This window comes from Nocardioides sp. Arc9.136 (assembly GCF_030506255.1).
Lineage (GTDB): Bacteria > Actinomycetota > Actinomycetes > Propionibacteriales > Nocardioidaceae > Nocardioides.
Genome location: NZ_CP113431.1, coordinates 225615 through 282169, shown reverse-complemented (window position 1 = coordinate 282169; position 56555 = coordinate 225615). Strand labels below are relative to the sequence as shown.

The 56555-nt window shown below is 74.6% G+C and carries 50 protein-coding genes, 2 tRNA genes and 1 other RNA gene (2 of these 53 cut by a window edge); 15 read left to right on the top strand and 38 right to left on the bottom strand.

The features are described from left to right. The 5 genes from OSR43_RS01355 to ffs all read right to left on the bottom strand — a co-directional run. Positions 1–448, bottom strand: partial view of a DUF5063 domain-containing protein gene (locus OSR43_RS01355; RefSeq protein WP_302269145.1) — the 5' portion only. It extends 299 nt beyond the left edge of the window; only the first 448 of its 747 coding nucleotides appear in the window; the start codon lies at positions 446–448; its stop codon lies beyond the left edge, outside the window. Next, positions 441–1040 carry a recombination mediator RecR gene (recR, locus tag OSR43_RS01350; protein ID WP_302269144.1) on the bottom strand — a complete coding sequence of 200 codons (600 nt, stop codon included), beginning with the start codon at positions 1038–1040 and terminating at the stop codon, positions 441–443. The genes OSR43_RS01355 and recR overlap by 8 nt, the downstream gene beginning before the upstream one ends. A 13-nt stretch (positions 1041–1053) precedes the next feature. Next, complete coding sequence (locus OSR43_RS01345) at positions 1054–1434, bottom strand: YbaB/EbfC family nucleoid-associated protein (protein ID WP_302269142.1); 381 nt, start codon at positions 1432–1434, stop codon at positions 1054–1056. Positions 1435–1530: 96 nt separating this feature from the next. Further along, complete coding sequence (locus tag OSR43_RS01340; RefSeq protein ID WP_302269141.1) at positions 1531–3813, bottom strand: DNA polymerase III subunit gamma and tau; 2283 nt, start codon at positions 3811–3813, stop codon at positions 1531–1533. Between the two features lie 89 nt (positions 3814–3902). Next, positions 3903–3992: signal recognition particle sRNA small type (gene ffs / locus OSR43_RS01335), an RNA gene on the bottom strand. A gap of 106 nt (positions 3993–4098) precedes the next feature. On the opposite strand from ffs, the gene OSR43_RS01330 reads away from it, so the two are divergent. After that, positions 4099–4187 (top strand) — tRNA-Ser (locus OSR43_RS01330). Between the two features lie 52 nt (positions 4188–4239). Here OSR43_RS01330 and OSR43_RS01325 read toward each other — a convergent pair. The 6 genes from OSR43_RS01325 to OSR43_RS01300 form a co-directional block, all read right to left on the bottom strand. Continuing rightward, complete coding sequence (locus OSR43_RS01325) at positions 4240–5550, bottom strand: S8 family serine peptidase (protein ID WP_302269140.1); 1311 nt, start codon at positions 5548–5550, stop codon at positions 4240–4242. Further along, a complete protein-coding gene (eccB, locus tag OSR43_RS01320; protein WP_302269139.1) occupies positions 5541–6977 on the bottom strand; it encodes a type VII secretion protein EccB in 1437 nt (478 codons plus the stop codon). The genes OSR43_RS01325 and eccB overlap by 10 nt, the downstream gene beginning before the upstream one ends. Before the next feature lie 6 nt (positions 6978–6983). Continuing rightward, entirely contained in the window at positions 6984–8336 is a 1353-nt protein-coding gene (eccD, locus tag OSR43_RS01315) for a type VII secretion integral membrane protein EccD (RefSeq protein WP_302269138.1), read from the bottom strand. A gap of 162 nt (positions 8337–8498) precedes the next feature. Beyond that, positions 8499–8795, bottom strand: a complete 297-nt coding sequence (locus tag OSR43_RS01310) for a WXG100 family type VII secretion target (RefSeq protein ID WP_302269137.1) — start codon at positions 8793–8795, stop codon at positions 8499–8501. A gap of 31 nt (positions 8796–8826) precedes the next feature. Then, entirely contained in the window at positions 8827–9141 is a 315-nt protein-coding gene (locus OSR43_RS01305; RefSeq protein ID WP_302269135.1) for a WXG100 family type VII secretion target, read from the bottom strand. 158 nt (positions 9142–9299) lie between these two features. Next, positions 9300–10679, bottom strand: a complete 1380-nt coding sequence (locus OSR43_RS01300; RefSeq protein WP_302269134.1) for a hypothetical protein — start codon at positions 10677–10679, stop codon at positions 9300–9302. A 234-nt stretch (positions 10680–10913) separates the two neighbouring features. Here OSR43_RS01300 and eccCa point away from each other — a divergent pair, with 234 nt between their 5' ends. After that, positions 10914–14888: a type VII secretion protein EccCa gene (eccCa, locus tag OSR43_RS01295; protein WP_302269133.1), complete on the top strand. Its 3975-nt coding sequence runs from the start codon at positions 10914–10916 to the stop codon at positions 14886–14888. A 15-nt stretch (positions 14889–14903) separates the two neighbouring features. Here the strand turns inward: eccCa and OSR43_RS01290 are convergent, their stop codons facing one another. Continuing rightward, a complete protein-coding gene (locus tag OSR43_RS01290; RefSeq protein WP_302269132.1) occupies positions 14904–15356 on the bottom strand; it encodes a nuclear transport factor 2 family protein in 453 nt (150 codons plus the stop codon). A 125-nt stretch (positions 15357–15481) separates the two neighbouring features. On the opposite strand from OSR43_RS01290, the gene OSR43_RS01285 reads away from it, so the two are divergent. After that, positions 15482–15670 (top strand): hypothetical protein, encoded by a 189-nt coding sequence (locus OSR43_RS01285; RefSeq protein WP_302269131.1) that lies wholly within the window; start codon positions 15482–15484, stop codon positions 15668–15670. Positions 15671–15677: 7 nt separating this feature from the next. Here the strand turns inward: OSR43_RS01285 and OSR43_RS01280 are convergent, their stop codons facing one another. Continuing rightward, on the bottom strand, positions 15678–17252 hold the full coding sequence (locus OSR43_RS01280) for a helicase HerA-like domain-containing protein (RefSeq protein ID WP_302269130.1): 1575 nt from the start codon (positions 17250–17252) through the stop codon (positions 15678–15680). Positions 17253–17363: 111 nt separating this feature from the next. Between OSR43_RS01280 and OSR43_RS01275 the strand changes: the two genes are divergently transcribed. Both OSR43_RS01275 and OSR43_RS01270 read left to right on the top strand, forming a co-directional pair. Beyond that, positions 17364–17666: a type II toxin-antitoxin system VapB family antitoxin gene (locus OSR43_RS01275; protein WP_302269128.1), complete on the top strand. Its 303-nt coding sequence runs from the start codon at positions 17364–17366 to the stop codon at positions 17664–17666. Then, positions 17667–18185, top strand: coding sequence for a LytR C-terminal domain-containing protein (locus OSR43_RS01270; protein ID WP_302269127.1), 519 nt, complete (start codon positions 17667–17669; stop codon positions 18183–18185). A gap of 25 nt (positions 18186–18210) precedes the next feature. Here the strand turns inward: OSR43_RS01270 and OSR43_RS01265 are convergent, their stop codons facing one another. After that, positions 18211–19737, bottom strand: a complete 1527-nt coding sequence (locus tag OSR43_RS01265; protein ID WP_302269126.1) for a potassium/proton antiporter — start codon at positions 19735–19737, stop codon at positions 18211–18213. A gap of 87 nt (positions 19738–19824) precedes the next feature. Then, a complete protein-coding gene (locus OSR43_RS01260) occupies positions 19825–20844 on the bottom strand; it encodes a TlpA disulfide reductase family protein (RefSeq protein ID WP_302271760.1) in 1020 nt (339 codons plus the stop codon). 46 nt (positions 20845–20890) lie between these two features. Between OSR43_RS01260 and OSR43_RS01255 the strand changes: the two genes are divergently transcribed. The 4 genes from OSR43_RS01255 to OSR43_RS01240 are packed head-to-tail and all read left to right on the top strand — an operon-like array spanning position 20891 to position 25518. Beyond that, a complete protein-coding gene (locus OSR43_RS01255; protein ID WP_302269125.1) occupies positions 20891–22402 on the top strand; it encodes an FAD-binding protein in 1512 nt (503 codons plus the stop codon). Positions 22403–22435: 33 nt separating this feature from the next. After that, the gene (locus tag OSR43_RS01250) at positions 22436–23623 is read left to right on the top strand and encodes an aminotransferase class I/II-fold pyridoxal phosphate-dependent enzyme (protein ID WP_302269124.1); all 1188 of its coding nucleotides are present in this window, start codon (positions 22436–22438) and stop codon (positions 23621–23623) included. Between the two features lie 42 nt (positions 23624–23665). Beyond that, complete coding sequence (locus tag OSR43_RS01245) at positions 23666–24100, top strand: hypothetical protein (protein ID WP_302269123.1); 435 nt, start codon at positions 23666–23668, stop codon at positions 24098–24100. Further along, complete coding sequence (locus OSR43_RS01240; protein ID WP_302269122.1) at positions 24097–25518, top strand: hypothetical protein; 1422 nt, start codon at positions 24097–24099, stop codon at positions 25516–25518. Before OSR43_RS01245 ends, OSR43_RS01240 begins: the two co-directional genes overlap by 4 nt. On the opposite strand, the gene OSR43_RS01235 is transcribed toward OSR43_RS01240, so the two are convergent. Next, the gene (locus tag OSR43_RS01235; RefSeq protein ID WP_302269121.1) at positions 25505–26833 is read right to left on the bottom strand and encodes a YncE family protein; all 1329 of its coding nucleotides are present in this window, start codon (positions 26831–26833) and stop codon (positions 25505–25507) included. The two genes, OSR43_RS01240 and OSR43_RS01235, sit on opposite strands and share 14 nt — an antisense overlap. Before the next feature lie 104 nt (positions 26834–26937). Here OSR43_RS01235 and OSR43_RS01230 point away from each other — a divergent pair, with 104 nt between their 5' ends. The 3 genes from OSR43_RS01230 to OSR43_RS01220 are packed head-to-tail and all read left to right on the top strand — an operon-like array spanning position 26938 to position 29739. After that, positions 26938–27387, top strand: coding sequence for a WXG100 family type VII secretion target (locus tag OSR43_RS01230; protein WP_302269120.1), 450 nt, complete (start codon positions 26938–26940; stop codon positions 27385–27387). Positions 27388–27394: 7 nt separating this feature from the next. Then, the gene (locus tag OSR43_RS01225; protein ID WP_302269119.1) at positions 27395–28363 is read left to right on the top strand and encodes a hypothetical protein; all 969 of its coding nucleotides are present in this window, start codon (positions 27395–27397) and stop codon (positions 28361–28363) included. Then, positions 28360–29739, top strand: coding sequence for a hypothetical protein (locus OSR43_RS01220; protein ID WP_302269118.1), 1380 nt, complete (start codon positions 28360–28362; stop codon positions 29737–29739). The genes OSR43_RS01225 and OSR43_RS01220 overlap by 4 nt, the downstream gene beginning before the upstream one ends. Before the next feature lie 199 nt (positions 29740–29938). Here OSR43_RS01220 and OSR43_RS01215 read toward each other — a convergent pair whose 3' ends face one another. From OSR43_RS01215 to OSR43_RS01205, 3 genes are all read right to left on the bottom strand, one after another. After that, the gene (locus OSR43_RS01215) at positions 29939–30241 is read right to left on the bottom strand and encodes an HU family DNA-binding protein (RefSeq protein ID WP_302271759.1); all 303 of its coding nucleotides are present in this window, start codon (positions 30239–30241) and stop codon (positions 29939–29941) included. Between the two features lie 197 nt (positions 30242–30438). Further along, positions 30439–31839, bottom strand: coding sequence for a VWA domain-containing protein (locus OSR43_RS01210; RefSeq protein WP_302269117.1), 1401 nt, complete (start codon positions 31837–31839; stop codon positions 30439–30441). After that, positions 31836–32720: a MoxR family ATPase gene (locus OSR43_RS01205; protein ID WP_302269116.1), complete on the bottom strand. Its 885-nt coding sequence runs from the start codon at positions 32718–32720 to the stop codon at positions 31836–31838. Before OSR43_RS01205 ends, OSR43_RS01210 begins: the two co-directional genes overlap by 4 nt. A 132-nt stretch (positions 32721–32852) precedes the next feature. On the opposite strand from OSR43_RS01205, the gene OSR43_RS01200 reads away from it, so the two are divergent. Further along, positions 32853–33224, top strand: a complete 372-nt coding sequence (locus OSR43_RS01200; RefSeq protein WP_302269115.1) for a hypothetical protein — start codon at positions 32853–32855, stop codon at positions 33222–33224. Positions 33225–33239: 15 nt separating this feature from the next. Here the strand turns inward: OSR43_RS01200 and OSR43_RS01195 are convergent, their stop codons facing one another. From OSR43_RS01195 to OSR43_RS01175, 5 genes are all read right to left on the bottom strand, one after another. Then, positions 33240–33767 (bottom strand): gamma carbonic anhydrase family protein, encoded by a 528-nt coding sequence (locus tag OSR43_RS01195; RefSeq protein ID WP_302269114.1) that lies wholly within the window; start codon positions 33765–33767, stop codon positions 33240–33242. Positions 33768–33817: 50 nt separating this feature from the next. Continuing rightward, on the bottom strand, positions 33818–36184 hold the full coding sequence (locus OSR43_RS01190) for an excinuclease ABC subunit UvrA (protein WP_302269113.1): 2367 nt from the start codon (positions 36182–36184) through the stop codon (positions 33818–33820). A 137-nt stretch (positions 36185–36321) separates the two neighbouring features. Further along, positions 36322–40482 carry an Ig-like domain-containing protein gene (locus OSR43_RS01185; RefSeq protein WP_302269112.1) on the bottom strand — a complete coding sequence of 1387 codons (4161 nt, stop codon included), beginning with the start codon at positions 40480–40482 and terminating at the stop codon, positions 36322–36324. Positions 40483–40623: 141 nt separating this feature from the next. After that, complete coding sequence (locus OSR43_RS01180) at positions 40624–41271, bottom strand: hypothetical protein (RefSeq protein ID WP_302269110.1); 648 nt, start codon at positions 41269–41271, stop codon at positions 40624–40626. Between the two features lie 27 nt (positions 41272–41298). After that, positions 41299–42543 carry a calcium-binding protein gene (locus OSR43_RS01175; protein WP_302269109.1) on the bottom strand — a complete coding sequence of 415 codons (1245 nt, stop codon included), beginning with the start codon at positions 42541–42543 and terminating at the stop codon, positions 41299–41301. Positions 42544–42675: 132 nt separating this feature from the next. Between OSR43_RS01175 and OSR43_RS01170 the strand changes: the two genes are divergently transcribed. Next, on the top strand, positions 42676–43425 hold the full coding sequence (locus tag OSR43_RS01170) for an SDR family NAD(P)-dependent oxidoreductase (protein ID WP_302269108.1): 750 nt from the start codon (positions 42676–42678) through the stop codon (positions 43423–43425). On the opposite strand, the gene OSR43_RS01165 is transcribed toward OSR43_RS01170, so the two are convergent. Then, complete coding sequence (locus OSR43_RS01165) at positions 43376–44425, bottom strand: YafY family protein (RefSeq protein WP_302269107.1); 1050 nt, start codon at positions 44423–44425, stop codon at positions 43376–43378. The two genes, OSR43_RS01170 and OSR43_RS01165, sit on opposite strands and share 50 nt — an antisense overlap. Positions 44426–44515: 90 nt before the next feature. Here OSR43_RS01165 and OSR43_RS01160 point away from each other — a divergent pair, with 90 nt between their 5' ends. Continuing rightward, complete coding sequence (locus OSR43_RS01160; protein ID WP_302269106.1) at positions 44516–45256, top strand: alpha/beta fold hydrolase; 741 nt, start codon at positions 44516–44518, stop codon at positions 45254–45256. A 113-nt stretch (positions 45257–45369) separates the two neighbouring features. Here the strand turns inward: OSR43_RS01160 and OSR43_RS01155 are convergent. The 13 genes from OSR43_RS01155 to OSR43_RS01095 all read right to left on the bottom strand — a co-directional run. Then, positions 45370–45459: transfer RNA gene (locus OSR43_RS01155), tRNA-Ser, on the bottom strand. A gap of 38 nt (positions 45460–45497) precedes the next feature. Next, entirely contained in the window at positions 45498–46382 is an 885-nt protein-coding gene (locus tag OSR43_RS01150; protein WP_302269105.1) for an amidohydrolase, read from the bottom strand. Positions 46383–46393: 11 nt separating this feature from the next. Continuing rightward, the gene (locus OSR43_RS01145) at positions 46394–47713 is read right to left on the bottom strand and encodes an L-fuconate dehydratase (protein WP_302269104.1); all 1320 of its coding nucleotides are present in this window, start codon (positions 47711–47713) and stop codon (positions 46394–46396) included. Continuing rightward, positions 47710–48711 (bottom strand): aldo/keto reductase, encoded by a 1002-nt coding sequence (locus OSR43_RS01140; protein ID WP_302269103.1) that lies wholly within the window; start codon positions 48709–48711, stop codon positions 47710–47712. Before OSR43_RS01140 ends, OSR43_RS01145 begins: the two co-directional genes overlap by 4 nt. After that, positions 48708–49901, bottom strand: a complete 1194-nt coding sequence (locus OSR43_RS01135) for an ABC transporter substrate-binding protein (RefSeq protein WP_302269102.1) — start codon at positions 49899–49901, stop codon at positions 48708–48710. The genes OSR43_RS01140 and OSR43_RS01135 overlap by 4 nt, the downstream gene beginning before the upstream one ends. Next, positions 49898–50350 carry a MaoC/PaaZ C-terminal domain-containing protein gene (locus OSR43_RS01130; RefSeq protein WP_302269101.1) on the bottom strand — a complete coding sequence of 151 codons (453 nt, stop codon included), beginning with the start codon at positions 50348–50350 and terminating at the stop codon, positions 49898–49900. The genes OSR43_RS01135 and OSR43_RS01130 overlap by 4 nt, the downstream gene beginning before the upstream one ends. After that, positions 50347–51495, bottom strand: coding sequence for an extracellular solute-binding protein (locus tag OSR43_RS01125; RefSeq protein WP_302269100.1), 1149 nt, complete (start codon positions 51493–51495; stop codon positions 50347–50349). The genes OSR43_RS01130 and OSR43_RS01125 overlap by 4 nt, the downstream gene beginning before the upstream one ends. Beyond that, positions 51492–52664, bottom strand: coding sequence for a CaiB/BaiF CoA-transferase family protein (locus OSR43_RS01120; RefSeq protein WP_302269099.1), 1173 nt, complete (start codon positions 52662–52664; stop codon positions 51492–51494). The genes OSR43_RS01125 and OSR43_RS01120 overlap by 4 nt, the downstream gene beginning before the upstream one ends. Then, positions 52661–53437 (bottom strand): SDR family NAD(P)-dependent oxidoreductase, encoded by a 777-nt coding sequence (locus tag OSR43_RS01115; protein WP_302269098.1) that lies wholly within the window; start codon positions 53435–53437, stop codon positions 52661–52663. The genes OSR43_RS01120 and OSR43_RS01115 overlap by 4 nt, the downstream gene beginning before the upstream one ends. After that, positions 53434–54297: a fumarylacetoacetate hydrolase family protein gene (locus tag OSR43_RS01110; protein ID WP_302269097.1), complete on the bottom strand. Its 864-nt coding sequence runs from the start codon at positions 54295–54297 to the stop codon at positions 53434–53436. Before OSR43_RS01110 ends, OSR43_RS01115 begins: the two co-directional genes overlap by 4 nt. Before the next feature lie 69 nt (positions 54298–54366). Continuing rightward, complete coding sequence (locus OSR43_RS01105) at positions 54367–55467, bottom strand: Gfo/Idh/MocA family protein (RefSeq protein WP_302269096.1); 1101 nt, start codon at positions 55465–55467, stop codon at positions 54367–54369. Then, entirely contained in the window at positions 55467–56429 is a 963-nt protein-coding gene (locus OSR43_RS01100; protein ID WP_302269095.1) for a carbohydrate ABC transporter permease, read from the bottom strand. The genes OSR43_RS01105 and OSR43_RS01100 overlap by 1 nt, the downstream gene beginning before the upstream one ends. After that, on the bottom strand, positions 56429–56555 hold the 3' end of the coding sequence (locus OSR43_RS01095; RefSeq protein ID WP_302269094.1) for a carbohydrate ABC transporter permease. It continues 848 nt past the right edge of the window; 127 of the gene's 975 nt are visible here — the last part of the coding sequence; its start codon lies beyond the right edge, outside the window — the gene reads right to left on this strand; the stop codon is at positions 56429–56431. Before OSR43_RS01095 ends, OSR43_RS01100 begins: the two co-directional genes overlap by 1 nt.

The following is a 56555-nucleotide window of genomic DNA, read 5'->3' as shown; positions in this document are numbered from 1 at the left end:
GGCTGTAGGTGTCGACCGGCTCGAGGATCGCGGCGAGCCGCATCCGCATCGGGTCGAGGTCGGTCTCCGGGCCGACGTCGGGCTGGTACGCCGCACGCGGGGTGAAGTCGCGCTGGGCACCGAGGCGGGCCCCGGCCAGCAGCACCTGGCTGATCTCGAGCAGCAGCAGGCTGATCGCCCGGCCACCGCCGTCGGCGTCCCGGGAGATCTCGCGCAGCGCGAGCAGGAAGCTCGCTGCGGAGTCGGCGACCTGCTGGGCGAGGTCCTGGGTGGCGACGTCGACCCGGGCGACCGCGGCTGCGGCGCCGGGGAGCGGCCGGGCGAGCTCGGCGAGCGCCTTGTCGACGTCGATGGGGTGCTCGTCCATCGGCGGCAGCGCGCCGGCCAGGACCGCCTGCTCGAGCAGCGTGGTCGGGTCCGGCCCGCCGGTCGTCTGCTGGTCAGTCATCTGCGCTCCGCCTTCCCGCGAATGCTCGTCCGAGGGTGACCTCGTCGGCGTACTCAAGGTCCCCACCGACCGGAAGTCCACTCGCCAACCGCGTCACGCGCAAGCCGAGCGGCTTCAGCATCCGGGTGAGGTACGTCGCCGTCGCCTCGCCCTCGAGGTTCGGGTCGGTCGCGAGGATCGTCTCGGTGATCGCGCCGTCGGCCAGCCGCTGCATCAGCTCACGGATGTGCAGCTGCTCGGGCCCGATGCCGTCGATCGGCGAGATCGCCCCGCCGAGCACGTGGTAGCGACCCCGGAACTCCCGGGTCCGCTCGATGGCGACGACGTCCTTGTACTCCTCGACGACGCACAGCACCGACGGGTCGCGCCGGGGGTCGCGGCAGATGCGGCACCGCTCGTCCTCGGAGACGTTGAAGCACACCGAGCAGAACTTCACCTTCGCCTTGACCTCGATCAGGACGTCCGCGAGGCGGCGGACGTCGACCGGGTCGGCCTGCAGCAGGTGGAAGGCGATCCGCTGCGCGCTCTTGGGACCCACGCCCGGCAGCCGGCCGAGCTCGTCGATCAGGTCCTGGACGACACCCTCGTACAAGTGCGGACGTCCCCTAGAAGCCGAGCTGGCCCAGCGGGCCGCCCTCGCCGGGTCCCGCGCCGCCGCCGGCCAGCGGGCCGAGCGCCTCGCCGGCGAGCGCGTCGGCCTGCGCCTTGGCGTCGCGGTACGCCGCGACCACCAGGTCCGAGAGGTCACCGAGGCTCTCGGCGTCGTCCCCGTCGACGGTCCCGGGCTGGATGGAGAGCCCGACGAGGTCGCCGACGCCGTTGACCTCCACGCTCACCGCACCGCCGGCCACCGAGCCCTGCACGGTGGTGTCGGCGAGCCGCTGCTGGGCGGCCTGCAGCTGCTCCTGCATCTGCTGGGCCTGCTGGAGGAGGGCGTTCATGTCGAGTCCGCCGCCGCCGAGGGCGTCGAAGGGGTTCTGGCTCATCGGGTGTCCTTGCCTGTGGGAGTCGCTTGCGAGGTGTCGGGGGCGCTCGCTGCCCGGTCCAGTCTTGCGCGGCGCTGGTCGCTCGGGGTCGGCGGCCTACTGGTGCCGGATCTCCTCGATGACCGTCGCCCCGAGCTCGCGCTCGAGCAGGTCCGCCCCGGCCAGCCCGTCGTGGTCGGCGTCGAGGTCGTCGGGGCGCGCGTCGGCGTCCGGGTCGTACCGGTCCTCCTCGCGCGGCGCCTCCGGTCCGCCGGTCCGCGTCTGCTGGATGCGAGCCCGGGCGGCGGCGATCGACTGGGGGTCGGCGGCCGGGCGCGACGGCGGCTGCGGCGCCGCCTGCGGAGCCGCGGACGACGGCTCGGTCCCGGCGGGGCCGTCGGCGCCGGTCGGCTCGTCGGCCCAGGCCGGAGGGCCGTCCTGTCCCGGCGGCGGTCCCTCCTGGAACGCCGGCTCCGGCTGCGCCCCCGGCTGGACCGCGGGCGCGGTGGGCTGGCCCGGCTGGGCCCAGGGAGCCGGGTCGGTGGGGGCGGACGGCGGCGGGGGCGGGGGGACGTCCGCGCGGGCGCCCGGGTCGACGATCGTCTCGATCCGCCAGTCCGCGCCGACGACGTCGATCGCCGCCTGCCGCACGATCTCCGCGCTGCCGCCGTTGTCGAAGCTGTCGCGCGCCCCGGCGTTGACGAACCCCAGCGTGAGGGTCCGGGCGTCGACGGCGACGACCTGGGCGTTCTGCGTCAGGTGGATCCAGGTGACCCGGCGGCGCAGCTTGGTCGCCTCGACGATGTCGGGCCACAGCCGGCGCACGTCGACGAGCGTGAGACCGCCCGGCTCCGCCGCCGCGGGCGCAGCCGCGGGCGGGGTCGCCGGGGTCGGGCCGGCCGACTCCTGGACGGGCACCGGCTCGGGCACCGGGGTCGGCTCGGGCACCGGGGTGGGCTCCGGCACCGGGGTGGGCTCCGGCACCGGGCTCGGCTCGGGCGTCGAGCTCGGCTCGGGCGTCGGGCTCGGCTCGGGCGTCGGGCTCGGCTCGGGCGTCGGAGTCGGAGTCGGCTCCGGGCTCGCGGGCAGCGAGACGGTGGTCGCGGGAGCGACGTGCGGCGCGGGACGGGACGGGACCACCGGCTCCGGCTCGTGGGCGAGCGGCGCCGGCCGGTCCTGAGCCGGGGCGACGGGGGTGCTCGGAGGTGCGGCGGCGGCCGTCGGCACACCGGTGATCGAGACCCGCTTCTCCAGCCGGTCCAGGCGGGCCGCGAGGCCCTCGACGGCGTGGTCGGCGCCCGGCAGCAGCACCCGGGCGCAGATGAGCTCGAGCAGCAGGCGCGGCGCGGTGGCCCCGCGCATCTCGGTGAGGCCCGTGGCCACGATGTCGGCGGCCCGGCTGAGGTCGTGGGCCCCGAACCGTGCCGCCTGCGCGACCAGCCGCTCACCCTGGTCCTCGGAGACGTCGATGAGCCCGGTAGCCGGCGCGTCCGGGACCGCGGCGACGATGACGAGGTCGCGGAGCCGCCGCAGCAGGTCCTCGGTGAACCGGCGGGGGTCCTGGCCGGTCTCGATCACCTTGTCGACCACCCCGAACACCGCTGCGCCGTCGCCGGCGGCGAACGCCTCGACCACCTCGTCGAGCAGCGTGTCGGGGGTGTAGCCGAGCAGCCCGGTGGCCAGCTGGTGGGTCACGCCACCCGGACCGGCGCCGCCGAGGAGCTGGTCGAGCACCGAGAGCGTGTCGCGCGCAGAGCCGGCGCCGGCGCGGACGACCAGCGGCAGCGCCGCCGGCTCGATCGCGACCCCTTCCTTCTCGCACAGCTCGGAGAGGTAGGTGGACAGCAGCCGCGGCGGGATCAGCCGGAACGGGTAGTGGTGGGTCCGCGACCGGATGGTCGGCAGCACCTTGTCGGGCTCGGTGGTGGCGAAGATGAACCGCAGGTGGGGCGGCGGCTCCTCGACCAGCTTGAGCAGGGCGTTGAAGCCCTGCGTGGTCACCATGTGCGCCTCGTCGATGATGTAGACCTTGTAGCGGCTGCGCACCGGCGCGAAGAACGCCTTCTCTCGCAGGTCGCGCGCGTCGTCCACACCGCCGTGCGAGGCGGCATCGATCTCGATGACGTCGATCGAGCCCGGCCCGCCGCGGGCGAGGTCCCGGCAGCTGTCGCACTGCCCGCAGGGGTCGGCGACCGGCGCGAGCTCGCAGTTGAGCGCCCGGGCCAGGATCCGTGCCGACGTGGTCTTGCCGCAGCCGCGCGGGCCGGAGAAGAGGTAGGCGTGGTTCACCCGGTTGTTGGCCAGCGCCGCACGCAGCGGCTCGGTGACGTGGTCCTGGCCGATGACCTCACGGAACGTCTCCGGCCGGTAGCGGCGGTACAGCGCGAGGGGTGACTCCACGCCAGAACACTAACCACCGGCGCCGACATCCCGACAGGCCGCCGGACCCGCCGGGGGACGTGGTGCCCCGGATCGGCCCCCGGGCATGAAAAGGCCCCCCATGCACCCGACAGAGCTCACTTGCCCTTGCTGCCTTCCGGCCCTGGGGGATTGGGCGAGATGCCGCCGCACGGGGGGTTGCCCCGCAGTCTAGGTGAGGGGCGCGAGGTCACCAACACCAGGCTGCACCGCCCGCACCCGGAGGGGATTTCACCGGCGTCGCAGGTGACCGGTACGCTCCTCCGCGGAGGATTCGCCTAGTGGCCTATGGCGCTCGCTTGGAAAGCGGGTTGGGTTAACAGCCCTCAGGGGTTCGAATCCCCTATCCTCCGCCACTCGGACGGCGCCGCACCGCAAGGTGCGGCGCCGTCCGTCGTCCGGGGGACCTCAGGAGCGGCGGCGCGCCAGGACCGGGCGCAGGACGAGCGCGAGCAGCAGCGCCCCGCCGGCCACCAGGCCCCACCACAGCGCGCGGTCGCTGGCGCCGGCGAGCAGGTCGACCTCCTCGGGCGGCGCCGTCGCCCGCTCCACGTCGCGGTCGTCGCTGGTGCTGCGGCGCAGCTCCCCGTCCTTCGACGGGCGCAGCGGCCGCACGAGCGCCTCGTAGGGCTGCACCACGCCGGCGCCGGTCTGCACGTTGCGGGTCGCGGCGGTGTCGGGGGTGCCGCTCGCGGTGGCCACCAGCCGCGCGACGATCTGCGGCGCACGCTCGTCGAAGGCGGAGCGCAGCACCGCGACGATGCCGCTCACCTCGGCGGCCGCCCACGAGGTGTAGATCGACGGCAGGCCGCAGGTCCCTCCGTCGAGGCCGTAGGAGATGGCGCCGAACGCCGGCACGGCGACGTCGATGTCGCTGTTCTGCAGGACCACGTCGGTCGCGTCGGGGGCGCCGCTGCCGTCGGCGGTGGAGCTGACCGCCAGCACCCGGGGGTACGCCGCCGGCCACACCTGCCCGGCGGCGTCCTGTCCGGGCGGCGGGGCGTCCTGGCCCTCCTCCAGCCCGAACTCGGCGTACAGCGGGTCGCCCTCCTCGGGGCGGTTGCCGCTGGCGGCGACCACGACCACGTCGGCGGCGGCCAGCCGGCGCAGCGCCCGGGTCAGCGGGGGGTACTCCCCCACCGCGAGGGACACGTTGACGACGCCGATCCGCAGCGCCCTGGCGTTGTCGGCGACCCAGTTGAGCCCGGCGACGAGGTTGGCCGGCTCCACCCCGTCCTGCCCCTCGTCGGGCTGCGCGGCGTCGTAGACCTTGACGTCGACGATCTCCGCGCCCGGGGCGATGCCGACCGGCAGGTCCTCGCCGCCGGTCCCCTGCCGTGGCGGCCCGGCGATGAGGCCGGCCACGGCGGTGCCGTGCGCGTCGTCGACGACCGCGCCGCCGCGCGTGAACGAGACCTGCCGGACGACGGGGATCCCGGCCTGCACGGCGCGCGGCGCCACGCCGGAGTCCAGCACCGCCACCCGCACGCCGGCGCCGGGCCGGTCCCGCCGGCCGGCGGCGCGCGTGTCCAGCCAGTCCTCGACCTCGGACATGCCGAGGGCGTCGAGGGGCAGGCTGCGGTCCGTGCTCGAGGAGGGGATCGGCGCCTCGGGGTCGGTGCTGAGGCAGTCGACCGTCTCGGCGTGCGCCGGGCTGCCGGGGACCAGGACGAGCCCGGCCACCAGCGCGCCGGCGACCGCGGCCCGGCTCACTCGCACGTCGTCGACCCTCGGCGCTTGTCGGGCAGCTCGGGGGGACACAGGGCGGCGTCCACCGAGAGCGCCACGCCTGGGTCAAACAGCTCGACCCAGGTGTCGGGGACGATCGGCGGGTCGGTGTCGCCGTACCCGAGGCGGTCCGCGACCTCGCGGCCCACCAGCGCGTAGGAGATGCCCTTGGAGTCGATGAAGTGCGGCGACCCGACGCGCCGCTCGTCCCACCCGGCGCTGAGCACGTAGGCGCCGCGGCCGGCGTCGAGCGTCTGGTCGACCTTGCCGCGCGGGGTCGCGGCCTCCTCGACGGAGGCGTCGGCGGTGGGGTTGGTCCCGATGTGCACGACCGGAGCGCCGTCGGGCTCGGGAAGCAGAACGGCGCACTGCTCGCCGGGCACGGCGTCGAGGGTCCCGGCGGGCCAGTTGGCGCGCTGGTAGGCGGGCACCGCCTGGGTCAGCTGGGGGTCGCCCTCGGGCTCGAGGGTGCGGGGCTCGTAGCCCGCGGGCTTCTCGACGCTGGCGTAGACCGCCGCTGCGAAGGGGTCGAGGCTGACCGGCCCCTCGGCCGTGAGCAGCAGCTCGATGCCCCCGGACTCGTAGCGGTCGCCGATCCGGGCCCCGGTCGGGATGCCGTCCTGGCCGGCGTTGGGCGAGCGCTCGCCGAAGCCGGTGAGCCCGAAGCTGGAGAAGCTGAGCGGGCCGCCGGCAGGGAACAGCGTGAGCCACTGCTCGGGCACGCGCACGGCCTCCTCGCGGATCCCGAGCCCGAGCTGCTGCAGCAGCAGGTCGCTGGCGCCCTGGTCCGGCACGGCGTAGAGGTAGGCGCGGGTCTGGTCGCCCAGCTCGGCGCGCTCGGACTCCGCGACCAGGTAGAACCGCCCGCCGGCCTCGACGAGGAGGCCGGCGGTGGTCGTCGGCGTGACGAGCTGCTCGGCGGAGACGTCGACCTTGATGCCCCGGCCCTCGGCGGTGCAGGCCGTCCAGTCGGCGTCCAGCAGCATGTCCTCGTCCGGCACGGTCGCCGGCGCGTCGAGGATGCCGATCGGCTCCCCGGGGACGTACTTGTCGATCTCCGACTGGTCCACGAAGCTCGGCTCGGTGTCGGAGCCGAGGATGAGCTGGGCCGAGGTCGGGTTGATCACCGGTCGCAGCTCGGGGTCGTCCCCGCCCTCGAGGATGACGTACGACGCGCCGCCCTTCTTGGAGACCACCAGCCCGCCGTCGGTCCAGTCGCTGGGCGCCCGCGGGTTGAGGATCGAGGCGATCGCGGCGCCGGCGACCAGCAGGATGGCGAGCGCCACGCCGCCGATGACCGTGCGGCCCGGCCGGGTGGGCTCGACCTCGCGGCCACCGGGTGCACCGGAGACGAACGCCGTCACCAGGCGCCGGCGGCTGAAGGAGTGGGCCTCGACGAGGTCCTTCTTGGTGGCCATCGGCGGCTAGCCCCGCACGGCCGCGAAGACGCCGGTCGCCACGACCGTGAGCGGGAGGAGCGAGAGCAGGCACAGCGACTCGGCGAGGTCGCCGAGGCGGCCGCGCCGCAGGGACGGTTCGCCGGGGAGCAGCGTGGCGGCGAGGAGGACCGCGCCGGTCGCGGCGAGCGCGACCGCGGCGGTGGGGCGCCAGTCCGGGTGCAGCCACAGCAGCGCGACGGCCACCGCGACGAGGCCGGCGATGCCGGAGACGAGTCCGACGAGGACCTCGGAGCCGGTGCGGTACTGCCGCGTGCGCAGCATGACCACGAGGCAGGCCACGACGGCGAGGAGCGTGCCGGAGAGGCCGAGGGACACCGCGAGCGGGGCCGCGATGACCAGCAGCAGCCCGACGGTCGAGGAGATGCCGATGAGGATCTCGTGGGCCACGCGGGCATCGGACCGGACCCGGTGCGGGTCGACGTCGTCGGGGTCGGCGGTGATGTCGGCGACCGTGTAGAGCTGCTCGGTCTTCGTGCCGGTCGCGCCGAGCGCGAGCCAGGGGAAGACCGAGCCGGCCAGCACCACCAGCACCAGCGTCGTGGTCAGCACGACCCGGTGGTCGACGTCGACGGCGTCCATCACCAGTCCGGTCGCCAGCAGGACGGCGCCCACGACCACGGGCGGCGTGACGAGCGTGCGCCCCTCGCCGAGCCCCAGCAGGGACACCAGGCCGGCGAGCAGCGCGCCACCGCCGGCGGCGGCCATCGGCAGGCCGAAGAGGTAGTCGTCGGTCACGAGCATCAGGCCGGCGACGGCGGCGTACGCCGCGCCCATCCAGGCGACCGCGACGGCGGCCTCCGGCTCGCGCTGCGCGCGGGAGAGCACGATCGCGCCGGCGACCAGGGCGAGGGCCACGACGCCGGCGGCGACGCCGGCGAGGAGCGACCCGCGCTGGATGAGCAGGGCGACCGCGCCCAGGGCCATCAGCAACCCGGCCGCGGCGAGGGCGGTACGTCGCCCGGAGGCCGGCTCCCAGGGCTTGAGGTCCCGCTCGACCACGTCGGTCATCGCCTCGACGACGTCGTCGTAGACCCGTGGCGGCTCGTCGTCGACGCCCGCGGAGACGGTGAGCAGCCCGCCGTCCTCCACGCCCTGGATGGTCAGGCCGGAGTCACCGGCCAGCCGACGGCCCTCGGCCGTGACGATCCGGTAGCCGCCGTAGACCGTGGCCGGGTCCAGCAGGCCCACGCTGCGGGCCAGCTCGGGGAGCAGCTCGGCGACCGGCACCGCGCCGGGGAGGACGAGGTCCACCCGCCGCGTGCCCGAGGCCACCGTCACCCGGACCAGTCCGGACGTGCTGGTGGACGCCTGGCTCATCGTGTCTCCTCGAGGGGGTCGTGCCGGTTGGCCGCGCGAAGCCTAGCGCCGGCGCGGCGGCGCGCAGGGAGACCTCGAAGGGGCCGACGCCCGGAGGCATCGACCCCTTCGAGGTCGTCTCCACCCGGACGTGCCGGATGGTCGGTCGGCTCGGTCGCCGACTCAGATGTCGAAGGCCGCGGCGCCGCGCTTGTCGGCGGCGGCGTACTCCTGGTTCGACTGGCTGACGGCCTGGCTGGTCTGGGACAAGATGTCGCGCATCTCGGTGATGGCGCCGTCCCACTTCTGCTTGGCGACGGTGTAGGCCTGCTGGGCCTGGCCGTCCCAGTCACTGCGGAGCGGGGCGAGCTCGCTCTCGAGGCGGTTGAGCCGGTCGTCGATGTTCTTCACGGCCTGCATGAGGTCGGAGGCCGCGGTGTCGAGGCCGGCGTGGTTGACGCGGATGCCGTCGAGGTTCATGTCGATGTCTCCTCAGTCCTTGGTCGGGGGGTCAGCTCAGGCGGGAGGTGAGGTTGGAGAGGTTGCCGCTGTTCCCCTCGTCGGTGGACTTGTTGTCCTTCTCCGTGGACTGCAGCGAGTTCTCGAAGTCGGTGAGCGCGTTGACGATCACCTTCTGCTTCTCCGACCAGGTCTGGTGCAGGGTGAAGAAGGCCTGACCGCCCTGGCCGACCCACTTGCCCTGGAGGCCCTGGATCTGGCCGGTGAGCGTGTTGGCGAGGTTGTTGAAGTCGGCGTGTGCGTCCGACACCATCCCCGCGGCCTGGGAGAGAGTGTTCTCGCCCTGTCCGTACATCCCCTGCGACATGTCGCATCTCCTCACGTAGATCAGCGGCAGTCGCCGCCGGATGGGTTCTTCCCTGATGGCCCCGGGACGTCCCGAGGTGGTGCTCTGCAGATCTGAGGCCCACCCGGTCCTGCGGGGCGGACAGGCAACGATCTACCCGGCGCCCCACCCCCTAAACCTCAGAAAGTCCTTTCCCACAGGGCACGGAAGAGACCCACCGCGACGACCACCGAACCCACGGCGAACGCGCCGCAGACGCCCTCGAGCACCTCGGCCCGGCGCGACCACCACGCCGAGCGCCAGCCGCGACCGGTCGCCACCGCGACGACGACCAGCAGCACGGCGACCGCGATCGCGGCCGTGGCGACCGTGGTCCCCCACCCGCCCCCGAGCTCGTCGAGCAGGTGGACCAGGAGCGCTGCCTCGCACGCGAGGCCGGCGGTCCGAAGCAGGCGGCGCGCGGCGACGTGCCGGTAGCTGCGCGCAGCGAGCAGCAGCGTCGCGCCGGCCGCGCCGACGAGCACCCGGGCGCCGATCCGGTCGAGCGGGACCGTGGCGGTCGCCAGCAGCAGTGGCGCGGAGGTGGCGGCGACGGCCAGGACCGCCACCGAGGCCGCGGTGATGATCCGGGCGCCGCGGGCGGCCACCTCGGCGACGGCACGCGGCCGGACGAGGGTGCGACCCCGCCGCCCGGTCGGCCGGTCGCGGGCCGACCAGGCGGTCACGGCGAGCCGCTCGAGGTCGATGAGGAGCTGGTCGGGCACGTCGACCGCCCAGCCGGGGACGAGCCGGGCCGCCAGCACCGCGGCCACGAGCAGCGTCGCCCAGACCACCTGCTCGGAGAACCCGGCCAGCGCGGCGAGCACCGACACCACGAAGACCCCGCCGCCGACGACCATCCAGGTCCGCAGCGCCTCCTCGGAGCGCCGGTCGAGCGACCGGGCCACGGCCGCCGCGACGGCCGCCACGAGGGCGGCGGTGCCGACGACGGTCGGCAGCCGCTCGGGAGCGGGGTCCCAGAGGACGGCGAAGGCGGCGGCGCCGGCGAACGCCGGCGCGGTGACGGCACGCCGCCCGGCGTGGCGTCCCACCGGGAGCACGGCGACGACCGCGGCCACGGCGAGCAGGACCACGGCGGCGTCGCGCAGGTCGCCGGGCCCGGCCTGGGCGGCGAGCCAGCCGGCCAGCCCGGCGAGCGCCGAGGAGACGCCGAACCACAGCACCGAGAGCGGGCCCGGCTCGCCGGGGCCGTGGGCGGCGGTGGTCTGGACACGGGCTCGGCCGCGACCGCTCGCCGCCGGGGCCGTCGGCGCGCCCTCACCGGGCAGCAGGGCCACGAGCACCGTCCCGGCGTCGACGCCGGCGTCGGCCAGCGCCACGTCGTCGGACAGTGCCGCGCCGGTCGCGCGGGCAAGGCGCGGGACGGCTGCCAGGCCGGCCTGCTCGGCGTACGCCGCGGCGACGTCGCGCGCCACGGCCTCGGCGGGGACGACCAGGTCGACCACGCCTGCGGAGCCGTGGACGCTGAGCGCCAGGACGTCGGTGGTTCCCCCGGCCATCGGTCCTCCGTGGTCGACGCGTGCGGCTTCAGAGCCCGGTGGCGAGGAGAGTATCCGGGTCGGTGGCCGGCGTGGTGCCCGCTGCCTATCATCAGGCGACCACGAGCAGGATTGAGCGACTCCCTCCCGGGCACGATGCCGCGGGGGCCGCACGACCGCGGCTCGACGCGCAACGGCCATCGAGGAGCCTGGGTGAGTACGACGCTTCGTGGGGCACGCGCCGAGGAGCCGGAGATGCCCTCCGGCCAGCTCGTGCTCCAGCCGCCGCCGGAGATCGAGCCGCACGAGGGCGCCGCCGGCGTGCTCATGAACGCGATCCCGATGCTCGGCAGCCTCGGCTCGATCGTCCTGGTGGCCACGATGGCGGGTCAGTCGGGCGGCAACTCCAGCCGCAGCTTCATCGCCGCCGGCATGTTCCTCTTCGCGACCATCGGCTTCATCGTCGTCCAGATCGACCGGCAGCGGAAGCAGCGCGCCCAGCAGGTCACCGGCTCGCGGACCGAGTACCTCCGCTACCTCGCCACCGTCCGCAAGCTCGCCCGCGAGTCCGCCGACCAGCAGCGCCGCGCGCTGACCTGGCACCACCCCGACCCCTCCGCGCTGCCGGTCATCGCCGAGGAGCGCTCGCGGGTGTGGGAGCGCGGCGCGAGCGACCCCCGCTTCCTGCAGGTGCGGTACGGCACCTGCGCCCAGCCGCTCGCGGTCGACCTGGTGCCGCCGGAGAGCGCGCCGATCGACCAGGTCGACCCGGCCGCCGCCTCGGCGCTGCACCGGCTGCTGGTCGTCCACCGGCTCCAGCCCGACCTGCCGGCCTCGGTGGACCTGCGGGCCTTCGACCGGGTCGAGGTCTGCGGCCCCGAGGAGCCCTCCCGCGCCCTGGCCCGGGCGATGATCTGCACCGCCGCGACGTTCCACTCCCCCGAGCACCTGCTGGTCGCGGTGCTCGCCTCGGAGCAGAACCTCGCCCACTGGGACTGGGTCAAGTGGCTGCCGCACGCCCAGAGCGCCCAGCAGTCCGACGCGGTGGGCCCGATGCGGATGGTGACCACCAACCTGGCCGACCTGGCCGCACTGCTGCCGCCCGACCTCAGCGACCGGCCCAGGTTCGGCGCCGACGAGCGGCCGGCGACGCCGCACATCCTGCTCGTGGTCGACGGCGGCGAGCTGCCGCCGGGCAACCACGTCGTCCCGCCGGACGGCCTGCACGGCATGACGATCCTCGACCTCCCGGCCCGGTGGGACGAGCTGGAGGACGCCACCCGGCTGCGGATCCAGGTCGAGGGCCACACCGACCGCGAGGGCCGGCAGCCGGTGCTGGCGCTGCGCCTGCGCGAGGAGCCCATCCCGGCCCGCGCCGACCAGTGCGACCTGGCCAGCGCCGAGGCCTGCGCCCGGCGGCTCACCCCGCTGCACACGGTCGCCTCCGGCGTCGTCGAGCCGACCAGCGGCGAGATCACCGGTCCCACCGACTTCATGGACCTGCTCGGCCTCGGCGACGTGCGCCGCTTCGAGCCGAGCGCCGCCTGGCGCACCCGGCCGGCGCGCGACCGGCTGCGCGTGCCGATCGGGCTCGGCGAGGGCGGCGCGATGGTCCACCTCGACATCAAGGAGTCCGCCCAGCAGGGCATGGGCCCCCACGGCCTGGTGATCGGCGCGACCGGCTCGGGCAAGTCGGAGTTCCTGCGCACCCTCGTGCTCGGCCTGGCGATGACGCACAGCCCCGAGCAGCTGAACATGGTGCTCGTCGACTTCAAGGGTGGCGCGACCTTCGCCGGGATGAGCGCGATGCCGCACGTCTCGGCGGTCATCACCAACCTCGAGAACGAGCTCACGCTCGTCGACCGCATGCAGGACGCGCTGTCCGGTGAGATGGTGCGGCGCCAGGAGCTGCTGCGCGACGCCGGCAACTACGCGTCGGTCCGCGACTACGAGAAGGCCCGCAGCGCCGGCGAGGACCTCGCGCCGCTGCCGTCGCTGTTCATCGTCGTCGACGAGTTCTCCGAGATGCTGTCGGCCAAGCCGGAGTTCATCGACCTCTTCGTCGCGATCGGCCGCCTCGGCCGCTCGCTGGGCCTGCACCTGCTGCTCGCCTCGCAGCGCCTCGAGGAGGGCCGGCTGCGCGGGCTGGAGTCCCACCTGTCCTACCGGGTCGGCCTGCGCACGTTCAGCGCGCAGGAGTCCCGTGGCGTCCTCGGCGTGCCCGACGCCTACGAGCTGCCGCCGGTCCCCGGCCTGGGCTACCTCAAGCCCGACCCGACGACGCTGCTGCGGTTCAAGGCGGCGTACGTCTCGGGCCCGCCGACCGGGCGCCAGCGGGTACGCCGCGACGAGGGCGGCCACGTCCAGGGCATCCTGCCGTTCACGGTGGCGGAGGTGCTCACCCTCGACGCGCCCGAGTCCGACGAGCCCGAGCAGCAGCCGGCAGTCGTGGAGCACGAGAGCCAGGAGTCGCTGCTCGACATCGCGGTCTCGCACATGGTCGGGCAGGGCCCGGCCGCCCACCAGGTCTGGCTGCCGCCGCTGGACGTCCCCGACACCCTCGACGAGCTGATGTCCGGCCTGGTCGAGGACCCCGAGCTCGGCCTCGTCGCACCGGCGTGGCGCGACCTCGGCGGGCTCGTGGTCCCGCTGGGCACCGTCGACCGCCCGCGCGAGCAGCGCCGCGACACCCTCACGGTCAACCTCAGCGGCGCCGGCGGCCACGTCGCGGTCGTCGGTGGCCCCCGGTCGGGCAAGAGCACGCTGCTGCGCACCGTGGTGACGAGCATGGCGCTCACGACGACGCCGCTGGAGACGCAGTTCTTCGTCCTCGACTTCGGTGGCGGCACGTTCGCGCCGATGACCGCGCTGCCGCACGTGGCCGGCGTCGGCAGCCGCTCGGAGCCGGACGTGGTGCGACGGATCCTCGCCGAGGTCCGCGGGGTCGTCGACCGGCGCGAGGCGTACTTCCGCGCCAACGGCATCGACTCCATCGAGACCTACCGGTCCCGCCGGGCGGCCGGCCGCGTCGACGACGGCTACGGCGACGTGTTCCTCGTCGTGGACGGCTGGAGCAGCATCCGCGCGGACTTCGACGACCTCGAGCTGGAGATCCAGCAGCTGGCCACCCGCGGCCTGACGTTCGGCTTCCACGTCGTCGCGGGCGCCACGCGGTGGGCGGACTTCCGCGCCGCGATGCGCGACATGTTCGGCACCCGGCTCGAGCTGCGCCTCGGCGACGCCATGGACTCCGAGATCGACCGCAAGATCGCCCAGCTGGTGCCCGCGGGGCGCCCGGGCCGCGGCCTCGTGCCCGGCAAGCTGCACTTCCTCGGCGCGCTCCCCCGCATCGACGGCACGCCCGACACCGAGAGCCTCGGCGACGGCGTCGACGACCTCGTCAAGCGGGTCGCCGCCGCCTGGCCCGGCCCCGACGGCCCGAAGCTGCGGCTCCTGCCGGAGCGGATCGACCTGGCCGAGGTCCGCCGCCTGGCCCGCGTGGACACCACGGTCGAGCCCGCGGACGTCACCGACAAGCGGGTCCTGCTCGGCATCAACGAGAAGGAGCTGGCGCCGGTCGCGCTCGACCCCGACACCGAGCCGCACCTGCTGGTCTTCGGCGACGGGCAGTCCGGCAAGAGCTCGGTGCTGCGGGCCTACGCGCAGGAGATCATGCGCACCCGCAGCCCCAAGCAGGCGCAGATCGCGATCGTGGACTACCGCCGCTCGCTGCTGGGCGAGGTCCCCGAGGAGTACCTCCTCAACTACCTCACCTCCGCGACCCAGGCGCAGCCGGCGCTGCGGGACCTCGCGACGTACCTGGAGAACCGGATCCCCGGCCCCGACGTCACCCCCGAGCAGCTGCGCAACCGCACGTGGTGGACCGGCGCGGAGGTCTTCGTGCTGGTCGACGACTACGACCTCGTCGCGACCCAGCAGTCCTCGCCGGTCACCGCGCTGCAGCCGCTGATGGCGCAGGCCCGCGACGTCGGCCTGCACGTGGTCGTCGCCCGGCGGTCCGGCGGCGCGTCGCGCGCCCTCTACGAGCCCGTCATCCAGTCGATGCGCGACCTGGCGATGCCCGGCCTGCTGCTCTCGGGCAGCCCGGACGAGGGGCCGATCCTCGGCAACCTGCGGCCCACCCCGGCGCCCGCCGGCCGCGGCCGGCTGCTCACCCGCGACCGCGGCGTCGACGTGGTGCAGACGGCCTGGACCGAGATGACGATGTGAGCCGGGCCCGGCGGCTCAGGCGTGGGTGTGGGAGCCCGGGCCGCTGACCTTGAGGCTCGGCACGTCGTCCATGCTCCACGTCATCTCGTAGGTGCGCCGGTAGCCGGTGTGCGCCACCCGCCAGCCCGCGGGCGTGCGGACGTAGCGGTCGGTGTAGATCGCCGCCCCCTCGAGGACGAAGCGGAACGCCTCCACGATCACCTTGTCCTGGAGGTACCAGTGGCCGGTGGCGCTGTCGCCGGTCACGGTGATCTCGGGGTGGTGGGCCTGGTGGAGAGTGATCATCCCCTCCACGACGTTCTCCCGCATGTAGCCGACCAGGGCGCCGCGGTCGGCGAAGGCCAGGCCGTTGTAGTCCCCGGTCGCCTCCGGGACGAAGCACTGCTCGAAGTCGTCCCACTGCTTGGTGTCGAGCGTGCGCAGGTAGCGGTACTTCAGCCGGCAGATCTCGTCCACGTCGCTGGTCACCGGTGCAACGTAGATCACACCGCGGTCCGCTGTCGTTAAACCTGCCCGTAACCGTGCGTCAACCCGCCCGCGACGTGGCTCCTCCACGCTGGTGCCACCCCGTTCCGCCCGTAGAGGAGGCCGTCATGGAGCCCACCACGCTCGACCCTGCCACCACCATCGACCAGAGGCTCGAGCAGATCCGAGCCCAGCGCGTCGCCCTGCGCCTGCGCCACTCCCAGGCCCTCGCCCGGCTGATGGAGGAGCGCGACGACCTGCGCGGCGTGCACGCGCTCGCCGACTTCGTCGACGACTCCCTGCGCTGGTCGGCCTGACCCGGCGCTAGCGCCGGCCGGTGCGGAACATCCCACGGGCGATCTCCCGGGCCGCGGTGCGCACGACGTCGCGGAAGACCTTCGACTCCACGACGTCGCGCACGAGGTCCGGCTCGCCCCGGGTGCTGCGCCGGCCGGTGCGCCGGCGGGTCGGCCTCGGCGCCGGCTCCTCCGGCACCCGGTCCTGCTGGTCCTGCTGCTCCTGCGCGGCCTTGCGCGCGCCCTCCTCGAGGCGGGCGGCCAGCCGCTCCCGGGCCGAGTCGCGGTCGACGGCGGCGCCGTACCGCTCCTGCAGCGGGCTCGCCGCGACCAGCGCCGCCTGCGCGGCGGGGTCGGTCGGCGCCATCAGCGACTCCGGCGCGCGTAGCCGGGTCCACGCGACCGGCGTCGGCGCGCCCCGCTCGTCCATCACCGTCACGACCGCCTCGCCGATGCCCAGGCCCGTGACGACCCGGCCGAGGTCGTCGTAGGCCGAGTGCGGGTACGTCGACACGGTGGCCTTGAGCGCCTTGGCGTCGTTCGGCGTGTGCGCGCGCAGCTGGTGCTGGACGCGCGAGCCCAGCTGGGCCAGCACCTCGTCCGGCACGTCGGTCGGGCTCTGGGTCACGAAGAAGACGCCGACGCCCTTGGACCGGATCAGCCGCACCGTCTGCGCCACCTGCTCGAAGAACGCCTTCGAGGCGTCCCGGAAGAGCAGGTGCGCCTCGTCGAAGAAGAACACCAGCCGCGGCCGGTCCACGTCGCCCACCTCGGGGAGGTCGTGGAAGAGGTCGGCCAGCAGCCAGAGCAGGAACGTCGAGAACACCGCCGGCCGGTCCTGCAGCTGGGCCAGCTCCACCAGGGACACCACTCCCCGGCCGTCGTCGGTGGTGCGCAGGAGGTCCGCGGTGTCGAGCTCGGGCTCACCGAAGAACGCCTCGGCACCGAGGTCCTCCAGCGCGACCAGCTCGCGCAGGATCACCCCGGCGGTCGCGGTGGAGAGCCCACCGAGCGTCTTGAGCTCCGCGCGGCCCTCCTCGCTGAGCAGGTGCGCGACCACGGCCCGCAGGTCGGCGAGGTCCAGCAGCGGCAGGCCCGCCTCGTCGGCGTAGTGGAAGACCAGGCCGAGGCTCGACTCCTGGGTGTCGTTGAGGCCGAGGACCTTCGAGAGCAGCACCGGCCCGAACGCGCTGATCGTCACCCGCAGCGGCACGCCGGTGCCGAGGCCCCCGATCGCGAGCAGCTCGACGGGGAACGCCCGACCGGTCCAGTCCTGGCCGACCGAGGCCGCCCGCTCCACGACCCGGTCCGACCGCTCACCGGCGGTCGCCAGGCCCGACAGGTCGCCCTTGACGTCCGCGGCGAAGACCGGGACGCCCGCCGCGCTCAGCTGCTCGGCCATCAGCTGCAGCGTCTTGGTCTTCCCGGTTCCGGTCGCGCCCGCGACCAGGCCGTGCCGGTTCAGCATGGCCAGCGGGATGCGCACCGGCACGTCGGTCAGCGTCTCCGCGTCGACCAGCAGCCGGCCGAGCTCGAGCGCCGGCCCCTCGAAGTCGTAGCCCGCTCGGACGGTCGGGACGAGGTCCTGCTCGGTGCCGGCCATGGCGCGAGCGTAGCCAGCCCGGAACGCGGCGTACCCCCTGTGCGGCGGCGAGAGACGCCGCCGCTCCTGCGGTCGGGGGCGCACCGGGGCCCGGATCGCTATGGTCGGCACGTGATCTTCAAGCGGGTGGGCGACGGTCGGCCCTACCCCGACCACGGGCTCAGCGCCCGGGCGTGGGCCGCGCTGCCCCCGCGGCAGGTGCGCCTGGACCAGCTGGTCACGACCAAGGACACCCTGCAGCTCGCGGCGCTGCTGGACGAGGACTCGACGTTCTACGGCGACCTGTTCGCCCACGTGGTCCTCTGGCGGGGGGAGTACTACCTCGAGGACGGCCTGCACCGCGCCCTGCGCGCCGCGCTGCAGCAGCGCAACGTGCTGCACGCCCGGGTGCACAGCATCGAGGGGACGGCCTAGGTGCTCCACGGACTCGACCAACGGGTGCGCACCCTGCTCACGATCGGCGTGCTGGCGCTGCTGCTGCTCGCCGGCGCCGCCTGGGGCTGGTCGGCGGTGACCAAGCCGTTCCCCGGCGCCGTGGACACCCCGGTCTGCACCGACGTCGAGGTCGAGGCGGGGAGCAAGCTCTTCGCCGACCAGGTCGTCGTGAGCGTGCTCAACGCGAGCGGCCGCGAGGGGCTCGCCGGGCGGTCCATGCAGCTGCTGACCGACGACGGCTTCGTGGCCGGCGACACCGGCAACGCGGCGCGCGGCACCCGGGTCGACTACGCCCAGGTCTGGACCGACGGGCCGGCGAACCCGGCCGTCCGGCTCCTGGCCCGCCGCCTCGGGCCGGACACCCGGGTCGTCCGGCGCGAGTCGGACTACCCGGGCGTCACCGTGGTGGTCGGCGACCGGTTCCAGGAGCTCGCCGGTCCCGACCGCACCTCGATACGGGTCGGCCGCGACTCCGTCGTCTGCAGCCCGCCCGACTAGCGGCGTCGGGTCGGGGCCGGCGGGGTCAGGGCAGGTCCGCGGCGCCGGACGCGTGGTCGTGCTCGCCGAGCCACTGTCCGAGCCGGCCGCCCAGGGAGACCTGGCGCAGCCGCTGCTCGGTCTGCTCGCGCACCTTGCGCGGCGTGACGACGAGCAGGTCGTCGCCCCGGCGCAGGACCGTGCGCCGCTCGGGGACGATGGTCTCCCCGTCCCGGATCACCATCGAGACCACCGCCCCCTTGGGCAGGCGCAGCTCGCCGACCTCGACGCCGTGCATCAGCGAGCGCGGGCTGATCGTCACCTGCAGCAGGTCCGCGGCGATCCGCTCCAGCGGCGCCGCCTCGACGTCGAGGTCGCGCGGCTGGGAGCGCCGGGCGACCCGCAGCAGCCGGGCCACGAGCGGCAGCGTGGGGCCGGTGAGCAGGGTGTAGATGACCACCAGCACGAAGACGATGTCGAAGAGCTGCTCGGCTCCGTCGATGCCCTCGGCCAGCGGGATGGTCGTGAAGACGATCGGCACCGCGCCGCGCAGGCCGGCCCAGGAGATGAACGCCGCCTCCCGCTTGGGCATCCGCTGCACCAGGCAGCAGGCCAGCACCGAGAGCGGGCGGGCCACGAAGGTGAGCACCAGGCCGGAGGCGAACCCGAGGCCGACGGTCTCCCAGGTGAGCCGGCCCGGCGACAGGAGCAGCCCGAGCATCACGAACAGCCCGATCTGCGCGATCCAGGCGATGCCCTCGGAGAAGGACCGGGTGGCCGCGCGGTGGGGCAGCTCGGCGTTGCCGAGCACCAGCGCGGCGACGTACACCGCGGCGAAGCCGGAGGCGTGGACCGCCGCGCCCACGCCGTACGCGAGGACCGTCAGGCACATGACCGCGATCGGGTAGAGCCCCGAGGACGGCAGGGCCGCCCGGCGCATCACCCAGCCGCCGCCGAAGCCGATCGCCAGGCCGATGGCGATGCCGGCGAGGAGCTCGAAGACGATCAGCCCGGCCATCGCGAGCACGCCGTCCTCGGCCGCGGCGCCGGAGGAGACCAGGACGACCAGGACGACGACCGGGGCGTCGTTGAGGCCGGACTCCGCCTCGAGCGCGCCGGTCAGCCGTCGGGGCAGGGGCACCGCACGCAGCACCGAGAAGACCGCGGCGGCGTCGGTGGCCGAGGTGCACGCACCGAGCAGGACGGCGAGCTGCCAGTCCATGCCGAGCAGGTAGTGCGCACCGCAGGCCACCACCGCCACCGATATGGCGACGCCGAGGGTGGAGAGCGCGACGCCGAGCCGCATCGCCGGCCTGATCTCCCGCCAGCTCGTCGTCAGGCCGCCCTCGGCGAGGATCACGACGAGCGCGCCGAAGCCGAGCGCGTGGGCGAGCTCGGCGTCCTCGAAGTGGATCCCGAGGCCGGACTCCCCCAGCAGGACGCCCATGAGCAGGTAGATCAGCAGGCTCGGCAGCCCGGCCCTGCTCGAGGCACGCACGGCGAGGACGGCGAGGAACGCGACGGCCGAGCCGACCAGCAGGAACACGTCCAGCTGATGGGCGTCGAAGGTCATCTCACCTCGGGCGATCGGGGACGGCGGAGCCCTCAGTCTATCGGCCGGCGAGGCCGCTCCCCGACGCAGGAGCCGAGGTGCGACCGGTCAGGTCGTGGGGGTGTAGCCGGGACGGCCCGCGGCGGCCCACTCCTCCCAGAAGGAGGTGAACTCCTCGCCCAGGAAGGGGTCGCCGCCGGTCATCATGATCCCGCCCCGGCGCACGGTCCAGTCCCACGGCGCCAGCGCCTGCGCGGTGGCGAGGTGCGCCCGGGCGGCGCCGGTCCGCCCGGCCCGCTGGAGATGCGCCGCCACCCGCCGCTCGGCCAGCGCCAGCTGCTCGTCGTCGGTGCGCTCGGGGGCCGGGGCGGACGCGCTCGCCGGCAGCACGCCGTCGTGCACCCAGCGCCGCAGGGCCTCGTGGTGCTGCTCGCTGTCGATCCTGGTGAAGTCGACGAACTGGTCGTCGCCCGGCGCGATGGTCGGCGGCTTGACGATCCGGTCGTCCTCGTCGACCCACACCACCGAGGGGACGTTCGTGATGCCGTACCGCTCCGCGGTGACGTGGGCGGTGTCGACGGCGACGGGGTACGTCGGCGCGCCGGCGACGATCCACGGCCGGGAGTCCTCCGGGTCGGCGTCGAGGGCGACGGAGAAGATCCGCAGCCCGGCGTCGGCGAGCTCGTCCTGCACCCGCTGCCAGCCGGCCAGCTCGTGGCGGCACCCGCACCAGGACGCCCAGGTGACCAGCACCCGCTTGTGGCCGGAGAGGTCGTCGAAGGACACCGGCTCGCCGTCCACGTCGGGCAGGACCAGGCTGGGCGCCCGGCCGTCGCCGAGGTCCCGGGCGTGCGCCGCCGCCGAGGGCGCGAGCGCGGCGACCTGCTCCTCGGCGTCCAGCACGAGCAGCAGGTCCAGCGCGGCCGCCCAGGCGGCCAGGGACACCCGCCGCGGGTCGTCGGGGTGGGCGACGGAGCGGCCCAGCAGCGGCACGCACACGTCGCCCCGGCACAGGCCGACCGGCTTGAGCACCCACCCGGTCGCGGCCGCGAGGGCGTCGGCGTCGACGTACCCCTCGATGAGCGGCAGGTCGTGCGCGGTGCCGTCGACGTCGATGAGGACCACCATGCCCGCGAGGATCGCACGGAACTGGAACATGTTCTAGATTCCTCGCATGACTGCGACGACTCCCGACACCCCGAGCAAGGGCACCGAGGTCCCGGCGACGGTCCCGGCCTCCTCGCTGCCCGCCGACGCCGAGTCCTACGACGTCGTGGTGGTGGGCTTCGGGATCGCCGGCGGCTGCGCGGCGCTCGAGGCGGCGCGGGCGGGCGCCCGGGTGCTGCTGCTGGAGCGCGCGGCGGTGCACGGGGGCACCTCGAGCCTCTCGGGCGGCCACTTCTACCTCGGCGGCGGCACGGCGGTGCAGCGAGCCACCGGGCACGAGGACTCGGTCGAGGCGATGTACGACTACCTCGTCGCGGTCTCCAAGGAGCCCGAGCACGACAAGATCCGCGCCTACTGCGAGGGCTCGGTCGAGCACTTCGACTGGCTCGAGGGGCTCGGCTTCGAGTTCGAGCGCTCCTACTACCCGGAGAAGGCGGTCATCCAGCCCGGCACCCAGGGACTGATGTACACCGGCAGCGAGAAGGTCTGGCCCTACCGCGACCTGGCCCGTCCCGCGCCCCGCGGGCACAAGGTGCCGGTCGCCGGCGACACCGAGGGCACCAAGATGGTGATGGACCTGCTCCGCGACCGGCTCGAGGAGGCCGGGGTGGAGGTCCGCTACGAGACCGGGGTGACCAACCTCGTCGTCGGCGAGGAAGCCGAGGGCCGCCAGGTCGTCGAGGGCGTCGCGTGGCGCTCCTTCGAGACGACCGGGCACGTCCGGGCGGGTGGCGTCGTGCTGGCCGCCGGCGGGTTCGTGATGAACCCCGACATGGTCGCCGCCCACACCCCCCGGCTCGCGGAGAAGCCCTTCGTGCTCGGCTCCACCTACGACGACGGGCTCGGCATCCGCCTGGGCAGCTCGGTCGGCGCCGAGCTCAAGCACATGGACGAGCCGTTCATCACCGCGCCGTTCTACCCGCCGTCGGTGCTCCTCACCGGCATCATCGTCAACCGCGCGGGGCAGCGGTTCGTGGCCGAGGACTCCTACCACTCGCGCACGTCGCAGCTCGTGATGGAGCAGGCCGGTTCCGCGGCCTACCTCATCGTCGACAGCGAGCACGTGGAGTACGCGAAGTACCCGCTCGTCCCGCTGGTCGACGGCTACGAGACCGTCGCGGAGCTCGAGGAGGCCCTCGGGTTGCCGAGCGGCTCGGTGCAGGCGACGCTCGACCGCTACAACGACCACGCCGAGCGCGGCGAGGACCCCGACTTCCACAAGCACCCCGACTGGCTCGCCTCCCAGCGGGTCGGCCCCTGGGCGGTCTTCGACCTGACCCTCGGCAAGGCGGTGTACGCCGGGTTCACCCTCGGCGGCGTCCGCACCACCGTCGACGGCGAGGCGCAGCGGGCCGACGGCTCCGTCGTGCCGGGGCTGTACGCCGCGGGCGCGTGCGCCTCGAACCTCGCCCAGGACGGCAAGGGCTACTGCTCGGGCACCCAGCTCGGCGAGGGGTCGTTCTTCGGGCGGCGTGCGGGCGTCGCGGCGGCCCGCGCCCGGCTCGCCTCGGCCGGCTGAGGCCGCGCCGACGGCCGCCGTAGGGTCGGCGGCGTGAACCACGAGCGTCTCGCCGTCGCCAGCCGCGCCAACGTCCCGCCGTTCCACGTCATGGACCTGCTGGCCGCGTCCGCCGAGCGGCAGCGCACGCACGGCGACATGGTCAACCTGCTGGCCGGCCAGCCGAGCACGGGGGCCCCGGCGCCGGTCGCGGCCGACGCCGTGCGGCTGCTGCAGTCCGGCGACCCGCTCGGCTACACCCCGGCCGCGGGCATCCTCGAGCTGCGGGAGGCGATCGCCGGCCACCACCGCCGCGCGCACGGCATCGAGGTCGCCCCGCAGGACGTCGTGGTGACCACCGGCAGCAGCGGCGGCTTCCTGCTGGCCTTCCTGGCGGCGTTCGACGTGGGCGACAAGGTGGCGATGGCCCGTCCGGGCTACCCCTGCTACCGCAACGTGCTGGCGGCGCTCGGCTGCGAGGTGGTGGAGATCGCGACCGGCCCGGCGACGCGGTTCCAGCCGAGCGTCGAGCAGGTCGCCGCGCTGCACGCCGAGGTCGGCCTCGCGGGCCTGGTCGTGGCGAGCCCGGCCAACCCGACCGGCACCATGCTGCTGCCCGAGGAGCTCGCGGCGCTGGCCGCCTGGTGCGAGGCCAACGGGGTGCAGCTGATCTCAGACGAGATCTACCACGGCATCGAGTACGCACCGCTCGACGGCGCCCCGGCCCTGGCCCGCAGCGCGTGGGAGACGTCGCGCGAGGCGGTCGTCTTCTCGTCGTTCTCCAAGTACTTCTCGATGACCGGCTGGCGGATCGGCTGGATGCTCGTCCCGGACCGGCTGCGGCGCGCGGTCGACGTGCTGACCGGCAACTTCACGATCTGCCCGCCGGTGATCGCGCAGCGCGCCTGCCTGGCGGCGTTCGACGACGCGTCGTACGCCGAGCTCGACGGGCACGTCGCCCGGTACGCCGCGAACCGTCGCCTGCTCCTGGACGGCCTGGCCGGGCTGGGGATCACCCGGCTCGCGCCGGCCGACGGGGCCTTCTACGTCTACGCCGACGTCGGCCACCTCACCGACGACTCGATGGCCCTCGCCCACGACCTGCTGCAGCGGGTCGGCGTCGCGGTGGCGCCGGGCGTCGACTTCGACACCGTCGAGGGCGGGCGGTTCGTGCGGATGTCCTTCGCGGGCCAGCAGTCGGAGATCGAGCAGGCTCTCGAGCGGTTGTCCACAGCCCTCTGACACACGGGTTATCCCCCCGGCGCGCCCGGGCAAGCCTTCCCCATGGACGGAGCAGGCAGCAGCAGGTACGGCGACCCGGGGGCGATCCGGGCGCTCGCCGCTGGGTTGCGCGAGCAGGCGGCGGCGGTCCGGTCCGAGGCGGACCGGCTGGTCGGGCTGGCCCGGGCGGTCCCCTGGGACGGTCTCGCGGCCGACGCGCTGCGGCACCGTGCGGCCGCGGGCGGGTCCGGGCTGCGGCGCACCGCCGCGCTGCACGACGACGCCGCCGACGCCCTCGACCGGCACGCCGCGGAGGTCGAGCACCGCCTCGAGCTGGTCGCCGCGGCCGAGGCACGGTTCCGGGCGCTCGTCGCGGCGGCGCTGGACCGGCTCGGAGGGCTGGGGGACCCGGTCGAGCGGCTGCTCGACCGGTTCTCGCCACCGCCGCCCGGGCACCGGGACTGGCTCGACGTCGACCTGCCGCGGGTGCCGTGGTGAGCGGCGCCGTGCCGGCGGCGGCAGCAGCGGCCCAGGTGACCGGCGTGACCGGGGGCTCGCACGGCCTCGCCGCGGCGTACGTCGCGGTGCGGGCCCTCGCGGAGGCCTACGACCGCGCCGGCGACCGGATGCGCGGGTGGGCCTCGCTCGGCACGCGCACGCTGCTCGACGGCGACCTGGCCGCGTCGGCCCTGCTCGCGCCGCGGACCTTCGTCGAGGCCGAGGTGGCCGTCCTGGCCGCGGCGACCGGTCCGCAGGGCGCCCTGGCCGCGGCCGCCGCGTGGGAGGCGGACGCGGTGGCCGTGCGGCTGGCGGTGGCGGCGCTGGAGGAGGCCGACGCGGGGGTGCACGCGGCGTTCGAGGTGCTCGACCACCTGGCCGGGCGGGCGGTCGGCACCGCGCTGCCGGCCCTGGTGCCCGGGCTGCTGCCGGCCCTGGCCCCGCTGGCGCCGTACCTGCCGGCCCTGGTGGGGCGGCTGGCCGCCCAGCACCCCGGCGCGCTGCAGCACCTGGTCAACGGCGGGGGCGGCCTGCTCGACGGGCTGCGCGGCCCGTGGGGCGTGCCAGCGGGTGCGCCGCTCGGGGTGCCGGCCCTCACGCCGGGCCCCGAGGCGGCCGCCGCGGCGCTGGCCACGGCGTACGGCGATCCCGGGACGGGCGTGGCGGTGCCGCTGGGACCGCCGCACGCCGGCCGCCAGCCGGGCGGGTTGGCCGATCTGCTCGCCCACCTCGACGAGGTGCACACGACCGGGGCCGACGGCACCATCGAGGTCCAGACGGCGACCGACGCCGACGGCTCGGTGCGCCACGTCGTGTACCTCCCGGGCACCGACGACCTGACGACGCTGCCGTGGACCCGGGACGGGGACGTGCGCGACCTGCAGACGAACCTCCTGCTCCTCGCCGGGGCCGACAACCCCTACCAGCAGGGCGTGCTCGACGCCATGGCGCAGGCGGGCGTCGGGAGGGACGAGCCGGTGCTGCTCGTCGGGCACTCCCAGGGCGGGATGGTGGCCGCTGCGGTGCTGGCGCAGGGCAGCCCGTTCGCGGTGACCGCCGTGGTGACGGCAGGCGCGCCGACCGCGCACCTCGACGGCTTCCCGGCCGGGTCGCAGGTGCTCTCGCTGGAGCACCGCGGCGACGTGGTGCCGCTGCTCGACGGCGAGGACAACCCCGACACCGTCCAGCAGACGACGGTGCGGTTCGGCGACCAGGACCCCGGGCCCGCCGGCCCCGCCGACGCCCACGGGATCCGGCACCACACCGCGGTGGCCGCCGCGCTCGACACGGCGGTGGCCGAGGGGACCGCGCACCCGTCGGTGGCCGACGTGCTCCAGCACCTCGCGGGGCAGGGCTACGTCGGTGGCCCGGGCACCACGGTGACCGGCCAGTCCTTCGCGGTGGTCAGGGGGCCGTAGGGACCTGCTGCAGCAGCGACGGCTCCGGCACCACCTCGGGCAGGCCGGCGACGAGGCCCCGGGCCACGAACCCGTTCCGGACCCGCTGCGGGTGGTAGCCGACCTTCGCGCTGCGGACGATCCGCCCGGTCGCGTAGGAGATCTTGGAGATCTTGTCCGAGCCGCTCCACGAGACGTAGCAGTGCTCGCCGTCCCAGCTCGGCGTGACCCAGTACGGCTTCAGCCCGCCCTCGAGGAGCTTGCCGGTCCGGAACGTCCGGGCGTCCACGACGGTCGCGTAGTCCGACATCGTCCCGGCGACGCAGAGCTTGGTGCCGCGGTGGTTCATCGCGATCCCGTGGTGGGCGGAGTCGAGGAGGTAGAGCTCGCGGGGGGTGTCCGGGACGAGGTTCGGCAGCCGCTTGACGCGGGTGATCGCGCCGGTGCGCCGGTCCATCTCGACGAAGCCGTGGAAGAAGGAGAGCTGGAAGTACAGCTTCTCCTCGTCCGGGCTCAGCGTGATCGGGCGGACCGCCGTGCTGACCTCGGTCATCCCGCGGTCGTCGAGGGCCTTGCGCAGGTCGTAGCGGCGGACCACCTCGTCGGTGCGCGCGTCGACGACCTGCAGCACCCGGTCGTCCTTGAGCGGGTCGAGCGCCGGGGCGTCGAGCGGGGTGTAGACCAGCCCGATGCTCGCGTGCAGGATCCGCCTGCCGCCGTCGATGTAGGTGCTCTCGTGGGGCGAGCCGCCGGAGGGGAACCGGCCGACCTCCTTGCCGTCCCTCATCCGCAGGACGTGGACGACGTTGCCGGTGGAGGCGCTGACGACGACCCGCTTGCCGTCGGGCGAGACCGCCATGTGGTCCGAGCGGACGCCGGCGACCGGGAAGCGCCAGGCGATCTCCTGGCTGGCCAGGTCGATGCCGACGACGTCGCCGAACGAGGGCCGCGAGACGACCAGCAGCCTGCCGTCGTTGGAGGAGTACATGTCGTCGACGTACTGGTCGTGTCCCTCCCCGATGAGCGCGCGGATCGCCAGGAAGTAGGCGAGCCGGTAGGGGTTGAGCGCGATCTCCTGCATCCGCTCGGCCCGGTCCGGGATGATGTCGATCCGCCCGAGGCGCCGGAGGTTCCCGGGCGTCACGATGCTCGCGGTGCCGTCCCAGTTGTTGCCGACGAAGACCGCCCGCCGCACCCCGTCGGCCTTGCGCGCCGTCTGCCGGGCCGAGGTCGGGACCTCCTCCGCGGCGGCGGGGGCGAGCGGCCCCGAGGGGGACCCGCTCATCGCGAGGACCAGGCCGAGGGCGGCGAGCACGGCGGAGCGGCGGTGGCGCATGGGCCCGATCCTGCCGCCTGCGGGCGTTTCGGGACAGGGCCCCGCGGGAATGCGACCGGCAGCCGGGACCGCACGTCGAGCGGTCCGGTGAGGAGGATCGATCGATGTACGGCGACAGCGACGCCATGCGCCGGCGCGCCCGGCAGCTGCGCGAGCAGGGCACCGACCTGCGCACGCTCGCCGACCAGCTCGTGGCGCGCACCGAGGGCACCGGCTGGACCGGCCGTGCCGCGGAGTCCATGCGCGAGCGGGTCCACGACCGCGCCTCGCGCCTGCGGGAGGCCGCCGCCGGGCACGACCGGGCCGCGGACTCCCTCGACCGCCACCTCCAGGAGGTCGACCGGGTCAAGGACGCCATCGCGCAGGTCGAGCGCAAGGCGACCGGTCTCGTGGCCGACGCCCGGTCCCGCGTCTCCCGGGTGCAGTCCCTGGCCGCGGGCGACCCCGCCGGGGCAACCCGCACCCCCGACCCGACCGACCTGCAGCTCGCTGCGTTCGACCCTCCCCCGCCCGGCCACCAGGACTGGCTCGGCGTCCACCTCCCCGGACTGTGAGGCACCCGTGACCCTCGTCGACCTCAGCACGCCCCCCGCGGGCCCTGCGCCCACCTCGGGGCTGCTCGACGCGCTGCCCCGCCGGGTGGCGCTCACGCTGCCCGAGCTGCGCTGCGCGGCCGACCACGCCGGCGGCGCCCCCCTGCCCTTCGACGCCGTCGAGCCGGACGCCCCGGCCGACGGCCCGGCCGGCGGCCTGGAGTCCCGGCTCGGACGCTCCCGCGGCTCCGCCGAGGCGGAGGCCCGGCGGACCGTCATGGACGCGCTGCACCCGCCCGCCACGTCGCTGGCCCGCCGCGGCCTGCTCGTGGACGGCGCCCTCGAGGAGGGGCTCGCCGGGGCGATCGGCCTCCTCGCGGTCCCCGACCTGGCCCTCGACCTCGACGTGGCCGTCGGGACCGGTGGCGACGGGGTCCGCGCCCGCGCCTGGCACCGGATGGCCGGAGGCGCGGTCGCGACCCTCGCCACGGTGGACGGCGTCGTCTTCGAGCTGGCGTGGTTCGCCGCCGACCACTGGCCGGCCGAGCTGGCGCGGGTGGCCGTGCTCCCCGAGGACCACCGCGCCACCGGGTCCGGCGTCCCCGCGCACGTCGACCTCCCCTACGAGCTCGCGGACGCGGCCGCCGAGGCGGTGCGGTCCTCCCGGCCCGACCTGCTCGCGGTGCTCGCCGCCCAGGAGGGCGCGACGGTCCGCGGCGGCGACGGCACGACGTACGACGCCACGGAGGTGCTCGACGTCCTCGCCGGCCTCAGCGGCGAGGTGCAGGGCCGGCTCCGCGCACTGGTCGCCGACACCTCGGGCGAGCAGACGACCGTCGTGGGCGTCCTCTCCTGGGTGCTGCTCGGCGACGGGTGGCACGCGCTGCGGACCTACCGGGACCGGGTCGGCGACGAGGCCCGGGTCGAGGTGCGCCGCGTGGAGCCCGCGGACCTCGGTCCGCTGCTCGCGCCGGTGCTCGCGGAGGTGACCCGATGACGGAGTCCGTGCCCCTCGCCGAGCCGACCGGGCCCGAGCCGGAGCAGCCGACCGTCCCGCAGGACGCGGTGGAGGCCGCCGACCTGGCCGACAAGTACGACCGGATGACCCGCCTCGCCGACCTCTTCGACGCCGCCGGCGAGGAGGCCCGCGCGCGCGCCGGGCTCGGCGCGCAGGTCCTCGGGGACCCCGCGGTCGCCGACTCCGCCGAGGTCGCCCGCCCGACGTGGGCCGAGGTCGAGCGCGACGTGCTCGCCGCGACCGGCGAGAAGCACGGCCTGCTCGCGCGGTCCGCCGAGCTGGACGCCGACGCGATGGTGGTGCGGGCCACCGTGGCGACGTACCGCTGGATCGACGAGCTGGCGGCCGAGGCCTCACGCACGCTGGGCGCCATCGCCGGCCGCGCGATCGGCTACCTCGCACCCGAGGTCGCGCTGGGTGGACCGGTGGTGAGCGCGGGCCTGATCGAGACCGACGCGCTGGACCGCGACGGCGTCGCGGCGTACCTCTCCGAGCTCGCGCAGGACCACCCCGAGCTGCTCGAGCACGTCTCGGGCCGCGGCGGGCTGCTCGACGGGCTCCGGATGCGCTCGCTGCTGACCGTCGGGCTGCTCGCCGGGGAGACCGGCCGGGCGGCGGCCCGCGGCGGCCTCCCGGCGGTCGGCGCGGACGAGCTGCGCCCGGACTTCGCCTCGGCGCTGCGCGACGTCGCAGCAGGTGCGGTGACCGACGCCCCGGAGGAGGCCGTGCCGGGTGGCCGGCCCGCCGGCGGGAGCGCGGACGGCGCGGCGGGCGCGCCGCGCGGCCTCGAGGGGCTGATGAGCAGCCTCGGCGCCGTCACCGCGTCGGTGGCGGTCGAGCAGGTCGGCGCCGGCCGCTACATCGCCTACCTCCCGGGCCCCTCCGGCGGCGGGGGCCGGCTGCGCCTGGTCAGCGGCGACGCGACGCCGTACGCCGCGCGGGTGGTCCGCGCGGTCGAGGCGGCGGTCGAGGGCGACCCCGATGCACGGGTCATGCTGGTCGGCTCCGCGCAGGGCGGCGTCACCGCGGCCGAGGTCGCCGCCGCGGTCCGCTCCGACCGGTTCACCATCGAGCAGGTCGTCACCGCGGGCGCTCCTGCCGCGCAGGTCTCCCGCGTCCCCGAGCCGACCCGCGTGCTGGCCCTGGAGGACCGGGCCGACCCGGTCGCGCTGCTGGGCTCGCTGCTCAACCTCGAGGCGCCCAACCGGCTGACGGTGGTCTTCGAGGCCGGTGCGGTCGACGGCTCGCGGGAGAGCGCGTACGTCGCCGGCGGCCGGGCCGCGGACCGCGCCGACCACCCGGCGGTCCGCTCCGAGCTCGACCGGCTCACCTCGTTGGGCTACCTGGCGGGGTAGGGGTTCCGCGCCCGCAGACTTCAGCGGCTGGCCGCTGAAGCTGTCGCTGGGCCGATGAAGCTTCAGCGTCCGACCGGGAGCTTCAGCGGCCAGCCGACGAAGCTCCCGCGCCGCCGACCCCACCCGGCGCCGCAGGAAATGGCGCGAGGGCCGGGCTCCGACTGGAGCCCGGCCCTCGACCGTCGTGCGTGGCGGCTGGTCAGCTGCCGGAGACGGCCTGCTTGAAGGCGGACGCGGCCTTGAAGGCGGGCGCGGTCGTCGCGGCGATCTCGATGGTCTCGCCGGTCTGCGGGTTGCGGCCCTGGCGCGCCGAGCGCTCGCGCGACTCGAAGGTGCCGAAGCCGCTGATGCTGACCTTGTCGCCGGAGGCGACGGCCTTGACGATGCTGTCGATGACGGCGTCGAGGGCCTGCTCGGCCTCCTTGTTGCCGAGGCCGGTCTGCTCGGCGACGGCGTCGCGCAGCTGTCCCTTGTTCATGGTGGAGCTCCTGTTCGTTGTCAGGTCTGCTGGGGTCGTGCCGTGCCGGCCCGGCGAAGGGCCGGCGGCACGTCCGGCGTCCTGCGCGTGGTGCCGCAGGCGCGTCCGGCTGTCCGCAGGCTAGTCGCACCGCGGCGCAGCGCGACATCCGCAGGGCCGGGAACGGCGGGTAAATCCCGCGCCAGGCCCCGTCGGCGGCCCCTCCCGGGGACGTCTGGAGGTCACAGGATGTCGTGGACGAACTCGCCGAGCTGGGTCAGGTTGCGGCACTCGACCATCGGCACGACCGCCCCGTAGCGCGACGCGGCGGAGTCGCCGTTGTCCCAGTGCCGCCGGTGCTCGGGGTTGAGCCACCACGCGTGGCGGATGCCGCTGACGAGCTCGCCGAGGGTGTCCAGCGCCAGGTCGGAGTAGTTCGACCGGGCGTCGCCGAGGACGAGCAGCGAGGACTTCGGGCCGAGCGCGTCGGCGTGGTCCTCGGCGAGCTTCGTGATCGCCCGGCCGTAGTTCGTCCGCCCCCACAGCGCCGCGTGCGACGTGCTCGCCGCGAGGTCGGCCATTACGTCGACGATGTCGGCGCCCGGCCGGAAGTGGTCGGTCACCTCGTGCAGGTGGTCGATGAAGGTGAAGGCCCGGACCTTCTGGAACTGGTCGCGCAGCGCGAAGACCAGCAGGAGCGTGAACTGGGCGAAGTTGGCCACCGAGCCGCTGACGTCGCAGAGCACGACGAGCTCGGTGCGGTGCGGGCGCTTGGGCCGGTGGTGGGTGGTCAGGGGCACGCCGCCGGTGGACATCGAGGCCCGGACGGTGCGTCGGAAGTCGAGCGGTCCGCGCCGCTGTGCGTGGTGCTCCTTGGTGAGCCGGGCCGCGAGGCGACGGGCGAGCGGGTAGATCTCCCGGCGCATCTGCTCCAGGTCGGTGCGGCGGGCGGCGAGGAAGTCGAGCCGGTCGATGCTCGGCCGCAGGGCGACGTTCGCGACGTGCTCTGGCCCCTTCTCCTCGGCGATCCGCCGGCGGGCGTCGCCCTCGACCAGCGCGGTGAAGGCGTCGACGCGCCGCCCGGCCGTCCGCTCGGCCTCCTCCTCGGTGCGGCCGTCCGCGAGCAGCCCGGCGACCAGCTTGTCGACCAGCTCGCCCGGGGAGACCCGCTGCAGGGCGGTGTAGGCCGACCAGCTGGAGAGCCCCGGTCCACGGCCCGGCATGGCGCCGAACCGCGCGACCATCTCGGCGGCGAGGGCGGCCAGCGCCTGCTGGTCGTCCGCGGCCAGCGCCTCGAGCAGCGCGCCGCGGAAGTCGCGCAGCGCGTCCGCGCCGTCGCGGACCGAGAACTCCTCGCCCGCCTCGTCGGAGCGCTCGGCGGCCGCACCGGAGCCGACCATCCGGGGGAACCAGAGGTCGAAGAGCGCGTCGAAGGTCGGCCGCTGCGACTGCCGCTTGACCAGCGTCGCGGCGTACGCCGCCTGGACGGTCGCGCGGCTGCCCCACTCCAGCGCCGAGAGCGCCGCGATCGCGTCGAGGTCCTCGGCCAGCGACACCGGCAGGCCCGCGGACCGCAGCGCCTCGAGGAACGCGATGTGCCGCTCGAGCAGCCCGCTGCCGCTCACCGGCGGCTCACCGGTCACTTCCGGAGCCGGAGCTCGCGGACGGCACGGTCGTGGTCGGAGGCGTGCTTGAGCACGACACCGAGCGTGTCGGCGACGGCCTTGTCGTCGAGGTCGCCGATCTCCAGCGCGATCAGCGTCCGGGCCCAGTCGACGGACTCCGCGATCGACGGCGCCTTCTTCAGCTCCAGCTCGCGCAGGCGGGCGACCGTCGCGACCAGCTGGCCCGCCACCCGCTCGTCGAGGTCGGGCACCTGGCTGGAGACGATCTCCCGCTCCCGCTCGGCGTCGGGGTAGTCCAGGTGCAGGTAGAGGCAGCGGCGCTTGACCGCCTCGGACAGCTCGCGGGTGGCGTTCGAGGTGAGCACGACGAACGGGCGGCGCACGGCGCTCACCGTGCCCAGCTCGGGGATCGTGACCTGGAAGTCCGAGAGGACCTCCAGCAGCAGGCCCTCCACCTCGACGTCGGTCTTGTCGACCTCGTCGATGAGCAGCACCGTCGGCTCCTCGCGGCGGATCGCCGTCAGCAGCGGGCGGGTCAGCAGGAACTCGTCGGTGAAGATGTCGTCGTGGGTCTCGTCCCACGAGGTCGCGTCGCCGGGGCCGGCCTGCGTCGCCTGGATGCGGAGCAGCTGCTTCCGGTAGTTCCACTCGTACAGCGCCCGGGCCTCGTCGAGGCCCTCGTAGCACTGCAGCCGGACGAGGTCGGCGCCGGTCGCGCGCGCGACCGCCTTGGCCAGCTCGGTCTTCCCGACGCCCGCCGGCCCCTCGACCAGCAGCGGCTTCTCCAGGGCGCCGGCGAGGTACGCCGTGGTGGCGGTCGCCGGGTCGGCGAGGTAGCCGGTCGCCCCGAGCCGCTCGGTGGCGTCGTCGGGCGAGGAGAACCAGTCGGCCGTCGTCATGCGCCCATCCTCACCCATCGTCCCCGCACGCGACCGGTCCAGAGATCTGGCTCACGTCGCCCGCCGCGACGTGACCGGTCCCCGCGGACCTCGTTGACCCGGCGTACCCACCCACCGGCAGCGGGAGCCGCGATGCGACCCACCACCAGGCGGCGCCCCCTGCGGGCGCGGCTCTCCGCGGTGCTCCTGGCGGTCAGGGCCGCCGTCCTCGCCTCGGTGCTCGCGCTGACGGTCACCGCCGGCCTGGCCGCCTCCGGGACCGTCGGCGCCCCCGACGCCCGGCCTCCGGCGTTCACCGTGGACGCCTCCTCCCCGGTCGTGCAGCGCGCGATCTCCGACCACCGGTGCTCGACCCGCGGCTTCGCCCCGGGCGTCCAGCCCACCTCCGCGCTCGTGCGGACCGGGCACGGCCGGCTCCGCGTCGTGTCCTTCGACCGCGGCTGGGAGGTCTTCACCGGCCGCCGTCCCGGGCTGCTCGTCGCCGTCTGCCTCGGCCGGCCCTGACCCCTCCGGGTCGGGTCAGGAGGCCGGGTGCGCCGTGGCGCGGTGCCGCGTCGCGAGGTCGGCGTAGTAGACCGCGTTGGTGTCGACCCAGAACTGCGAGGACGTGCCCTCGATCGGCTTGACGGCCTTGCACGGGGTGCCGGTCGCGACGACGCCGGCGGGGATCTCGGTGCCCGGGGTGACGACCGAGCCGGCGGCGACGAGCGTGCCCGCGCCGACCGTCGCGCCGTCCAGCAAGGTCGAGCCGTTGCCGACGAGCGCCTGCTCGCCGACCTCGGCGCAGTGGACGACGCAGCCGTGCCCGACCGTCGCGTTCGGCCCGACGGTCAGCACCTGGTCCGGCCCGGCGTGCAGGACGCTGTTGTCCTGGATGTTGCTGCCCTCGCGGACGACGATGCGGCACACGTCCCCGCGGAGCACCGCGCCGTACCAGACGCTCGCGCCGGCCTCGACGGTCACGTCGCCGACCAGGGTCGCGGTCGGGGCGATCCAGGCGTCCGGGTGCACGGTCGGGCGCTTGCCCTCGAACTCGAAGAGGTTCACGGGCGTCATTCCACACCCCGCCGCCGGGCCGTCGGAGCCGGGCCCGCCCGCTACGCCCCGACGTACGCCGCCAGGTGCTGCCCGGTGAGCGTCGAGCCGTCCGCGACCAGGTCCTCCGGGGTGCCCTCGAAGACGACGAGGCCACCGTCGTGGCCGGCGCCGGGACCGAGGTCGATGATCCAGTCGGCGTGCGCCATCACCGCCTGGTGGTGCTCGATGACGATGACCGACCTCCCCGAGTCGACGAGCCGGTCGAGCAGGCCGAGCAGCTGCTCGACGTCGGCGAGGTGGAGGCCCGTCGTCGGCTCGTCGAGGACGTAGACGTCGCCGGTGTCGGCCATCTGCGCCGCGAGCTTGAGCCGCTGCCGCTCGCCGCCGGAGAGCGTGGTGAGGGGCTGGCCGAGGGTGAGGTAGCCCAGGCCGACGTCGGCCAGGCGGCTGAGGACCTTGTGCGCCGCGGGCACCTTGGCCTCGCCGGCGAAGAACGCCTCGGCCTCCGTCACCGACATCCCCAGCACCTCGCTGATGTCGCGACCGCCGAGCCGGTGCTCGAGGACCGCGGCCTGGAAGCGCTTGCCCCCGCAGTCCTCGCAGGTGGTCGCCACGCCGGCCATGGTGGCGAGGTCGGTGAAGACGACGCCGGCGCCGTTGCACGTGGGGCACGCACCCTCGGAGTTGGCGCTGAACAGCGCGGGCTTGACGCCGTTGGCCTTGGCGAAGGCCTTGCGGATCGGCTCCAGCAGCCCGGTGTACGTCGCCGGGTTGCTGCGCCGCGAGCCCTTGATGCCGGTCTGGTCGATCGCGACCACCCCCTCGCGTCCGACGACCGACCCGTGCACCAGGGAGCTCTTGCCGGAGCCGGCCACCCCGGTGACGACGACCAGGACACCCAGCGGCACGTCCACGTCGACGTCGCGCAGGTTGTGGGTGCTCGCGCCGCGCACCTCCAGCACGCCGCTCGGCGTGCGCACCGCGTCCTTGAGCGCCGCCCGGTCGTCGAGGTGCCGGCCGGTGAGCGTGCCGCTCGCGCGCAGGCCCTCGAGGGTGCCCTCGTAGACGATCTCGCCACCCTCGCTGCCCGCCCGGGGGCCGAGGTCGACGACGTGGTCGGCGATCGCCATCGTCTCCGGCTTGTGCTCGACGACCAGGACGGTGTTGCCCTTGTCGCGCAGCTGGAGCAGCAGCTCGTTCATCCGCTGGATGTCGTGCGGGTGCAGGCCGATGGTCGGCTCGTCGAAGACGTAGGTGACGTCGGTGAGGGAGGACCCGAGGTGCCGGATCATCTTCACGCGCTGCGCCTCGCCGCCCGAGAGCGTCCCGGAGGGACGGTCGAGGGAGACGTAGCCCAGGCCGATCGCGGCGAAGGAGTCCAGCGTGTGGCCCAGGGCCTTGAGGAGGGGCGCCACCGACGGCTCGTCGAGGTCGCGCACCCAGGTGGCAAGGTCGCTGATCTGCATCGCGCAGGCGTCGGCGATGTTGAGCCCCTGGATCCTCGAGGACCGCGCCTCCGGCGCGAGGCGGGTGCCCTCGCAGTCCGGGCACGTGGCGAAGGTGACCGCCCGCTCGACGAAGGCGCGCACGTGCGGCTGCATCGCCTCCACGTCCTTGGACAGGAAGGACTTCTGGATCGAGGGGACCAGGCCGAGGTAGGTCAGGTTGATCCCGTCGACCTTGATCTTGGTCGCCCCCTTGTGGAGGAGGTCGTCGAGCTCGCGCTCGGAGAAGTCCCGGATCGGCTTGTCGGGGTCGAAGAAGCCGCAGCCGCGGAAGATGCGCCCCTGCCAGCCGTCCATGCTGTAGCCGGGGATCGTCACCGCGCCCTCGTTGAGCGACTTCGTCTCGTCGTACAGCGCCGGCAGCGAGATGTCGGAGACCGCGCCGCGGCCCTCGCACCGCGGGCACATGCCCCCGAGGCGGTTGAACGTCGCCTTCTCCGCCTTCGTCCGGCCGCCGCGCTCGACCGTGATCGCCCCGCTCGCGCGGACCGAGGGGACGTTGAAGGAGTACGCGTTGGGCGGGCCGATCTGCGGGTCGCCCAACCGGCTGAAGAGGATTCGCAGCATCGCGTTGGCGTCGGTCACCGTGCCGACCGTCGAGCGCGGGTTGGCGCCGAGGCGCTCCTGGTCGACGATGATCGCCGTGGTGAGCCCGTCGAGGACGTCGACCTCCGGGCGCGCCAGGGTCGGCATGAACCCCTGCACGAACGCGCTGTAGGTCTCGTTGATCAGCCGCTGGGACTCCGCGGCGATCGTGCCGAACACCAGCGAGCTCTTCCCCGACCCCGAGACGCCGGTGAAGACCGTGAGCCGGCGCTTGGGCAGCTCGACGCTCACGTCGCGCAGGTTGTTGACCCGAGCGCCGCGCACGCGGATGAGGTCGTGGGTGTCGGCGGGGTGGCTCGCGGGCTGGTCGCTCATGGGTCTCCGTCCTCCGGTTGCGGGGCCAGCATGCCCGAGTGGACCGACGGCCGTCAGGGGGCCGAGCGGGCCGGCCGCCGGGATGCGACGGACCCCCGGTGCGGTGCACCGGGGGCCCGTCGGTCGTGAGCGCCGTGCTACTTCCTGCGGAGCGTCACCGTCCGCACGACGGACGTGCTGCCCGCGGCGGTCCGCACCGTCACGGTGAAGGAGACCTTCAACCTGCCCCGCTTGACGAGCAGCTTCTTGAAGGCCGGCTTGACCCGCACGGTCAGCCGCACCGTGCCCGCCCGGGTGACGGTCCTCCCGACCGCGACCACGCGGTCCCCCTTCAGTCGGACCGTGCCCGGCGCGGACAGCGTGGCACCGACGACGACGGTCCCCCGGGCCGTGTTCCGGCCGGTGACGCCGACGGAGACGGTCGGCGGCACGGTCACGGGCGGGTCGACCGGGGTCGGCTCCTCACCCGGGTCCGTCGGGTCGGTGGGGTCGGTCGGGGTGGTCGGGTCCGTGGGGCCCGGCGTCCCCGGGACCGGCGGGCCGGGCACGGTGTCGCCGGCGACCCGGACCGTGACCGGCTCCGAGGTGGTCTCGTGGCCGGAGGAGTCGGTGGCCACCGCCGTCAGGGTCACCGCCTGACCGGCGTACGACGCGTCCGGGGTCCAGGTGAGGTAGTGCGGCGCCCGCGCGGAGGTGCCGACCTGCTTCCCGTCGACGAGCAGCGCGGCCGAGCGCACCGCGACGTCGTCGTCGGCCCGGACGAGCGCGGCGACCGGCTCCCCTGCGGCGACCGGGTCACCGCCGACGGGGTCCACCAGCGCCACGGAGGGGGCGTCGTCGACGACCGCGCCGTACGTGCTCGGGACGTCGGCCGGGGCCGTCGTCGCGGGCGACTCGACCGTCACCGAGCCCGAGCCGGAGACCTCGTCCTCGCCGACCACGCTCCCGGTGAGCACGAACGGCGCGTCGGTGCGGACCGTCGCCCGGTCGGCGGTCGCGTTCCAGACCGCCCACCCGTTGCCGGTGAGGACGTTCCCGGTGCCGGTCAGGGCGCCCTCGGCCTCGGTGCGCGCGTCGGCCAGCAGGATGCCGTACGACGTGGACGGGTCGCCCGCGGAGTCGTTCCCGGTCACCCGGCTCGACCGCACGAACCCGTCGGCGCCGCTGGTGAACGCGACACCGGTCTGCGCGAAGACCTCGCTGCGCGAGCCCTGGACCACCGTGCCGGTCACGTAGCCGTGCTGCTCGATGCCGGTCCGCCTGGTGTTCTTCGGCGCACCGTCCACGCCCTTGGCGCCGTCGATGAGGACGCCGCCGCTCTGGTAGCCGGTGACCACGCTGTCGCTGACGGTCAGCTCGGTCTCGACCGTGCCCGGTCCGGCGCCCTCGATGACACCGGTCTTGACGATCCCCCAGCCGTGCGGGTGGGACGCCAGCTCAGCGCTGTCCGCGGCGACCCTCAGCGGGCCGACCACGCTCTGGGACACGCGTCCCGCGGCGCCGAAGTAGGCGATCCCCGCCTCGGCCCAGGTCTGGCCGGAGGTGACGGTGACCCCGGAGATGTCGACGAACATCTCGCTGCTGTCGGTCGAGCCGAGTGACTGGCGCGAGACGGTGACGACGTTGCCGCCGCCGTCGCGCAGGTACGGCGTGGCGCCCGCGAGGGACGCCACGGACGGGCGGGGCTGGATGGTGACCTTGTCGGCACCCGCGCCCTTGATCTTGAGCGGCTTGGTGATGGTGAGGCCGTTCGTGGCGCCGGCGGCAACCGGGTTGCCCGGCCCGTCGACCGGCGTGGAGGACTCCTGGTAGACGCCCTCGCAGACGACGATCGTGTCCCACGGGGAGGCGGAGTCGACGGCCTCCTGGATCGAGGTGAAGCCGGCCGCCGGGCACTGCGCCCGGTCGTCGTCGACCACCCAGGTCGTGTCGGCGAACGGGTCGGCCACGGTGTCGGCCAGCCGCACCTTGCCGGGGCTGTTGTCGTACGCCGCGAGCACGGCCGCGGGGTCCGGGCCCGAGGTGACGGGCCCGGAGCCGGCGCCCTGGTCGACCGCGGTGCCGTCGGAGAGGACGAGCGGGGCGTCGACGCGCTCCTGGAAGCGCACGTCCGCCAGCTGGATCGAGCCCGAGGCGGGCGTGCCCTCGGCGCCGAAGCGCAGCTCGAGCGTGTCGAGCGAGGTCAGGTCCACACCCTGCGCCGCGAACTCGTCGAGCGGCACGCGGACCTGGTCCAGCACGACGTGGGTGTTGGGCGTGTTGGTGCCGGTCGACATGTGCAGGGCGTTGCCCCACCGCTCGTCGCCGGCGTGCACCGTGCCCTCGTGGCCCTCGCTGTCGGTCAGCGCGATCACGAAGTCCTGCGTGGTGCTCTCCGGGTCGTAGGACGTCGGCCCCTCGTTCGGCCAGCTGAAGCTCGGGGTCGTCCCGGTGCGGGTGCCGTCCCCGCGGGCGTCGGCACCCGGGTTGCGCTGGTCGAAGAAGTTGACGTCGGTGCCCAGGGCCAGCGCCTCGAGGCCGCTGACGTCGGCGTCGGCCGCCGGGATGTCGGCGGTGAGGACGGCCTGCTGGTCCTTCTCCCAGGCCAGCGCCAGCTGGCGACCGTAGGAGTGGTTGATCGGCGAGTTCTCCCGGGTGCCGTTCTGGCCGCCGAGGGCGGCCTTCGCCGGCAGCGGGCACGCCTTGGCGGCGGTCGGCTGCGTGGTCTTGCCGAGCTGGCCGGGGGCGAAGTCGTCGGGCTCGGGGTTGCACCAGTCGTAGCCGCCCGGCGTCGTCGCCGGCTTCGGGGTCACCCCGCCGTCGGTCAGGTAGGGGTTGGCGAACCCGGCGCCGCTGAGGCTGCCGCCGAGCGCGTTCAGGCCCAGCGGGTTCTCGATCTCCGGGCGGATCACGTCGACCCGCTCGGCGGCCGAGGGGAAGTAGCTGGTGGAGACGTACTCCGCGCAGTCGATCCGCGTCCCGGAGACGCTCGTCGGGCAGGCCGAGTCCGGGATCTGGCGGTGCGAGGGAGTGTCGGAGAGCTCGCCGGTCATGTACGGCTCGAACGCGCCCTCGCCGCCGACGTACCGGCGGAAGAACGCGGCCATCGTCGCGAGGCCGATCTTCTCCTGGTCGCCCATCCGCTCCGGGTCACCGGAGATCTTGGTGTTGACCTCGGGGTTGTAGGTGTCGGAGTTGTCGATGACGTAGTTCTTGTCCGGGTCGCCGTAGTTGGCCGCGCCGCTGAGCCGCAGGTTGTGCGGGTGGACGTTGGTGCTGGAGAACGGCGCCGAGTTGCCGCAGGCGGCGTCGTTGTTGGACTGGCCGTCGGCGCCGCCGTCGGCGTACCAGACGGTGTTGTACCAGTTGTGGATCGCGCCGAGCTGGGAGGACTGGATGCGCGGGAACAGGTCCGAGGACCCGAGGTACTGGCCGCGCTCGAAGGTGCGGGCGCCCTGCAGGTTCGACACGTCGCCGTCGCAGAACGGCAGGATCGACAGGTACGGCACGCCGTAGGGCACCTTGCGCTCGTAGTCGGTCTGCGCGAGCGAGATCACGCCGCGGAGCGGGTAGCGCGGACCGTCGGTGCGGGTGCGGTTGTGGTCGAGGAAGTTGGTGACCGCGTCACCGCCGCGCGAGTGGCCCATCAGGCCGATCCGCGTCATGTCGAGGTGGCCGGTCAGCGTGTCCCCGATCGTGACGTGCGGGCCGTCGACGAGCGTCCCCTCGTCGGCGGCGGCGAGGGCGTCCAACGTGGCCGAGATGAGCAGGCGGCGCTGGTGCATGCCCTTGCCCTTGGGGTTGTCCTGGCGCAGCATCAGCTGGTCCTGGGAGACCGAGAAGACGGTGTAGCCCCAGGTCGCGAGGTTCTCGCCGAGGTAGGCGTAGCCGGCCTCGTTGCGCTTGTACGTCGTGCAGGTGGCGGTCCGGGTGTCGGAGCCGGCGTCGCACGAGCCGTGGTTGCCGTGGACCAGCACGATGACCGGCGACTGCTCGGTGCGCTGGGTGAAGTCGGGATGGTGGAGCTGGCCGCGGATCTCGAGCTCCTCGGGCGCCGCGACGGTCTGGGGCGTGGGCTCGCCGCCCGCGGAGCTGGGCTCCTGCAGGGCGACGGTGCCGAGCTTGGCCTCCTGGACCACGCGCGGGGTGTAGTCGCCGCGGTCCATGGGGTCGGGCAGCACGAGCGCCTCGGCGGTCGTCGCGGGCGGGGGTTCTTCTGCTGCTGCTGCCGGCACCGTGGTGGTGCCGGCGAGGGCCAGCCCCGTGAGGAGCGGGACCAGTGCCCACGTGCGCCAGCGCGTGGAGGTGGCGACCTGCACGACTTCTCCTGTCGTCTCCGACGGCCGTGGATCGGCACGTCGCGAGGACGCTAGGGAGGGGGCGTCACCGGATCGGGTCGCCGGTGTTAACGGGGATGACGCTCCTGGTCGGACATGTTTCGGCGGGTGACCGACCCCGGGTCAGTCGGCGGTGACGCGCTCCGCGAGGCGGACTGCGGCGTGCAGCACGAGGTCGCCGTCCTCGGGGTCGGCGGCGGCCTGCTCGGGCACGAGGCCGCCGAGCAGGGCGGCGGGCTGGGTCAGCCAGGCCCACACCCGCCAGGGGTCCATCCGGGCGGCGAGCAGGGGCTCGAGGACGGGCGCGAGGTCGGGGCGCAGCTCGCCGGCCGCGGTGAGCTGGAAGGCCGGCACCACGCTGCGCTCCTCGACGGGCACCACGAGCAGCCGGTGCGTCGAGGCCGCCTTGTGCACCGCGAACCGGGTCGCCTCGAGCGACGTGCCGCGCACCTGCGCCAGCGACGCGTAGTCGAACCAGGGGGTCGCGAGCAGCTCGACCCGCAGCCGCGCGTGGCGGCGGAGCACCAGGAGCGACACGGGTACGGCGTGCTCCGGCTCGGTCCCCTCGCTGCGGAGCAGCTGCTCGACGTCCTGCAGCTGCTCGGCCGTCAGGTCGCCGCCGGTGCCGGGGTCGATCCAGCGGGCGAGCCCGCCCTCCCCGTCGCGACGGAACGTCGGCAGGCCGGCCTCGGTCAGGTGGCCCTCGAGTCCCAGGGACTCGATCCAGGTCGCGAGCTCCTCGCCGGTCGCCGCCCGCTGCTCCTCCGTCACGGTCCCAGCCTGCCGCATCGGGCCCGCTCAGCCGCAGCCGCCGACCGCGAACCCGCGGCAGCTGTCGTCCGCGCCACCCCGGAGCACCCGGTCACGCCCCTGGCCGCCCGCGAGGTCGTCGGCGTGCGGGCCGGCGATCACGCGGTCGTCGCCGCCGCGGAGGCGGACGGTCGTGGCCCCGTCGCTGAGGGTGAGGTCGAGCAGGTCGCGCGCGTCCGAGCCGAGGAACGTCCACGCGGCGCCGTACGCCAGCGCCCAGGACTCGACGCCCGTGAGCGTGCTGGTGCCGGCCACCCCGGCAGCGGCGAGCGTGCCCGCCCGGGCGTCCACCGTGGCCGTCCGGGCGTGCTGCCCGCGGCCGCCGCGGAGGCGGACCGCGTCGTCGCCGGCGCCGAGGTCGACCCGTGCGCCGCGGACGTCGGCGCGCAGCTCCACGGTGTCGCCGCCGTCGCCGACCGCGACCGTGACCGGCTGCCGCCCGCGGACGAAGACGTACTCGGAAGCGCCGCCCGCGGTCACGACCGCGTCGCGGCCGCCGTTGCTGCGCGCGCTCTGGTACGACAGCCCGCCACCGGGGCCGAGGTCGAGGCGGTCGTCGCCCGACGGGTCGCCGCCCGGCGGGTCCAGCACGACGTGGTCGGACCCGTCGCCGGTGCTGACGGAGTCGTCGCCCGCCCCGGCCCGGATCCGGTCGGTCCGGGGACCGCCGACGACGACGTCGTCGTGCGCCGACGCCTCGACCCGCAGGCCGGCGCCCAGGACGATGGTGTCGGTCCCCTCACCGGTCGCGGTGCCCTGCGCGCCCGAGAGGTCGATGGCGACCCCGGCGGCCGCGTCCTCCCAGGTCACGGTGTCGGGCTGGACGACGTTGCCGGTGCCGCGCGGGCCGGCATCGAGCCAGTCGTCGCCCGGCCCGCCGGCGAGCCGGTCGCCGAAGACGTCCTGCCCCCGGTCGGGCGTCACCCGGTCCTCGCCGCCGGCCAGCCGGTCGTCCCCGGCCCCGCCGTGCAGGACGTCGGCCCCCGGGCCGCCGCAGACGAGGTCGTCCCCGCCCCGCCCGTCGACGACGTCGTCCCCGCCGAGCGCGACGACGACGTCGGGACCCGGCGTCCCGGTCATCGTGTCGGCGCCGGGCGTGCCGACCACGGTCGCCCGCTGACCCAGGCACGTCGGGGGTGGCGCGGCGGCGTCGGCCGGGATGGTCGTGAGGCCGCCCGCGACGGCGGCGGCGAGGAGGGACAGGACGGGGAGGAGCGTGGTCGGGGTGCGCATGTCGGGTACGACGCACGCCCGGCCGCTCCGGTTCGCGCGGCCTCCGGGCCCCGCGCCCGCTCACCGGGACGCCGGCTGCGGCCGCCGCGGACCGGACCTAGCGTCCGGGCACCCGAGCCCCCAGGAGCGCGCATGGCCGACCGGCTGCAGGACAGGACCGCCATCGTCACCGGCGGCGCCAACGGCATCGGCCGCGGGATCGTCCGCGCGTTCGTCGCCGAGGGCGCCCGGGTGATGGCCGTCGACGTGGACGAGGAGCGCGGCGAGCAGCTGGCCGCGGAGCTCGGCGACGCCGTCCGGTTCCTGGCGGTCGACATCTCCCAGGAGGCCAGCGCGGAGGTCGTCCGGGACGCCGCGCTCGCGGCGTGGGGCTCGGTGCACGTGCTGGTCAACAACGCCCACGCCAGCCGCCAGGCGCCGTTCGTGGAGACGACGATGGAGATGTTCGCGCTCTCCTTCGACACCGGGTTCTACCCGGCGTTCTGGCTGATGCGGGCCTGCTACCCCGACCTGCGCGCCACGCGCGGCTCGGTGATCAACTTCGCCTCCGGCGCCGGGCTCGTCGGCCACCCCACGCAGCTGTCGTACGCCGCGGCGAAGGAGGCCGTGCGGGCGATGAGCCGCGTGGCCGCCCACGAGTGGGCCGAGGACGACATCAACGTCAACGTGATCTCACCGCTGGCCCGCACCGAGGGCGTCGACCGGTTCCTCGCCGAGCACCCCGAGCGCGAGGCCGCGCTGCTGCGCGGCGCGCCGCTGGGCCGGCTGGGCGACCCCGAGGCCGACATCGGCCGCGCCGCGGTCTTCCTGGCCAGCGACGACGCCTCCTACATCACCGGTCAGACGCTGATGGTGGACGGCGGCGGCGTGATGCTCCGCTGACCGCTGGTCCGCCGGACCCGGCCGGACCGGGCGTGCGGGCGACGCCCCTCCCCGCGCTGGCCCGGAGGCGGTCGGACACGGCCACGACCTCGTCGCGCAGGGCGCCGGGGCTGATCACCTCGAAGTCCCAGCCGAGCCCGGCCAACATGCGGGCCATGCCGTCGAGGTGCTCGACGCGGGCCCGGAGGAGCACGCCGTCGGGGTGCTCGTCCAGCCGTCCCACGCTCGGGGGCAGTCGCTCGCCCGCCTCCGCGAGGGTGGTCCGCAGCACGACGGCGACCTCGTGGGCCCACCCCACCGCAGCGATGCCGGACACGACCTGCGTCGTCGCGTCGAAGTCGGCGGGCACGACGTAGGAGCCGTCGCCCTGCCTGACCGACGCGATGCGGTCCAGGCGGAAGGTCCGCACGTCGTCGCGGCCGTGGTCGTGCCCGGTGGCGTACCAGCGGCCGGAGTGGAAGACCAGGCCGTAGACGTCGACCTCACGCTGCGACTCCTGCCCGTCCCAGGCGGTGTAGGCGATCACGACGGTGCGCCGCGCCTGCGCTGCTCCGGCGAGGTCGAGCAGCGTGTCGGCGCCGGCGGGAACGCTGGCGCGCGCCGGGGTCGTGAAGTGCGCGGTGGACAGCAGGTCGTCGAGCCGCTGGCCGAGGGCCCGCGGCAGCACACGTGACACCTTGGCCAGCGCGCTCGCCGTCGCGGCGTGGTCGGTGGTGGCGAGCCCCGTGCGTTCCGCGGCCCGCAGGCCCAGGACGACCGCGACGGCCTCGTCGTCGGTGAGCATCAGCGGCGGCAGCTTGTAGCCCGGTGAGAGCCGGTAGCCGCCGTACCTGCCCCGCTGGGCCTGGACCGGGATCCCGAGGTCGGCGAGGTGCTCGGCGTAGCGCCGGACGGTCCGCTCGTCGACCCCGAGCCGCTCCGCGAGATCGCCGACGGTGCGCTGCCCGCCTGCCTGGAGCAGCTCCAGCATCGCCAGCACGCGTGCGGTGGGGCGGGTCACGGCGCTCCTCGCAGTCGCCTGGAGACGGCCGCGTTGCGGGTCCGGCATACCGGGCGGAAAGTGTCCACAAACCACTCTAGCGTCGGCGACATGAACCCCAGCACCTACGTCCTCGTCCCCGGCTTCTGGCTCGGCGCCTCGGTCTGGCGCCCCGTCGCCGACCAGTTGGGCGAGCACGGCCACGTCGTGCACGCCGTCGACCTCTCCGGCATGGGCGAGCGCGCGTCCCTCGCCTCGCCGGAGACCGACCTGACGACCCACGTCGACGAGGTCGTGCACCTGCTCGAGCAGCACGACCTCCACGACGTCGTGCTCGTCGGCCACAGCTACGGCGCGCTCGTGACGACCGGTGCGGCGGACCGCGCGCCCGAGCGCGTGGGCCGGCTGGTCTACGTCGACTCCGGCCCCCTGCCGGACGGCATGGCGCAGGCCGACTTCGAGGGACCCGACGCGCGGGCGGCCAACGAGGACCTGGTCAGGACGCACGGCGAGGGCTGGAAGCTGGCGCCGCCGGCCTGGGCCGTGCTCGCCGCCGAGGTGCCCGACGTCGGCGACGATGCCGTGGCGGCGCTGGCCGACGCCTCGCAGCCGCAGCCCTGGCGCACCGCCACCCAGCAGGTCGAGCTCGCCGGCGCCTGGGAGCGCCTGCCGCGGACGGGCGTGCTGTGCACCTTCACCCTCGAGCAGGTGCGGCAGATGGCGCCCCACGCGCCGGTGTTCGCACACATGGTCGACGGCGACTGGACGTACGTCGAGCTGCCGACGTGGCACTGGCCGATGGTGAGCCGACCGGTGGAGCTCGCCCGGGCACTGGAGTCGGCCAGCCGCTAGGCGCTCGCGTCCGGCCGGAACGACGAACGCCGGTCCCGAGCCCCTCGCGGAGCCCGGTCCCGGCGTTCCTGACACTTTCGTGTCCGCGGCTGGAGACCTAGGTGTCCAGCCCCTGGCGGTGGCGGAGGGATTTGAACCCTCGGTGGGCTTGCACCCACAAACGCTTTCGAGGCGTTCTCCTTAGGCCGCTCGGACACGCCACCGCGGGAGAACATACCGGAGGGCGCACGCGGCCGTGAAATCAACCGCCGGTCGTCGCCGAGGCCGCGGCCGCGGCAGCGAGCCGGTCCTCCGAGAGTCGGTAGGACCGCCGTGCCGTGCCGGACCACACCTGCTCCCGATCACCCTCCGGCAGCTCGGCGAGGACCTCGGCGAGACCGGCGAAGACCCGGTCGTAGCCACCGGCCGCCACCGAGATCGGCCAGTCCCCGCCGTACATCAGCCGCGAGGCGCCGAAGAGCTCGACGGCCCGCTCGACGTAGGGGCGGACGCCGTCCGGGGTCCAGGAGCCCATGTCGGAGCCGGGGTAGAGCCCCGAGACCTTCGCGTGGACGTTCGGGCCCTGCGCCGCGGCCGCCATGAGCGAGGCCCACGGCTCCCCCACCGGGTCGCCGACCGGCGGCTTGGCGAGGTGGTCGACCACGAGCCGGAGGTCGGGGTGGCGCTCGACCAGGGTTGGCACGTGCTCGAGGTGGCGCGGCAGCACCGCGACGTAGTCGAAGGTGACGCCGGCCGCCTCCAGGACCCCGAGGCCCTCGTCGACCTCGGGCCGCAGGATCCAGTCGGGGTCGGGCAGGTCGTGGATGAGGTTGCGCACGCCGACGACCCGGTCGTCGCCGCGCAGCTCCTCCAGCCGCCGGGCGGCCCGGTCGGGCCGGTCGAGCGGGACGTGGACGACGACGCCGACGACCTCGGGGTGGGCGTCGGCGACCTCGAGCATCAGGTCGGTGTCGCCGTCGTGGTCGTCGGACTGCACCAGGACCGTCGCCCCCACCCCGTTGCGGCGCAGGTGGGGGGCGACCTCCTCGAAGGTGAAGGTGCGGTTCCACTGCGGGACGTGCGGTCCGAGCCAGGGGTACGGCGACCGGTCGAGGTCCCAGACGTGCTGGTGGGCGTCGATGATCACGGCGGGTCTCCTCAGACGGCGGCGGGACGCGGGTGCCGGGTGGTCCAGTAGGCGCCGTCGGGGTAGGCGTACTCGGCGACCGACGAGGCGTGCATCTGCGCGCTGTAGCCGGGCTGCGAGGGCAGCCGGTAGGCGCCGTCCTCGACGATGCAGGGGTCGGTGAAGTGCTCGTGCAGGTGGTCGACGAACTCGGTGACCCGGTTCTCCGTGGTCCCGGAGACCGCGACGTAGTCGAAGACCGAGAGGTGCTGGACGAGCTCGCACAGGCCCACGCCGCCGGCGTGCGGGCAGACCGGGACGCCGAACTTCTTGGCCATCAGGTAGACCGCCACGATCTCGTTGACGCTGGCCAGGCGGGCCGAGTCCAGCTGGCAGAAGTCGATCGCCTCGGCCTGGAACATCTGCTTGAACAGCACCCGGTTCATGCCGTGCTCGCCGGTCGCGACGCCGATCGGCGCCACCGCCCTGCGCACCGCCGCGTGCCCGAGGATGTCGTCGGGGCTGGTCGGCTCCTCGATCCACAGCGGCTTGAACTCGGCGAGCGCCTTGACCCACTCGATCGCCTCCGGGACGTCCCAGACCTGGTTGGCGTCGATCATCAGGTGGGCGTCCCAGCCGATCACCTCGCGGGCGATCGAGCAGCGGCGGATGTCGTCCTCGAGGTCGGCGCCGACCTTGAGCTTGATGTGCCGGTAGCCCTGCTCGACCGCCTCGGCGGCCAGCCGGCGCAGCTTGTCGTCGGAGTAGCCGAGCCAGCCCGCGGAGGTCGTGTAGCAGGGGTAGCCGGTCCGCTCGAGGTCGGCGACCCGCTCGGCCCGGGTGGGCACCGTCTCGGCGAGCATCGCGATCGCCTCCTCGCGGGTCAGCGCGTCGCTGAGGTAGGTCAGGTCGGTCGCGTCGACCAGCTCCTCGGGCGTCATGTCGACCAGCAGCCGCCACAGCGGCTTGCCCGCGACGCGCGCCGCGAGGTCCCACACGGCGTTCATGACCGCCGCCATCGCCAGGTGCTCGACGCCCTTGTCCGGGCCCAGCCAGCGCAGCTGGGAGTCCGACGCCAGCTCGCGGTAGACGCCACCGAGGTCGGCGACGACGTCCTCGACGACCCGGCCGACGAGCGGCTCGCCACGCCGCTGCGCGGCGAGCGTGCAGATGTCGTTGCCCCGGCCGATGGTGAAGGTGAAGCCGTAGCCGGCGACGTCCGGGTCGTCGGTGCGCACCACGACGTACGTCGCCGAGTAGTCCCCGTCCTTGTTCATCGCGTCCGAGCCGTCCATGGACAGGGAGGTCGGGAAGCGGACGTCGGTGACGTCGACGGCGGTGATGCGGGTCATGTGGGCTCCTGGGTGGGGGCGTGGAACGGCGGTGCCGTGGTCGGAAGGGCGTCCCAGAGGTCCTCCGGGATCGTGCGTCGGTACCGGTCGACGGCGTCGCCGACCTGGTCCGGGCCCGCCGCGCCGACCACCACGGAGACGACCGCGGGGTGGCGCAGCGGGAAGTGGACGGCGGCCTCGGGGAGGGTCACCCCGTGGGCCTCGCAGAGGTCCGCGAGCGCGTTCACCCGGTCGACGAGCGCGGGCGGTGCGGGTGCGTAGTCGTACGTCGGGTCGGGGCCGGGACGCGGGCGGGCGAGCAGCCCGGAGTTGTAGACCCCGGCCGCCACCACGCCGACGCCGCGCTCGAGCGCCGCCTCGAGCAGCTCGTCGGCCTGCTCGAGCAGGGTGTACCGCCCGGCGCACATCACCAGGTCGACGTCGTGCTCGCGGACCAGCTCGGTGAGCGGCCCGGCGAGGTTCATCCCCGCCCCGACGCCCCGGACCAGGCCCTCCTCGCGCAGCTCCAGCAGCGCCGGCAGCCCCTCGGTGACCGCCTGCGCCCAGTGGTCCTCGGCGTCGTGGAGGTAGACCACGTCGATCCGGTCCAGCCCCAGCCGCTCCAGGCTGTCCTCGACCGATCGGCGGACGCCGTCGCGGCTGAAGTCCCACACGCGCCGGGTGGAGGCGGGCACGGCGAAGCCCTGGTCGTCCTGGCGGCCGGCGCCGTCCGGGTCGGGCACGAGGAGGCGACCGACCTTGGTGGAGAGCACGTAGTCCTCGCGCGGGTGCCGGCGCAGCAGCTCGCCCAGGCGGCGCTCGGACAGGCCGAGCCCGTAGTGCGGCGCGGTGTCGAAGTACCGCACACCGGCGCCCCAGGCGGCGGCGAAGCCGGCGGCGACCTCGCCGTCGCTGACCTCGCGGTAGAGGTTCCCGAGCTGGGCGCCGCCGAGCCCGAGCTCGGTGAGCTCCAGGCCGCGGACGGTGCGGGTCGGCAGGCTGCCGGTCGCGGCGCTCACCGGACGGCCTCGAGGTCGTCGTGCCGAGGGGCACCGACCAGGGCCTCGACCGCGCGCTGCGCGGTGCCGAGGGCCGGGTCGACCGGCTCGCCGCGCCAGACCACGGCGTCCACGAGCTCGTTCAGCACGTCGACGACCGCCGGGAGGGCGGCGATCCGGGGCAGCGGCCGCGAGGAGGCGTGGGCGGCCTCGAAGAGCGCGTGCTCGGGCTGGGCGGCGAGGACGTCGGGGTGGCCCCACGTGCTCCGCCGCGCCCCCGACGCCCCGGCCTGCGTGGTGGCGAGGTCCATCGCGGCCGAGGCGGCGTGGCGCAGGTGGGCCCACGCGCGGTCCGGCTCGGCGCAGGCGGTGGTCACGCAGGCGACCCAGAAGGCGTTGACGGTGGTCGTGGGGGTGCCGTCGTCGTGGGTCGGCGCGACCGCGCAGGCGTGGTCGTCGGCGACCGGCCCCGCCGCCGCGAGGGCGGCGTACCCCGCCCAGTTGACGACCACGCCCACACCGCCGGCGGCGAACTCCTCGCCGCTGCCGTTGCTGTCGAGGTCGTGGGCGTGCGCCGGGACGAGCGTGGTCGCCACCCGCCGGAGGAACGCGAGCGCCTCGCGCACGGGTGCGCTGTCCACGGTGACCCGGTCGCCGTCGAGGAGGTCCCCGCCGCAGCGCCACAGGTGCAGGACGAGGTCGTAGACGTTGTTGTGCCCGTCGGGGGCACCGGCCAGCACGGTGCCGGCGCGGCCGGGGCCGTGCAGGGCCCCGGCGACCTCGACCAGCTCGCTCCAGGTGCGGGGCGCGTCGAGGCCGGCGCGCGCCAGCAGCGAGGGACGGGTGAAGAGCAGCTGCGGCCCGTCGTGGAAGGGCAGGCCGTGGACCTCCCCGGCCCAGGTGACGCCCTCGTGGAACGACGGGGACCACGCGTCCGGCCAGCCCTCCGGCGGGTCGGTGGCGACGTACGCCGCCACCGACCGCACGCGGCCGGCCGCGGCGAGCGCGGGCAGCCAGTCGGCGGGCACGACGAGCAGGTCGGCGTCCGGGGCGTCGGGGCCGAGCACGGCGGCCTGCAGCTCGGGCAGCCCGAGCCAGGTCGCCTCGACCTCGACGGGCCCCGCCGCGGCGTGCGCGGCGACCGCCCTGCGGAAGCCGGCGAAGTCCCTCCCGAGCAGCCGCAGGGGCCGAGCGGGGCGCGGCTCGGTCATCCGCCCCTCTTGTTGGTGAGGTAGAGGTGGGTGAGCACCAGCACGGTCTCGTCGCGCTGGTTGGTCACCGTCACCAGCTCGTGGACGTAGCCGTGGGTGTCGGCCATCCGCTTGTGGTCGGACTTCTCGGTGATCTCGGCGCGCACCGTGATCGTGTCGCCGATGAAGACCGGCTTGACGAAGCGGATCTTGTCGTAGCCGTAGGACATCGACTGCGGGTTGATGTCGCCCGCGGTCATGCCGACGGCCACCGACATGATCAGCGTGCCGTGGGCGATGCGCTGGCCGGCCGGCTGCGTCTTCATCCACTCGGCGTCCATGTGGTGGGGGAAGAAGTCCCCCGTCTGGCCGGCGTGGAGCACCACGTCGGCCTCGGTGATGGTCCGGCCGACCGACGTGCGGTGCTCGCCGATCTCGTAGTCCTCGAACCAGCGGTCCTCGGTCCTCACGCGTCCTCCTCGACCAGCACGCGCGCCGCCAGCTCGCCGGCGCGCCGCAGCAGGTCCTCGTCGGTCAGCTCGCCGCGCAGGGTCGCGGTGACCCACGGCGAGACGGTGTCCTGGAACTCGATGTAGCCCGCCGTCCGGGGTCGGACCCAGGCCTGCTCGAGGGTCTGCCGCGTGCCGCGGAAGAAGTCCCACGAGTCCTCGTTGAGCCGGTCGTCGTCCCACGACGACGCGTAGCCGGGCTGGCCGCCGGCGTCGTAGTAGACGCCGGACTGCACCTCCGGCGAGGCGACCCACAGCGCGTAGGCCCGGGCCGCGTCGAGGTCGCCGGCGCGCGACGAGACGGCCACGCCGGCGCCGCCGAGCTGGGAGCCGGCCACGCCGCGCGGGCCGGCCGGGATGTCGACGTACTTGAGGCGGTGGGTGCGGAACCCCGGCCGGGAGTAGTTCGTGTAGCCGTAGGCCAGCGGGACGTAGGCCCAGCGGCCCTCGCCGGCGGTGCGGTCGCCCGCCAGCGCCTCGGCGACCTCGATCGGGTTGGCCGCCAGGCACCACTCCGGGACGCGCTCGGCGAGCCGGTGCATCAGGTCGAGGACCGGCGCCGCCTCCTCGGCCGAGAGGAACTCCCCCGGCCGCGCGGCCACGGGCGTGCCCCGGTTGGCGGCGAGGGTGGCCAGGGTCGACCAGGCGTCGATCGGCTTGGCCGGCCAGAGCACCCGGCCCTCCTCCGCCAGCTCGAGGACCTCCTCCCACCCGGTCGGGGCGGTCGGCAGCAGGTCGGGCCGTTGCACCGCCACCTGGGCCGCGGAGTCCGTCGCCAGGCCGTACTGCCGCCCGCCGTGGGCGTACGACGCGTGGCTGGCGCCGACCGCGTCCGCGGCGAGCGCGGCCAGCCGGTCGTCGTGGCCGGCGCCGTCGAGCGGCGCGAGCAGCCCCTCGGCCGCGGCGAGCGGCACGTGGGGGTGGTCGATGACGAGCAGGTCGTAGCGGGCCGTCAGGTCGGCCAGCGGCTCGTCGGCGAACGCCTGCAGGGAGCGGAGGTCCCACTGGACCTCGACGCCGGTGAGCCGGGCGTGCTCCTTCGCCGCGGCGACCTGGCAGTCGTAGCCGCGGGGGTGCTCCCAGGTGATGCCGCGCAGCGTGGTCATGCCGGCTCCGCGACGCTCGTGGGGCGGAGGACCGCGTCGTGCTCGCCCAGGCGCGGGGCCGGCCGGGGGTCGGTCAGGAGCCGGCCGTCGATGCGGATCGGGCTGCGGGTCGTGGTGAGGCTGAGCCCCTCACGGGTGAGCTCCTGGGTCATCGCGATCGCGCGGAACCCGTCGTGCTCGACGAGCTCCTCCAGGGTCAGCACCGGGGCGCACCAGACGTCCTCGGCGTCGAGCACGGCGAGCCACTCCTCGCGCGTGCCGGTCCGCAGGTGGGCGCTGATCAGCTCCTCGATCTCGCCCTGCCGCTCCCACCACGCCGAGGGGTCGGTCATCGAGACCAGCTCCTGGACGCCGAGCAGCCGGCCGATCGTCGGCACCGGGTTCATCGCGATCGCGAGGAAGCCGTCGCTGGTGGGGTAGATGCCGTACGGCGCGGAGAGGAACGCGTGTGCCGAGCGGGGGCCCTTGCGCTGCACGGCCACCGTGGGGTCGTTGAGCCGCGTGGTGAGCAGCTCGAACTGGAGGTCCAGCAGCGCCTCGAACAGGCTGGTCTGGGCGTGGCCGCCGCGGCCGGTGCGGAAGCGGCGCACGAGCAGGGCGGTGATGCCCTGGGCCAGGTGGCAGCTGGCGAGGTGGTCGGCCACCGCGAGCCCCACAGGCACCGGCGGGTCGTCGGCCGAGCCGTTGAGCCAGGGCAGGCCGGCGATCGACTGGGCGAGCAGGTCCTGGCCGGGCCGGTCCTTGAACGGGCCGCTGTCGCCGTACCCGCTCACCGAGCCGTAGACGACGGTGGGGTTGAGCTCGCGGACGGAGTCGTAGTCCAGGCCGATCCGCTCCATGACGCCCGGGCGGAAGTTCTGGATGACCACGTCGGCCTCGCGGACGAGGTCGCGCACCAGGGCGAGGTCGGCAGGGTCCTTGAGGTCGGCGGCGAGGCTCTCCTTGCCACGGTTCATCGCGTGGAAGGACATCGAGGAGTCACCGGCCATCAGGCCGCCGAAGGCGAGCGTGCGGCCCAGGTCGCCGCCCTGGGGGCGCTCGACCTTGATCACCCGCGCGCCGAGGTCCCCGAGGCGCAGCGCGGCCACCGGGCCGGCGAGGAACTGGCTGAAGTCGAGGACCGTGATCCCCGCGAGCGGCAGCTCGAGGGCGTCCTCCGCGCCGGTCACGAGGTCACCTGCACGGGTCGGGCCCGCAGGTGGGTCACGCCGCCGTCGACCTCGAGCGCCGAGCCGGTGGTCGAGCCCGACCGGGGGCTCGCGAGGTACGCCACCGCGGTGGCCACCTCCTCGGGGGTGACCATCCGGCCGGTCGCCTGGCGGGCGTCGAGCGCCGCCTTCTCCTTGGCCGGGTCGGGGAAGCGCTGCAGCATGCGGTCGACGAAGCCGGTGTGCACCGTGCCGGGCGAGACGCAGTTGACGCGGATCCCGTCGTGCACGTGGTCGGTCGCCATGGCGTAGGTGAGCGAGAGCACCGCTCCCTTGGAGGCGTTGTAGAGCGCCCGCTGCGGCAGCCCGTTGAGGGCACCGATCGAGCACATGTTGACGACCGCGGCGTGCGCCGAGCGGCGCAGGTGCGGCAGCGCCGCGGCCGAGACCCGGGCGACGCCCACGACGTTGACGTCGAGGACGCGGTGCCAGTCGTCGTCGGAGAGGTCCTCCACGGTGCCCACCGCGCTGATGCCGGCATTGTTGACCAGCACGTCGAGGCCGCCGAGGCGCTCGGCGACCGTGGCGACGGCCGCCTCGACCGAGGAGCGGTCGGTGACGTCGCAGGTGACGCCGAGGACGCCCGCGGGCACCTCGGAGGTGTCCAGGTCGAGCGCCGCCACGCGGGCCCCGCGGGCGGCGAGCTCCTCGACGACGGCCAGGCCGATCCCCGCGCCGCCACCCGTGACGGCGGCGACGAGCCCGTCGTACTCCCGGGTCGGGTCCGCACTCATCGGGTCGCCTGCTCGAAGGCCTGGCGCTGCGTGCCGAGCCCCTCGATCTCGAGCTCGACCACGTCGCCGGCCCGCAGGAACGGCTGGCCCTCGATGCCGAGCGCCACGCCCGCCGGCGTGCCGGTGTTGATGACGTCGCCGGGCTCGAGGACCATGAACTGGCTGAGGTACCAGATGACGTGCGCGACGCCGAAGACCATGTCGGCCGTGGTGCCGTCCTGCCGCTTGGTGCCGTTGACGGCCAGGGAGAGCCGGAGCGCCTGCGGGTCGGGGACCTCGTCGGCGGTGACGAGCACCGGGCCGAGCGGGTTGAAGGTCTCGCAGCTCTTGCCCTTGTCCCACTGGCCGCCGCGCTCGAGCTGGAACTCTCGCTCGGAGACGTCGTGGGAGACGACGTACCCCGCGACGTGCGCGAGCGCGTCGTCGGGCGAGGCCAGGTAGCGCGCCCGGGCGCCGATGACGACGCCGAGCTCGACCTCCCAGTCGGTCTTGGTGGACCCGATCGGGACGAGGACGGTGTCGTGGGGACCGACGACGGTGGAGGGGTCCTTCATGAAGACGACCGGCTCCTCGGGGATCGCGGCGCCGGTCTCCTCGGCGTGGTCGCGGTAGTTCAGGCCGATGCACACGACCTTGCCGGGCCGCGCGACCGGTGCGCCGGTGCGCAGGTCCGCGGCGCCCGGGAGCTCCTCGAGGGTGCCTGCGGCGACCGCCTCGGCGATCCGCGCCAGCCCGCCGCCGGCGAGGAAGGCGCGGTCGACGTCACCGCCGCCGAGGACGGGACGGAGGTCGAGGTGGGTGCCGTCGACGACCACGGTCGGGGTCTCGGCGCCACGGGGCCCGAGGCGGGCGATTCTCATCAGGGGTTCCTTCCGGAGGGGCGGTGTCTGGTGCAGGAGCGGGTGCGGGTGCGGATGCGGGGCCGCCGGTCAGGCGTCGTACGGCGGCGGCTCGCCGCCGGCCGCGGCGGACCGGTAGGCCGCCTCGACGACGGCCATGGTCCGGAAGACGTCCTCGACCGAGGTCGGCAGCGAGGGGATCGACCCCTCGAGGTGGCGCTGCAGGACCGACATGGACCCGATGAAGGCGTCGGGGAACCACGAGCCCTCGAACGGCACCGGCCGCCAGCCCTCGTCGAGCCGGTCGTCGGTGACCACCTCGAGCAGGTCCTCGCCCCCGCGGGGGTAGTCCAGGAGCAGGCCGAGCTGCGCGCGGACCGCTCCGCGCGTGCCCTCCCACTTCACGAACGACTCCTCGTGGCGCTCGCCGAAGTGGTGGTCGTGGTTGGTCGAGACGACCACGCGCACCGGCCGGTCGCCGTAGTGCAGGGCGATGTCCGAGCGGCTGTTGGCGTGCGACTTCCCCGGGTGGCGCACGGTGACGGCCGAGACGCCGGTCGGGTCGCCGAGGAAGGAGCGGACCAGGTCGAGGTAGTGGACGCTGTGCATGTTGATCTCGAGCCGGTCGAGGTCGAGGACGTAGGGGAACATCTCCCACGGCGTGTTGACCGAGACCCGGACCTCGAGGTCGTAGAGCTCGCCGATCGTGCCGGCCGCGACCAGCTCGCGCGCGGCCGCGACGTACGGCGCGAAGCGCAGCTGGGTGTTGACCGCGGCGACCAGGCCCTTGCGGCGGCAGACCTGGCGGGTCCGCACGCCGTCGGGCAGGTGGTTGCCGAGCGGCTTCTGCAGGAGCACGGCGGCGCCGTCCGGGAGCTGCTCGAGCACCTCGACGTGCGCCTCGGGCGGCAGGGCCACGTCGAACACCGCGTCGGCCGGCGCGGCTGCGACGGCGGCTGCGACGTCGTCGTACGTCGCCGGCACGCCGTGCTGCGCGGCGAGCTCCTCGGCCCGCTCGAGCCGGAGGTCGGTGATGCTGGCGACGTCGAAGCCGGCCTTGGCGTACGCCGGCAGGTGGGCGTCCCGCACGATGCCGCCGGCGCCCAGGACCACGATCGGTCGCGGGTGGTCGGGCAGCGCGAGGGTGTAGCCCGGGTGGGGGTCCAGCTCGGGCAGCCGGCTGGGCTCCATCAGCCCTTCACCGCCCCGACCGTCTCCCCGCGGATCAGGAACTTCTGCGCGCCGAGGAAGACGGCGAGCAGCGGCAGCATGGAGATGAAGGTGGCCAGGGCCAGCTGCGGCATGTAGAGCTTGACGTCGAGGCCGGCCGCGACGGTGGGGTTGAACAGCGGGCTGGCGCCGATGAGCTGCTGCAGGCCGATGGAGACCGTCTGGTTGTCCTGGACCGAGGAGAGCAGGGCGAGCGGCAGGAAGAAGTTGGTCCAGTTGGCGACGAAGGCGAAGAACGTGACCAGGACGGCCGCCTGCTTGGAGATCGGCAGGCCGATCCGCCAGAAGATCGCCGTCTCGGTGAGCCCGTCGATGCGCGCGGCCTCGACCAGCTCGCGCGGCATGGTCGTCATGAAGTGGATGTAGGAGAGGTACACGCCGAAGGGGAAGAAGCCCATGATCAGCGCCACCGGCCACAGCTCCCCGACCGCTCCCACGGCGTTGACCTCGAGGAAGAGCGGGATGACCAGCACGGTGTTCGGCATGACCATCGTGACGAGCGTGACCAGCAGGACCGCGCGGCGCAGGCGGAAGCGCAGCCGGGCCATCGCGTAGCCGGCCGGGAGCGCGGCCAGGACGGCGAGGACCGCACCGCCGCCGGCCACCACCAGGGAGTTGAGCATCCAGCGGGTGAAGAGCCCGCCGTCGGGACCGAAGCCGTTGACCTGCGACCAGCTGTAGCGGGCGTTGTCCAGCGACACGTCGCCCAGGCCGAGGAAGCCGCCGTCGCCGGCGGCGACCCCGTCGTTGGAGCGGAACGCCATGGCGATGAACCCGAGGACCGGGAGCGCGAAGATCGCGGCGACGAACAGCATGGTCACCACGCGGGCCAGCCGGCCGGCGCTCCAGGTCTCGACGCCGCGCGGGCGACCGCCGTTCCGGGTGGGCCGGTCCACCGGGGGCCGGACTGCGACCTGCGTCATCAGTGCTCCTCCTCGCCGAAGAGACCGCTGCGGAAGACGATGAGGAGACCGATCACGAGGGTGATCACGAGGAGGATCAACGACATCGCGGCCGCGGCGGGGAAGTTGTAGTTGCTGAAGGCGAAC

Coding starts and splice junctions, on each gene's coding strand:
- OSR43_RS01345 (WP_302269142.1), bottom strand. CDS start 1,434: ATGAGCCAGAACCCCTTCGACGCCCTCGGCGGCGGCGGACTCGACATG.
- eccB (WP_302269139.1), bottom strand. CDS start 6,977: ATGGCCACCAAGAAGGACCTCGTCGAGGCCCACTCCTTCAGCCGCCGG.
- eccD (WP_302269138.1), bottom strand. CDS start 8,336: ATGAGCCAGGCGTCCACCAGCACGTCCGGACTGGTCCGGGTGACGGTG.
- OSR43_RS01310 (WP_302269137.1), bottom strand. CDS start 8,795: ATGAACCTCGACGGCATCCGCGTCAACCACGCCGGCCTCGACACCGCG.
- OSR43_RS01305 (WP_302269135.1), bottom strand. CDS start 9,141: ATGTCGCAGGGGATGTACGGACAGGGCGAGAACACTCTCTCCCAGGCC.
- OSR43_RS01300 (WP_302269134.1), bottom strand. CDS start 10,679: ATGGCCGGGGGAACCACCGACGTCCTGGCGCTCAGCGTCCACGGCTCC.
- eccCa (WP_302269133.1), top strand. CDS start 10,914: ATGCCCTCCGGCCAGCTCGTGCTCCAGCCGCCGCCGGAGATCGAGCCG.
- OSR43_RS01285 (WP_302269131.1), top strand. CDS start 15,482: ATGGAGCCCACCACGCTCGACCCTGCCACCACCATCGACCAGAGGCTC.
- OSR43_RS01280 (WP_302269130.1), bottom strand. CDS start 17,252: ATGGCCGGCACCGAGCAGGACCTCGTCCCGACCGTCCGAGCGGGCTAC.
- OSR43_RS01265 (WP_302269126.1), bottom strand. CDS start 19,737: ATGACCTTCGACGCCCATCAGCTGGACGTGTTCCTGCTGGTCGGCTCG.
- OSR43_RS01260 (WP_302271760.1), bottom strand. CDS start 20,844: ATGGTGGTCCTCATCGACGTCGACGGCACCGCGCACGACCTGCCGCTC.
- OSR43_RS01255 (WP_302269125.1), top strand. CDS start 20,891: ATGACTGCGACGACTCCCGACACCCCGAGCAAGGGCACCGAGGTCCCG.
- OSR43_RS01245 (WP_302269123.1), top strand. CDS start 23,666: ATGGACGGAGCAGGCAGCAGCAGGTACGGCGACCCGGGGGCGATCCGG.
- OSR43_RS01235 (WP_302269121.1), bottom strand. CDS start 26,833: ATGCGCCACCGCCGCTCCGCCGTGCTCGCCGCCCTCGGCCTGGTCCTC.
- OSR43_RS01230 (WP_302269120.1), top strand. CDS start 26,938: ATGTACGGCGACAGCGACGCCATGCGCCGGCGCGCCCGGCAGCTGCGC.
- OSR43_RS01220 (WP_302269118.1), top strand. CDS start 28,360: ATGACGGAGTCCGTGCCCCTCGCCGAGCCGACCGGGCCCGAGCCGGAG.
- OSR43_RS01205 (WP_302269116.1), bottom strand. CDS start 32,720: ATGACGACGGCCGACTGGTTCTCCTCGCCCGACGACGCCACCGAGCGG.
- OSR43_RS01200 (WP_302269115.1), top strand. CDS start 32,853: ATGCGACCCACCACCAGGCGGCGCCCCCTGCGGGCGCGGCTCTCCGCG.
- OSR43_RS01190 (WP_302269113.1), bottom strand. CDS start 36,184: ATGAGCGACCAGCCCGCGAGCCACCCCGCCGACACCCACGACCTCATC.
- OSR43_RS01175 (WP_302269109.1), bottom strand. CDS start 42,543: ATGCGCACCCCGACCACGCTCCTCCCCGTCCTGTCCCTCCTCGCCGCC.
- OSR43_RS01170 (WP_302269108.1), top strand. CDS start 42,676: ATGGCCGACCGGCTGCAGGACAGGACCGCCATCGTCACCGGCGGCGCC.
- OSR43_RS01160 (WP_302269106.1), top strand. CDS start 44,516: ATGAACCCCAGCACCTACGTCCTCGTCCCCGGCTTCTGGCTCGGCGCC.
- OSR43_RS01145 (WP_302269104.1), bottom strand. CDS start 47,713: ATGACCCGCATCACCGCCGTCGACGTCACCGACGTCCGCTTCCCGACC.
- OSR43_RS01135 (WP_302269102.1), bottom strand. CDS start 49,901: ATGACCGAGCCGCGCCCCGCTCGGCCCCTGCGGCTGCTCGGGAGGGAC.
- OSR43_RS01125 (WP_302269100.1), bottom strand. CDS start 51,495: ATGACCACGCTGCGCGGCATCACCTGGGAGCACCCCCGCGGCTACGAC.
- OSR43_RS01115 (WP_302269098.1), bottom strand. CDS start 53,437: ATGAGTGCGGACCCGACCCGGGAGTACGACGGGCTCGTCGCCGCCGTC.
- OSR43_RS01110 (WP_302269097.1), bottom strand. CDS start 54,297: ATGAGAATCGCCCGCCTCGGGCCCCGTGGCGCCGAGACCCCGACCGTG.
- OSR43_RS01105 (WP_302269096.1), bottom strand. CDS start 55,467: ATGGAGCCCAGCCGGCTGCCCGAGCTGGACCCCCACCCGGGCTACACC.
- OSR43_RS01100 (WP_302269095.1), bottom strand. CDS start 56,429: ATGACGCAGGTCGCAGTCCGGCCCCCGGTGGACCGGCCCACCCGGAAC.